Here is a 57,671-nt window from a genome sequence, read left to right on the forward strand (position 1 = left end):
AAAATAATATTCTGTCGATTGATCTCCAATTATACTTTCTCAAACTTACGATGACGAAACGTAGGATAACCGCAGTTAAAGGAAAGTACACCAATGCAATTATTCACAAAAATAGGTTTACAAAGCTCCGAGATCCTTCGGATGAACCTCAGAATGACTCAAAAAACATAACATAACTTCTTTGCCCATTGGGGCAGAAAAAAAAAGAGCTGATTTTTTCAAACCAGCTCTATTTAATATTCTTTAGACTCAATACTATTGAGTAACTTTTTTCAAGATATAATTGTCTTTCAAAGGACCGTCGATAGGTTTTCCATCTTGGTCTAAGGAGAACAATTGGTTTTCACCAACTTTTAGTTTCATGTTTACTTCTTTACCTACTAAATGAACGACACTGCCGTTGTCATGCCACATAAATTTGCCAGTATCTTCAATTTTGGTGTCTCTTTCTTGATATTCACCTTCATAGGTAAAGGTTTCATCGGAGTTTAAGGTCACCGTAGTCTTGATTCCTGGACAATCAGCGCAAGGAAATACACCAGAATAGGTACCCGCCCAATCAAGCGAATTTTGGGATGTATGGGTAGTATCAACGGGATTAGAATCTGTCAATACCGTTTCACTTGAATCTTTAGATTCCAATTGTTTATTAGCGTTTGAAGTACAGGAACCGAAAGTCAATAACGCTGCGGTTCCAGCAAGTAAGCATAGTTGTTTCATATAACATAAATTTTATATTCAAAAATGCCCAAAAACTGCGCCAAAAGCTATTTTTTTGTAGTTTTTTGTAATAATAAATTTCCTTATAAAAAATTTCAGCCGTAAACCCTTTTGGTCTACAGCTGGAAATTAATTATTAACAAAATACTAATATTGATCGATAAAATATTTTAAGAGGTCTGTTGTAGTTACTATCCCTACAAGGTCCTCACCGTCCACGACAGGAATGGAATGGAAGGAAACTTGGGAAAGGGTCTCTGTCACTTCCTTTATGGTCGCTTCAGGATCTACCGTCAATGGTGATTTAGCCATTAACTGCGGAATGCTGTACATATCATAAACGATAGTTTCGATATCATCCTCTTCGTTTACATCCGCATAGCTAATTTTCAATAAATCAGAATAACTGACTACACCTACTAATTTTTTGCCTTCTACAATAGGCAAGTGGCGGATATTATGTTTCTTGAATAGTTTCTCAGCCTCATATAAGCTATCTTTCGGAGTCAATGTGATCAACTCGGTTGTCATAATCTGCGATATTGGAACTCTTTGTTTCATGATATTTGATTTTAATGGTTTGCTTAATCCTTTACTCAAATATCATGTTTGCATTGCTCCTAAAACAGGAGATTTATTACCTTAATATATGATCTTTACCGCGCTAATATTGTATTTTTTTTTGTAACTTAATAGTTGGCTCAAAATTCAAGAATTGGTTACCATTTTATATTTCGATAAGCAGCATCCCAGAAATTAAATTCCAATCTACTTGCGGCAATAAAGGCTTCAAGCATGGCTTTTCTACCTTTATCCGTACTGTTTTCTGCCATGTAATTACTATACTGTAGGGCTTTTTTCACACCTTCGGCAAATTCTTCGCCACTATAGGTTTCAATCCAATTCTTGTAAGGGTTATTCTCTGTATTCTGGTTTTGATAGATATGGTCTCCCACTTCTTTGTAAATCCAAAAGCAAGGTAAGATGGCTGCAGTAGCTACCTCTATCGGATCATAGGCCACCGTACTTTTCAAGAAGTGAATATAATGGTGACAAACGGGCTCTATCGTAATCTCTTGATTGGGTTCTAGCTTGAATTGCTTGAAATAGGCTTCGTGTAAAGCTCTCTCCACGATCAAGGCATTCTTGCCAAATTCAAAGAAGTCCAAGGCCATTTCATTGTCCTCTGCCTTTGAACCGAGTGCCGCTAGGGCCCGTCCATAATGTTCGAGGTATTTGGCATCCTGTAGCATATAGAACTGAAACTTTTCCAATGGAAGGGTTCCGTTTTTCAATTCTTCGATAAAGGGCATTTTCAATATTTCTTGATAGATGGGTTGGATAGCTTCCCAAGCTTGATCAGTCCATTTCATATTTAATGAGTCTTTGAGGGTTAAAAAAGTGATTCAGTGGTCCATTTCCTTTTCCTATCAGCAGATCTTTGCTTCCTTTAATGGCACTGTTGATATATATGAGAGCATTTTCTGTGGATTGTTCCAAGTGATAGCCACGAGCAAGGAATGATGCAATGGCAGAGGAAAGCGAACAGCCTGAGCCATGCGTGTTCTTGGTATTGACACGTTTAGATTCGAAATATTGTGCTGCATGGTTTTTCTGGATCAATATACTGGTGAGTATATCACTTTGAAGGTGTCCACCTTTTAATAGTGCAGCATTACATCCTAAGTTCAAGATTTCATCAGCAACTTCCTCCATCGCATGTACCGTGTTGATTTCTCTACCCACCAATACGGAAACTTCATCAAGATTAGGGGTAATAATTTGAGCTATCGGAAACAATAGTTCTTTTATGGCCGCTATGGTTTCTTCTTGGATCAGTCGATGTCCACTAGTGGAGACCATAACAGGGTCAAAGACGATACTGCCCTTATAATCTTTCAGGGAATAAGCAATGGTTTCGACCAATTTGCTATTATGTACCATCCCAATTTTGATGCTGTCGGGATAGATATCTTCAAAGAGACAATCTAATTGCTCTCTTACAGCCTCAACGGGGATATCGAAAATATTCTTCACCCCTTGGGTATTTTGTACCGGCAAAGCCGTCAATACATTCATGGCATAGCAGCCTAGGGAGGAAATGGTTTTGGTGTCAGCTTGGATGCCGGCACCACCACTGCCATCAAAGCCCGCTATACTGAGAACGGTTGGTACTTTATATTTTTTGTTTTCTTTCATTTTAATAATCCTTTCAGCAGTTCGGCTGCTTTTCTTGGGTCTGTATTGCCGCAAATTGCAGAAACGACAGCAACGGAATTTGCGCCGGATTCAAATGCCTGTCCAGCATTGTCCTGGTTCATACCACCGATAGCGATCAGCGGTTTATCGGTTTTTAGTTTTATTTCTTGTATACCGTGAATACCCCAAGTGGTCACAGTATTGGTCTTTGTCGCTGTCCTAAAAATAGGGCTGAGCCCCAGATGATGGGTTGGGACCATTTGAGGACTTTCCAGTTGATCTTGGTATTCCAATGACCAGCCAATTTTCAGGCTATCTCCATATTTTTCAGCAATGTCCAGGGGCTGTGTATCCGAAAGGCCAACATGAACTCCCCAAGCATGGATTTCAACTGCAATTTCAGGAGCATCGTTGATGATCAGAGGAATCTGGTATTGGTCTGTAATTTTTTTCAGTGCCTTTGCCTTGTTCAAATATTCCGTATGGCTGAGTTCTTTTTCACGCAATTGAATGATATCCACCCCGCCTAATATGGCTTCTTCCGCAACTTGCAGCCAATTCATTTTAACACAATCTTTTTCTGAAATCACCAAATAAAGGGGATAGGGGAAATCAGGATGGATTGGCATATTTTTTTAGTTTTAAGTTGCCTAAAATCTGTTCTTTGGCAAGATTGTATAGGATGTCATAAAAATTGAGCTGAAGGCTACCTGGGCCTTTCGATATTTTGGCAGCCAATTCGCCTGCAAGACTGGTGATGGCAATACCAGCGACAGCTTCTTGGTAGGGGTCTTTTGCTAAGCCAATGAATGCTGCGGTAATTGCGGAAGCCGTACAGCCCATTCCAGTTACCTTGGTCATCACGGCGGTGCCGTTTTTGATTTCGGTGATTTCATCCTTTGAAATGACATAATCAGTGGCACCGGAAATACAAATTATGGATCCCGTTTCCCCTTGCAGTAACTTTCCAGCATCTAGGGCCGAGCTGCTTGATTGGGTGCTGTCCACACCTTTAGCACTTTTGTTGTTAAAGTTCTGAAGGGCGATGATTTCAGAAGCATTCCCACGAATGACCGTTGGTTTTAATTCCAATAGAGATTTTAGGGTCTCATTGCGTAGGGTAGAGATGCCTGCGCCAACCGGATCCAAGACCCAAGGTTTAGCTAATTTGTTGGCCAGCCTTGCTGCCAGGATCATATTTTCTGCCCATGGTTTGCTTAGGGTACCGATGTTGATGACAAGGGCATTGCAAAAACTGAGGACTTCCTCTAATTCCTCTTCGGCGTGGACCATAATTGGAGATGCACCAAGTGCCAGAAGGGCATTTGCGGTATTGTTCATGACCACAAAATTTGTAATGTTTTGAACGAGTGGAGATTTTTCTCGGACTTGAGTCAATAAATGATAAATGTCGTTTTCCATTATTTGAAAAATTAAAAACAATAATGGCTGAAGGGAGGGAATAGGCAATTAGGTTTGCCAAGCAATTTTGCTTTTCCCTACGACGGTTTTAACCGTATCAGGTTCAAAGGGTCTGTCTCAATTCCTATTAGAATACCCCTAAAGCCAATCAAATATAGCCCAAACAATCTGCAAAGACAAATTCTTGGGCTATAGCTTTATTTTTCGTTCAAAAGAATCTTAATTCTTAGGATAGTGTCTCGATCTTTCTGTTTTTCACTTTCGCTCAAGATTTCCCAAGGAATCAGGGAAGGGTGGAGTTTGAGTTCATCATTTCGTACTTCTCCATAGTCCCAACCATTGATATATCGGTGTGCCATCCAGCGGTTATGCTCGATAATGGCCAAGGTTTCCACTTCATCCTCACTGAAAGATATTGCATCCGGCTGGTTTACAGGCCATTCTTTATGGGTCAATAAAAACTTATAGGGGATATGGTCTGCCTGTGCACGGCTGGCATCTTTTGCATCTTCGCTCAGGGTTAACCAATCAGAGGTGTATCGGGCACTTTCTGAACTGGCACCCGAAAGTAATTTTCTATAATCATCATGGATGGCCTGAGCTAATCTATCCAATTTATTGCCCGTGATAAATTCAAGGTTACAGATATCTTCCATTTGACCAAAGAATTTTATCCTATCGCTTTCTTCCGAATAACGGATCAACTTCCGCAAACCTTTTCCTTCAGCATTGAGCACATAGATCGGGAATTTGCTGTTCTGGGCTTTGTCCAAGAGTTCCAAAGCGGAATTCAGATTGGTTTGGTCCTGGTCAAAAGCAGTAATGAACAAAGTCTCATCGCCTTTCTCCAATAATTCTTCCCTCGATATCAGCTCATTGTAAGTTCCTTGAAAATTATGGAATTCAATAGGGAATATCTTATTGGCTTTTGGATATTGCTCGTTGAAGTAATTCCTATCTTTTTCAGCTTGCTCGGAATAAACGGCAATTTTTAGATCATTTTCGACAGAAATATGGAAAATCCTCATGGCTTGGACCATCATGGCTTTTGCGAAATCCCCATAGCCTAAAAATACGATTTTATTGATATCGGAAAGTTTCTTCCCATCTCTTTGGAGATCCAAGGGTAACTGGGAAAAGAACTGCCTTGCCAACATCTTGTGGATATTGAAGAATCGAAGTTGGATTTGGTTGTTATCTAAATGAATTCCGGTATTCTTGACCAAGTCAATCAACCTCGGGTTGCTGATATGTAAAAAGCATAGCAAGTCGTTCTGACATTTTGATCTATCGTAGATATCCTGAACGGATTCAATGATTTCAATTACGGTTTGCTCATTCTCTAGGAATACGATCAGGGAAGAGGCGCGCTTGATCCCTGCTTCCAGTAAGGTACTCTCTTCTTCGGCATTTCCAATAATCACTAAGTGCCCCTGTTTTTTTACAGAATTGATGTCGGCATGGTCCGTTTCTTTTTCAATGGCTATTCCTTTCTGCTTATAGTCTTCCTTTAGGCTCTGGAAAAGTTGCCTACCTTTTTTTGAGATGCCCACAGAGATGACATGGTTCTGCTTGAAAGAAGCCTTTAAGAGATTGAACTGCTCGGAAAATACCTTTTGAATTATCTTGTAGGCACCGAACAGCAGAATACCAATGGCGCATATTTTTGCAAGGATCAATTCCCAGGGTACATTTTCAGCTTCTAAACCTGAGCCTGAAGGGTCGCCACCGAATACAATTTTGATGATGCGATATATCCGATCAGGTAGGTACCTCAAGGAGTTACTCTCTGGAAAAAACTTGGATAAACCGATCCAAGATAATATAATCAAAAAGCATACAAATGCTATTCCCAATAGCCCTTTTTGTCTTCTTGTCAAATTCATTCTTTATTTGCTTAAGTTCTGTTTAGCTTCTTTTAGGAGCGTTTCAACTTCAGATTTCAGTTCTTTGTTTTTGATCTTGATCAATTGTTTTTCTGTAATATCAACCATGCGCTGACCTATCAATTTCGTTTCAGGCTTACTGCTGAAATAATTGGCAACCATTGCCCGGGCCAACGGATGGTAGTCATAGGTCACTGCCAACAATTGAAGGTTCGCCTCATTTTGGATAGGGTAGTTTTTCTTCAAGATATCGGTAATCTTCACGTTGGAGCTAGGGGATACTGACCTGACGAATGGATCTTCAAAATACCAAGTGTCATAGGTGCCAGTCGTATCAATATAGTTCAGGATTGCTCCGGTTTCATTGTCATACTTCTTGCCATAGAATTTTTCCAAATCCCTAGCCAATTGGTCTTTGGACATGCTGACCTGTCCTGGAACCTCCCAAATATTGATGGCGATGCCATTCATGAGTGATTCAATGGTCATTAACCTTTTATCGCCTGGAATAACGTTGATCTGATCAAATCGCTGGTTGATAAAGGGCATGGTTAGGATGTTTCCGGTTTTTGCATCAACCACCTTTGCTGCATAACGCATTCCTTCACCATCATCCTGTACAAAGATTTGCTTGTCATCATCCGAGAAATGGAAGTATTGGGTGTTTTTACTGATGCGGATGGTTTGGCCAAATGATTTTTTGTCCTCCAAATCCCATAGGCGCATGTGGGTGGCGTCCTCAGAAAGGGCCAATGTGTTTCCTGCGTTGTTGAAGACTATAAACGGCGTTGCGATGGTTTTCATTTCCAGTATGGATTTATAGGTTTTAGTTTCTAAAACCTGTGCATCGCCCGTAGAACTGACCTTGATCAAGTATTGCGAATTAGGACTGAAAGCGCCACTGCTCAAAGCGTCCTTTCCTTCGATAAGGACTTTTTTAGAAGCAATATCAACCACCTTCCAGCCATCAGGATTTACTAAAATGACTGATCTGTAATCTGGGCTGACCGTAAAACCCGCGATATCCTGTTCCTGCGTATAATTGATGTTTTGTTTTCCGGTTTCAATATCCCAAGATGCAAAACTGTTCTTACCGGTCCTTGCGAGGACTTGGGTCTCATCCTTATTGAAGATGTAAAGTTTCGCCTGAGAATCAAATGGCTTTCCAACTGGTTTCCCCGAGATGGCATCAAAGAAGTAGGTTTTACCACTTTTGCCCTTAACCAATATTCGTTTTGTTTTGTGGAGGACCAGGTGAACAGTTACCTCTTCGGGTACCTGAATAAAGTCTTTGGTTTTTTCGCCGGTCTTAAGATCCATCTTTTCCACTGACTTCCCTGCTCTGTATCTTAAGAATGCGGAATCATCCGTAATTCCTGGTTCTATATGGGCAAGGTCCTTGGTTTCATAGAACTGTGCCACTCTTAAGGGGTCGCCTTTTTTGTTTTCTATAAAGGTCTGTGAATTTCCACTTACCAAAGATTGGGTCCAATCTGGCGAGTTGGTTTCTGCATTTGTAGCATCTTGTTCCATAATCTTCATCATGTTACTGAAAAAGAAGATGTTTTCTGGCAATTTACTGGTTTTCGCGACGGATCCGTTCGACGTATTGATCTGGTTGATCTGGGAATCATTTCCTTGGAATAGATCACCATTGTCCGTGAAGCCGGTAAACCTGACTAACATGGGCGAAGGGGCAGACCATTGAACGCCATTGGATTTGTTGAAATAATTTGTTCCATCAGCATTGTGAAAGGCAATTTGGTTGCCATCTTTACTGAAGCTGGGTGTCTTGATTCCTGATTTGAAGTGTTTATTAAAGACTGGTTTAGGGTCGATTCCAGCTAGATCATAGATGCTAACTTCAGAATCTTCTGGAAAGAGACGCTCCACAAATAGCGTTTTGGAGCTATTGTCAATATATGCGGAAGATGGAGCGATTTGCTCTGTAGCCGATATGACCTGTTCTTGTTTTGTTTCCGTATTAAAAAGAACGACTTCACGTGATCTTTTGTTGAATACGATATATTTAGCGTCTGGAGAAACAGCAATGATGGCAATAAAGGAGCTGTCAGGATTCAATCGAAGTTCCTCTTTTTGGTCCTTTTCAATGTCGTATCTGACGATATTGCTGTTCGTTGTGGTGACATATGCCCTGTTCTGTCCATCGAACAGTGGGTAGCGGGTTTGGATTGCGGTGATATCATCCCGTTGTTTAATAAGTTTCCGATCCACGGCATCCCAAACTTGGAGTACATTCAAATTGTTTCCGGCACTGGCGAACCCAACCAACCATTTGCCATCAGGGGAGAAGCGTGTTACTCCGTAATTGACATTGGGCATTCTGGTCAGATCATCTTGAACCGACAACATGGAGTGGGCGAAAAGTTCCGCACTTTCATCACCTCTTCGGGTTGCTTCCGCAATATACGCGGCGCCATCACCATATTCGCTTTCGGTCAATTTATTGATTCCTGAAGCATATAATGATTTTGCAAGATTGCGCAAAGCGGAGTTTCTTTGGTTCCAGGCAAAAATACCGGCTATGATGGCTAGGATACCCAAGGCAGCTATGGCCGTTGCAATGCGTTTGATATTTTTGTTCTTCTGTTTTATTTTCTCCAATTGGTAGGCTTGGTCCCTCTTGGTCAATTCACCCAGCGGGACGCCCAATATTCCTGATATGATTTTCAACAAGGCGAGGTCCAACCTTTTCTTGTATTCCTCGACCTGGTTCTTGATAAGGTGGTTTGCTACCCCTTGCTCGTGCAAATACCGACGATAGCCTTCGGCTGTGGTGAATCCTTCGTCCTGTGTATGTGGAATACGGACATCTGCAGCAAGTACTTCCTCCGGTTGATCTTTGATGACCTGTCCATTTTGATCGATGTTATATCGCAGTTCATCAGGAAAACATTGTGCATCGGTATGAGTATCGCCATATTCAGGTTCACCTTTTAAGATCAAAGCCATGATCTGCTTGGATTTGCCCGTCTGTTTGAAATACCGGATTTCGTCCCTTACATAAGTTGATCTGGCTGACTTAGGAGAGCTTAAATAGATCAGGAATTCAGAACGGTCGAGTGCTGAGGTCAGGGAACTGCTCAAGCTAGAACTGGCCGAAAGTTCCTTTTCATCCTGAAAAACGGGATAGATCTGTCTTGGGATTTCCTGACCAGCAGCATTTTTCTTACCGATGAGGTCTTCGGGGATTTCATAGGTTTCTAATGCATGGTGTAGCCAATCTGCCCATTTCCTACCTTCACCCTGATTATCACTATGACTATAACTTATAAAAGCCTTATATTTTTTACTTAGGTCTTGCTCTTGATTTTCCATGTAATAGCTATTTGGTAGTATCTTGATTTTCAAATGACAAAAACCAATCCCTTTTCAAGAGTTTTTAAAAAATTTGAATAAAAACTGGCTTTTAACTTAATTTAATTATTGAATTAACCCAATATTTTGCGCTGCTGCTAATTTTAAGTCATAATATGTAGATTTTAATGAACAGGGGGATGGGCCATTATTTCTGTAAAATATTTGTGGAATAAATATAGAGTACTGTTAATCTTTTATACCTTTAAAAACCTTTTTTAAAACATACGATTATAAACAGATAGAAGTATTTTATTTGATCGTATAGCATGTATAGAAACAAACAAAAGCTCTTTTGGGCTTTAGGCTTATCGCTATTATTTAGCGCGGCATTTCCTGGGACAAGTTTTGTTGCTGCAGGAACATTAAAACAACAAACTCAAGAAGATTCTGTCCGGGTTCAATCGGTGCAGAAGATTAATCCCACTACTGTTCAAATCAAATTCAGTAACGATCAATTACTTATGGTTGATTTTTATGCTGACAATATTTTCAGGTTATTTCAGGACAATAAATCTGCTGTGCTGAGGGATCCGCAGGCAGAGCCAGCTGCGCAGATCTTAGTTGATAATCCTCGGAGAAAGCTGCACGACTTTGAAGTCACGGAGAAAGATAGCTCATGGTTTATTTCCAGTAAGGAAGCTGCGATGGAAATCAGCAAGGGAAATGGCCTATTTAAGATCTACAATATTAAGAATAAGCAATTGGTAACCCAATCGATTGCACCGATAGCCTTCAACAAGAAGAAAGTTAGCCTTCAGTTAGCTGAAGATCCCGCGGAATATTTTTATGGTGGCGGTGTGCAGAACGGTCGTTTTTCGCATAAAGGAAAATCCATCGCCATCGAGAATACCAATAATTGGACAGATGGTGGTGTAGCCTCGCCAACTCCCTTTTATTGGTCAACTAAAGGCTACGGTATGATGTGGTACACCTTTAAGAAAGGGAAGTATGATTTTGGTAATACCGAAAAAGGAAAGGTAAAGCTTAGCCATGATACGGATTATCTGGACTTGTTTTTTATGGTCAGCGATAATCCGGTCGGAATATTGAACGATTTCTATCAGTTGACCGGAAACCCCATATTGTTGCCGAAGTTTGGTTTCTATGAGGGGCATCTGAATGCCTACAACCGCGACTTTTGGAAGGAGGATGAAAAAGGCGTTTTATTCGAAGATGGCAAGCGGTATAAGGAAAGCCAAAAGGATGAAGGGGGTACCAAGGAATCATTGAACGGCGAAAATAATAATTATCAATTTTCAGCAAGAGCGGTGATTGACCGGTATCAACAGCATGATATGCCATTGGGTTGGATATTGCCGAATGATGGGTATGGCGCAGGTTATGGGCAAGAGAAAACATTGGATGGAAATATCCAAAACCTTAAATCATTAGGTGAATATGCCCGTTCAAAAGGCGTGGAGATAGGACTTTGGACGCAATCAGATCTGCATCCAAAGGATAGTATAGATGCCTTGCTGCAAAGGGATATCGTGAAAGAGGTTCGTGATGCTGGGGTTCGGGTTTTAAAAACAGATGTGGCTTGGGTCGGTGCAGGATATTCCTTCGGGTTGAACGGTGTTGCCGATGTGGGCCATATCATGCCATATTATGGCAATGATGCCCGTCCTTTTATTATTTCATTGGATGGTTGGGCAGGTACGCAACGTTATGCTGGTATCTGGTCAGGAGATCAGACCGGTGGACAATGGGAGTATATACGATTCCATATCCCCACCTATATTGGTTCTGGATTGTCGGGGCAACCTAATATCACTTCCGATATGGATGGTATTTTCGGCGGGAAGAACACAAAAGTGAATACCAGGGATTTCCAATGGAAGACCTTTACGCCAATGGAATTGAACATGGATGGCTGGGGTTCGAATGAAAAATACCCACATGCTCTTGGTGAACCTTTTACCTCGATCAACAGAAACTATCTGAAGTTGAAATCCGAGCTTTTGCCCTATGCTTACAGTATAGCAAAGGAGGCCATTGATGGAAAACCAATGGTCCGCGCAATGATGCTAGATTACCCTAACCCTTATACCCTAGGTTCAGCCACGCAATATCAATTCCTGTATGGGCCTTCTATTTTGGTTGCTCCAATCTATCAGGAAACCAAAGTTGATTCCCTAGGGAATGATATCCGTAATGGTATTTACCTTCCGGAAGGAAATTGGATAGATTATTTCTCTGGCGATCTCTATGCTGGGAACACCATCGTGAATAATTTTGATGCTCCGATCTGGAAAACCCCGGTCTTTATTAAGGCTGGAGCAATTATTCCAAGGGTAAACCCTAATAACAATGTTCAGGAAATCAATAAAAAGCACAGGATATATGAAATTTATCCTGCTGGGAAATCGCATTTCTACGAATATGATGATGATGGATTTACTCAAGCTTATTTAAATAAAGAAGGGGTTTATACCTGTATTGAATCGGATGCTGAAAGGAAGGCAAAGCTGAAGATTCTGGTTCATAATGCCGAAGGTGATTTTAAAGGTTTTGAGAAGGAAAAGAGCACTGAATTTTGGGTCAATATGACCAAAAAGCCGAAGAAGATTGCGGTGAAAGTTGGTAAGAAAAACTTAAAACTGAAGGAGGTGAATTCTAGGGCGGAATTTGATCGTTCAAATAATGTGTACTATTATGAGGAAAGGCCGAACTTGAATGCTTTTTCCACCAAAGGGTCCATATTTGAGCAAACAGAGATCATTAAGAATCCGCAGTTATTGGTAAAAGTTGAGGAAACTGATGTTACCATCAATCCGATCAGTTTAACCATACAAAGCTTTGAATATGCGCCTGTAGATCGATTCAAAAAATCGACAGGGGCACTCAGCGCACCGAGTTCTGTTAGCATTTCTGAGGAAAAGACAAAGGCTTATACTTTAGAGCCAACATGGGATCGGGTGGAGCATGCGGACTATTATGAAATAGAATTTGATGGACAGCAGTATAGTTATATCCAAGACAATCATCTCCTTTTTGAGGGACTGAAACCTGAAACCACTTATAATTTCAAGATCAGGTCGGTAAATAAGGAAGGTGTTTCAGATTGGAAGGAATTTGAACAGACTACCAAATCGAATCCATTGCAATTTGCCATAACAGGATTAACTGCTGAAACATCTGTGCCTAATCAAGGGTCAGAGGGAGTTGATAATTTGGTGGATTTTGATGAGGGCAATATGTGGCATACAAAGTGGGGGCAGAAAGCAGTTCCATTTGATTTGATAGTGGACTTGAACAGTTTTAACCAGTTGGATAAGTTCCAATATTTACCAAGATCGGGAAGAGGAAATGGAATCCTGTTGGAAGGTAAGGTGGAATTCAGCAATGATAAGGAGGTGTGGACTGAAGCCGGTGATTTCAAATGGGAGAACAATGATAGCATGAAGGAATTCAGCTTTAAGGACCAGCCGAAAGCAAGGTTTGTGAAGTTGAAAGTTTCTAAAGCTGTTGGCGACTTTGGTTCTGGAAGGGAGTTGTACGTATTTAAGGTTCCTGGAACGGATAGTTACCTTCCTGGTGATATCAATAATGACCGGTTGATCGATATCAATGACCTCACTTCCTATACCAACTATACAGGCTTGAGAATGGGAGATGCCGACTTTGAAGGCTACGTGAGCAATGGAGACATCAATAAAAATGGGTTGATTGATGCGTATGATATTTCAGCTGTTGCTACGAAGTTGGAAGGGGGCGTTGAGATAGATCCTAAGGAAGAGCTTTCGGGATCATTGAAGGTTACTGCTTCTAGATCTAATTACAGCAAGGATGATATCGTGGAAGTTCAGGTGAAAGCCGATAACTTGAAGGATGTCAATGCCTTCTCATTTGCCCTGCCATATAATCCTCAAGATTTTGAATTCGCAGGAATTGACAATCATCTCGCTAAACAGATGAACAATATGACCAATGACAGATTGCATAGCAATGGTCAGAAGGCATTATATCCAACATTTGTGAACCTGGGTGATAAGGAGGTAATCAATTCCAAAGATGGTTTGATCCTAACGATTAAGTTGAAGGCTAAACGTGCCGGTCAGTTTAATTTGAAAGCCAAGGATGTCATGATCGTGAGTAAGGGTATGAAAACACATTTATAGACCTCAGAGATAAGACAATAGACACAGGACATAAGAGCCTTTTTAAAGGGAAAATAGTGGGATTTTAATCTGCTGTTTTAGGACGGCTGAAAATTCTACTGTCTTATGTCTAAATACAAGAAAGGCCAGAGTAATCTGGCCTTTCTTGTTTTTTATAATTCACTTATGCTAGAACGAATTGTAAGTCAGCTTGGAATTTTACGTCTTCACTCACCATTACACCACCAGTTTCAAGGGCAGCATTCCAAGTTAATCCGAAGTCATTACGGTTGATTTTACCAGTAACGGTATAACCAGCTTTTTGGTTGCCCCAAGGGTCTTTACCAATTCCACCGAATTCTACATCGAAAGTAACAGGTTTGGTCACATCTTTTATTGTTAAGTCACCAGTTAATTTGAATTCATCATCATCTACTTTTTCGATTCCAGTGGATACAAATTTGATATCTGGGAATTGAGATACAGCGAAGAAATCTTCACTTTTTAAGTGTTGATCACGTTGGCTGTTTTTAGTGTTGATGGAATCAGCTTTGATTTCTACTGATACATGTTTTGCAGCATCTAGTACATCTTCGCTATTTTCTACACTAACATTGAAGTTTTCAAAATGACCTTTTACAGTGGAGATCATCATGTGTTTTACTTTAAATTCGATTTCGCTGTGTGCGGTATCTAAGTTCCAATTTGCCATAATATTATTCTCTTTATTTATTCTCTATTTGTTTTTGTTCAACAAAGATGAGGGGAAATTTATTCTTGCACATTGATGTATGTTAAGAAATGGAATGTTAATTAAAATATTTAGAATAGTGGGCAAGAATATATCCTCGATTTCCTCTGTTATTCAAATTTCCTCTTTACAGGGATGTTGAACTTGGTCTTTACTCTAGGTTAAATTTACGACAAAAGGCATAATTATCACTAATGGAATGATTGATAATAAAAATTAAATAATTGATAATGAATTACTGACGGAATTATGACGGTTAAAATCTGTTAAAGACATTTGAATTATTATTCCACATAGTATATTTGCCTTCAAATGAAAACGATTGTCACATTCGTACTTTTTTTCTTCTTCCTGTTAATAAGGAGTGGGAATAGTCATGAGGTAATCAATCATTCTGATAGACCCGCTATCAGTTTTATGGAGAAATTTGCTGGCAGTATTACACCAGCTCAGCCTCACGAGTTTCAAAAGTTAAAATACACGCAAACAAATTCTAATGGATTAGGAGGGCATGCAGAGCATATCCTTTTAGAACAAGAATCTGAGGACTTCCAACTGTGGAAGGACTATCATCTTCAGATGGCATTCTTTTCTTGTCTGATTGCGTTTTCCTTCTTGTTGTTTTTTCCAAAAAAAGCACATCAGAAATCTACGGATTATATCCTCGATAATAATCCCAATCCTATTTTCATTTCTCAACGCTCCTTGAGAATTTAATACCCTTGATACTTCAATGGTCATTGGCATTTTATGCTGTTGATTTGATGGTATCTTAATTTTTATATTCTTTAAGCACTAACAATCTTCATTGACTATTGAATGTCCTAATCCCTCATTTGGGTTCAAGCCCATTTTACATTCAAATACTTTAAAAAAATCTTTAAAACAAAATGAAGAGAGTTGTCATGCTCATGAGTTCACTGGCTGTACTGTGCCTAGTGTCTTGCAATGAAAAAAAAGAAGAAAAGGAAGAGGCTTTCAAATACACTGTAACCTCTCCGGCAGAAATTGACACAAGCTTTAACAAAGAGTATGTGTCACAGATTAAATCCGTAAGAAATATTGAATTGCGTGCGCTGGAGAAAGGTTATCTCGAGCAAATCTATGTCGATGAAGGCCAAACGGTCAGAAAGGGGCAATTGTTGTTCCGTATCAAGCCTACTATGTACCAAGCCGAACTGAACAAACAAATGGCAGAAGTTGAAGTTGCGCAGATCGAAGTTCAGAATACCCAAAACCTGTCTGATAAGAATATCGTATCGCCGAATGAACTGGCGATGGCAAAAGCGAAACTGGAGCGAGCAAAGGCTGAGGCAGCGATAGCAAAAATACACTTAAACTTTACAGAGGTTAGAGCTCCATTTGATGGTACTATTGATAGGATTCCATTGAAATTGGGAAGTCTGGTTGATGAAGGGGAGCTATTGACAAGCTTGTCGGATAACTCGCAGATGTTTGCCTATTTCAATGTTTCAGAACCCGAGTATCTGGATTATCAACGCAATGTGGCCAACCGTGCTGATAATCATGTTTCCCTTTTGTTGGCGAATAATGAAGAATTAGAACATAAGGGTATGGTGGAAACCATTGAAGGAGAGTTCGATATCGAAACCGGTAATATCGCTTTCCGTGCTCGATTCCCTAACCCCAATAAATTACTGCGGAACGGGGAGACTGGCAAGGTCTTGATGAAAGTTCCAATGAAGCGTGCCTTATTGATTCCACAAAAGGCAACTTATGAAGTTCAAGATAAAAAGTATGTCTTCATGATCGGCAAGGATGGAAAAGTCGTTTCGCAACCGATCAAGATCAGTGCTTCGCTACCCGATCTATATGTCGTAGCGGGAGGAATTGCGCCGAACGATAAGATCCTTCTGGAAGGATTACAGAAAGTTAAGGATGGCGAAAAGATCAAATATGAGTATGTGGAGCCGAAAGATGCCATCTCTAATCTAAAGATCAGAACAGAATAAGTTGTAAGGAAAAAAATAGAATAACATGTTTAACAGATTTATAAATAGACCGGTACTTTCTATTGTCATATCCCTTATTATCGTATTCTTAGGGGTATTGGCCATGACCCAATTGCCAGTAACACAATTTCCGTCAATCTCTCCACCGAAGGTAAATGTGAAAGCAGAATACCCAGGTGCGAATGGGGAATTGATGATCAAAGCCGTCATCATCCCATTAGAAAGGGCAATCAATGGGGTGCCCGGCATGAAATACATGGCTTCCGATGCCGGAAATGATGGGGAGGCCAGTATTCAGATCGTTTTTGATTTAGGGACCGACCCTAACCAAGCCTCCGTCAATGTACAGAACAGGGTGGCTTCGGTAGTCAATAAGCTTCCATCGATTGTGGTCCGTGAAGGGGTGAAAATAACCCGTGAGGAATCCAATATGCTGATGTACATCAATATGTACAGTGATGAAAAGGATTTGGATGGTAACTTCATGTTCAACTTTGCTGATATCAATGTGGTTTCGGAGTTGAGGCGTGTTCCAGGTGTAGGTGTTGCCGATATCTTGGGAAATAGGGAATATGCCATGCGTATTTGGTTGAAACCCGATCGGATGACAGCCTATAAGGTTTCCTCAGAAGAAGTGATGAAAGCCCTCGAGGAACAGAGCTTAGAAGCTTCTCCAGGTCGTGCCGGTGAATCTTCGGGTATTAAATCCCAATCTTTTGAGTATATCCTGAAGTATTCCGGACGTTTTACCACAGAAGAGGAATACGGCAATATCATCCTGAAGGTAAATCCAAATGGCGAGATCTTGAGATTGAAAGATGTAGCCGATATACATTTCGGTTCTGCCATGTACGATATCTACTCCACCTTGAACGGGAGACCTTCGGCAGCGATTGTTCTGAAACAATCCTATGGAAGTAATGCCTCTCAGGTAATCAAGGATGTCAAGGCCAAAATGGAAGAGCTGCAGCAATCTTTCCCTAAAGGGCTGCATTATGAGATTAGTTACGACGTATCCAAATTCTTGGATGCCTCCATGGAAAAGGTAGTACATACCTTGGTTGAAGCCTTTATTTTGGTGGCTTTGGTGGTATTCCTGTTCTTAGGAGATTTACGGTCGACCTTGATCCCAACGATTGCCGTTCCTGTGTCTTTGATCGGAGCATTCTTGTTTATGCAATTTATTGGAATCAGCATCAACTTGATCACCCTTTTTGCCTTGGTGCTGGCGATTGGGGTGGTCGTTGATGATGCGATCGTCGTCATCGAGGCGGTGCACAAGAAGATGGAGGAACATCATGTATCGGCTTATAAAGCGACCAAAAAGGCTATGCATGAAATAGCAGGTGCAATTATCGCGATTACCTTTTTGATGGCTGCGGTATTTATCCCTGTAGCCTTTATGTCGGGACCTGTCGGGATCTTTTACCGTCAGTTCTCAATTACCATGGCTACCTCCATTATCCTTTCGGGTATTGTGGCATTGACCTTGACTCCGGCATTATGTGCCATCCTATTAAAGAACAACCATGGAAAACCACGTAAGAATTCCATCGTAGATAAATTCCTGGACTCCTTCAACAGAGGATTTGACAAGATGCAGAATCGCTATGTCAAGCTGCTGAGTAAGATGGTGAACAAACGTGCCCTTACCTTCCTGATATTGATCGGTTTTTGTATTGGGGCTTATTTCCTAAATAATAGTGTGCCTTCAGGCTTTATCCCCAATGAAGACCAAGGGATGATTTATGCCATTATACAGACTCCTCCAGGATCAACCTTGGAACGGACAAATAAGGCTGCATTGGATTTACAGAAAGAAGCAGAGGATATCGATGGCGTAGCTTCCGTTTCTTCACTTGCAGGTTATGAAATCCTGAACGAAGGTACAGCAGCAAATACCGGTACCCTTTTGATCAATTTGAAAGGTTGGGAAGAAAGGAAGGAGTCTGCAGTTGAGATCATAGAGCAATTGGAGAAAAGTGCTGAAAACATTCCTGGAGCATCCATTGAGTTCTTTCAACCACCAGCAGTACCAGGTTATGGAGCAGCCGGAGGATTTGAATTGAGGCTGTTGGATAAAACCGGTAACAATGATTTCCAGAAGATGGAACAGGTGAGCAAGGATTTTGTGAAGGAGTTGAACAATAGACCTGAACTGGCATCCGTATTTACATTCTTCAGTGCGAGTTTCCCGCAATACCTTTTAAAAATCGATAATGAAGTGGCTCAACAAAAGGGTATTTCCATAGATAATGCCATGACAACCCTGTCCACCTTGGTAGGATCAAATTATGAAACCAACTTCATCAAGTTCGATAGACAATACAAGGTTATGGTTCAGGCTTTGCCCCAATATAGAGCCTTGCCTGAAGATATCTTAAAGCTATATGCCAAAAATGATAAAGGTGAAATGGTGCCATTTTCTGAGTTTATGCATATGGAAAAGGTATATGGACTTTCAGAGATTACCCGACATAATATGTATTTGGCATCAGAGATTTCCGGATCAGCGAAACAGGGCTTTAGTTCCGGCGAAGCGATCAATGTAGTAAATGAAGTTGCTTTGAAGACCTTACCACGTGGCTATGCCATTGATTGGGCCGGTATTTCTAAGGATGAGGTAGCCCGTGGTAACCAGGCGATTTATATATTCATGATCTGTTTAGGCTTCGTCTATTTGATTTTGGCGGCGCAATATGAGAGTTTTATCCTCCCATTTGCTGTAATTCTTTCCCTACCTGTCGGCATCTTCGGCGCCTTTTTCCTATTGAAACTGCTTCATCTTGAGAATAACATCTATGCGCAGGTTGCACTGGTCATGCTGATCGGTCTGCTGGGTAAGAATGCCGTGCTGATCGTGGAGTTCGCGGTTCAGAAACATCAAGAAGGCATGAGCATTTTTGAAGCAGCGATGGAAGGCGCAAAAGTCCGTTTCAGACCAATCTTGATGACCTCATTTGCATTTATTGCAGGATTAATTCCATTAGTCCTGGCTACGGGTCCAGGTGCTATTGGGAACCGAACGATTGGTACCGCGGCGGCAGGAGGGATGCTGTTCGGTACCATCTTCGGGGTCCTTGTGATCCCGGGATTGTACTTTATTTTCGGGACAATCGCCTCCAAACGTAAATTGATTAAACAAGAAGACGAAAACCCTTTATCTGAAGAAATCGATGGAAAATAAAAAATATAACTACTTCAATTGGTTTGCCGTCGGAATATTGGCACTTTCCGTATCGAGCTGTAAAGTGCCTCAGGCAACGCAGAAGAAAGAAAATAAAATAATGCCAACCAGCTTTGTGGATTCATTGGCCAGCCAAGATACCACAAACTCGGGCAACGTGAAATGGAGGGAGTTCTTTACAGATCCTAACCTGATTTCATTGATCGATACTGCTTTAAAAAATAATCAGGAACTGAACATTACCCTTCAGGAATTGGAGATTGCCAAGAATGATATCATGCTCAGAAAAGGAGCCTTGAAACCCATCGTGGGAATTGGCGCTGGGGGCGGAATCGAAAAAGTAGGTCGATATACCTCGCAAGGTGCAGGTGATGCTTCGACAGAAATTACTCCTGGACATGAAATGCCCGATCCTTTAGGCGATCTAAATGTTTCTGTTTTTGCCCATTGGGAGGTCGATATCTGGCGGAAGTTAAAGGATTCTGAGCAGGCTGCGGTAAACCGTTATTTGGCAACCGTGGAAGGTAAGAACTTTGTGTTGAGCAGCCTGATTGCTGAAGTGGCCAATTCCTATTATGAGTTATTGGCCTTGGATAATCAACTGTCCATCATTCGTCAGAACATTCAGCTGCAGGAAAAAGCCCTGGAGGTCGTGAAGATCCAGAAGGAGGCCACCCGGGTAACGGAATTGGCAGTTAAGAAGTTTGAAGCAGAGGTTGCAAAAACCAAGGGCATGGAATTTTCTACCTTGCAACAGATCAAGGAAACGGAAAACAGGATCAATTTTCTCTTAGGCAGGTATCCGCATGAAATTGCAAGAAACCAAGCTAATTTCATTGATCTAGTTCCTGCGACGGTGAGAACGGGGATTCCAAGTCAGTTGCTGAATAATCGCCCTGATATCCTGCAGGCAGAGCATGAGCTTGCTGCGTCAAAATTGGATGTACAGGTGGCCAGAAAGGAATTCTATCCTTCACTGGATATCTCAGCTGCTTTTGGTCTTCAGGCTTTTAAACCATCCTATCTTTTTAGGTTGCCGGAATCCTTGTTGTATAATTTAGCTGGGGACCTTACTGCACCACTATTGAATAAGAATGCCATCAAGGCAGAATTCAATTCGGCAAATGCAAGGCAGATCCAAGCCATCTATAATTATGAACGGACGCTGTTGAATGCTTTCACCGAAGTCTCTACACAGCTGTCCAATATTGACAATTTGGAGAAAGGATATGTCTATAAGAACCAAGAAGTGGATGCATTGAATAAATCCATTGGTGTATCCAATGAACTCTTTAAGTCTGCAAGGGCGGATTATCTAGAGGTCTTGATGACACAAAGGGATGTATTGGATGCGAAGCTCGAATTAATCGAAACAAAAAAACAACAACTCAATGCAGTTGTTAATGTATATAAAGCTTTAGGAGGGGGCTGGAAATAACCTTCCTTCTAATATTATTAGGGTTAGTTTTCAAGGGAGCGGTTATACTGCTCCCTTTTTATTTTAACTTAATTATGGGTATTGATGATGTAGTTATTTTTATATATTTGGCGATTATTTATTAACTCACTAACAAATCATTATGCTTAAAATTACGAAGTGTCTTTTCTTGTTTGCTCTATTTACTCTTTTCCATTTGCATTCCAATGCCCAGTCTAATCCATTTTCTATCGGAGCACATTTAGAATGGAACATGGAGTCGCCCTCTTATGCCAAGCTATATTCGGTCAATGCTAAATATGATTTCACAGAAAGGCAAGCTATCCAAGCTCAAGTAGGATTAGGTGATTATGATGTTTACTATATAGGTGCCGATTATTTATATACCGTATTGCTCTTGAAAAAGATGCCGAGCGTATTTGTTGGGGCAGGATTAGGATTTGAAGGGATTCGCGGAACTGATGCTAATGATATTATCATAAATGCCCAGGCTGGATTGCAGTTCGACATCAAGAAGTTTTCTCCTTTTGTGGGATACAAACCTAAGTTTTATTTCGAGGCAGAAGGAATCGATCCTTCCACGATTTTTATAGGTTTACGATATAGACTATAAGATAAAATTCCAAACACCTGTACTTTGCTGCAGGTGATTTTGCTTTTAAAGTACTGAAGATTTCCTAGGGATCAATTTAGTCTTTAGTTCAATGGTTTCATATTCCTCAATAGGGTATTTGGCATTGATCAGCTCGACTAACTTCTGGAAGGCCAGCATTCCAATCTCTTCTGTAGGCTGTACCACTGTGGAAAGGGAAGGGTTAAGCGAGTTTGGAATCCTGATATTGGAGAAACCAATGACCGAAACCTCCTCCGGAACCTTGATGTTCATTTCAGCTAATATGCCCAAGGTCAGGGTGGTGATGTCATCCGTTGCACCAAAGATGGCATTGACCATATTTCCTGTAGATTTCAAATAATTCAGTTTTTTGATAATGGAATCTTCGATTTCATCATGTTTGCTGTAGTCACATTCTAAGTAAAAGTTATTATCGAACTCAATCTTATGGTCCTTCAGGCATTTCCGGAAACCTAGTAACCTTGCTTCGGAAACCCCTATGTTTTTACCCGTGATATGTAAAATATTTTTCCTTCCAGAGTTCAGGAGGTGTTCGGTGGCATCATAGGCGCTCAGTTGATTGTCTATTCCAACCTTATGGGTTTGCAGGTCATGGTTTACCCGGTCAAACAGAACCACTGGAACCCCCGATTCCTGTAAACTCTTTAGCTGCTCATAATTTGAATTGAATGAAACGGGGGATATCAACAGACCGTCAATTCCACGCATCTTTAGCACCTCAATGGCATGCTTTTCCAAATTGACATCATCGCGGCTCTGCATAATGATGATATCATATTTGTCAATTTGGGAACCCTTATGGATTCCATCAAGAACTTGGGAGATAAACGTATTGCTGATATTAAAAACGATGACACCAATCGTGTTGGTCTTGCCTGTTTTCAATGTCCGAGCGACCTTGTTAGGGACATAATTATGTTTTTCAGCATAGTCTTTCACCATTTTTTTAGTAGACTCACTGATTTCATAACTGTCTGATAGGGACTTGGAAACGGTAGAAATTGATAGTTTTAAGTCTCTGGCAATATCCTTTAAAGTCTTACGTTCTGACATAATTAGTTCATCCTGAAAATGATTCTGATAGGGAGATTTATAAAAATTTAAATAAACACATTTTTAATGATTTTGGCAATTTATTCTGCCTTTTTAATTAAAAGACATCCAATTTAAGTTAAATTGGATGTCTTTTTTTTGCTCTTACTTGAATATTTTATTTACTTACCTCAAAAGGTAAGACAGCATTTTCAACGATCAGTTTCTCCTTGTCATAGATATCTAAAACCAGGTGTCCCTCGTAATAAGTTCCAAAACTCTCTGGAGGATTTGAATGCTTTTTTAGGGATTGGATTTTTCCCTTGACCTTAAATTTTTTCCACTCTTCTGGATTTATACTATAGTTGTAATTTGCAGTAAAAGGTCCAATGTATTCCATGTATTCGACCCAGTTTTTTTGGTTCTCTTCATCAAGATCAATTTCTTGACCCAAATAGCTGGATATGCCATTTTCTAATTTTAATACCAGATGTTGGCCTGAATTGGAAAAGGTATTATACCTGTAATCATAATATTCATTCGTAACGTTAGAAAGCGATTTACCAGAGGAGCTTATTGTCGAAAAGAATTGAAATTTTGGATTAGTGGTTCTAATATCAAAAATGAGTGCTTCACATCCCACAGATCCAATCTCTTTGGCCTGGATGGATCCCTCGATTTCCCTTTCAGATTTGGCATTAGGAAATTCAAAAACCTTTCCCTTAAATTTAAAAGAGACCGTTTGATTCTGTGGGTCATATTTAAAATCTTCAATAGAAAAGGATTTTTTAGGCTCTATTGTTTGGGAATAGAAAACGCCATGTCCAGTTGGAGTGTTTGTGTTGTACTTTACGGATACCAATTCACCATTAGAGAGTAGGGTAAAGGTAATTTCAGCATATTTTCCTTCCGCAGCTTCTATTTGGGCCGAAACATAAACTTTTCCGCAATTTTCATTTCCACCATTAAAAGATACTTTTCCTTTAATCTCCTTATTGTTCTCAATAAGTTGAAAGGATAGATCTTCGGAATCAATGTTTTCTTCGGTCTTTTCACAGCTAGAAAAAAATAAGCTTAAGCATAGGAATAAGGATAGGAAAGTGAAATTTTTCATAATCTGTTATCAGTTAGTGTGTTGGCATTAAATGCGCATTATTTTAATTTCTTCTAGCGCTAATTGTTTAAAGATAGACAATGGAAATGAGTAAAAGTTTATTCTAGGTTAAGAATATTCTTTAATTTTTTCAAAACTACCAAGTATGACACATGGAAAGACCTAATCCGCAGGGTTTAAAGTCTACAACTGTATTAAAAAAAGGATAGTGGATCAAGGGGTATGCAAAGCTTCTATTAATTTGACGAAATCAATAACCTAATTCAAAAGAGAGAGCAAATCACTTCCTATTTCTTGCGGTCTGTTTGGGGATTTGGAAATCAAGACATTGGAAAATTTTATTAGAACCAGCTAGGAAAGAAGGGTCACGATTGTACAGAGGGAAGTAAGAGCCATGCTAGTAAAATTAATTTTATATTAATACCATACTCTAACCTATAAAAAGGGTTCTAGGTAGGTCATTTGGGTAAATAATATTTCCACAATATATGTTTGAGTTAATTGTTGCGAAACAATAGCAAGAAAACAATTTAAGAATTAATGTGGATTTAAAACTTATGTGGTTTTACATCCAATTTTTGGAATAATTTATGTAGAATTTTTTATTCAGGATTTTGGAATCTAGAAAAAGTATGCAAAAATTAAAAGTGATTATTACTGGGGCAACTGGAATGGTTGGGGAAGGAGTGCTTCAGGAATGTTTAGTCAATCCTGAAGTAGAAAGGGTATTGATTGTCAACAGAAAGGAATATCCACTGCAACACCCCAAATTATCACAAGCAATTCTATCCGATATTCAGGATATTGAAAGCGTAGGGGAGGATCTTTCTTCGTACAATGCCTGTTATTTCTGTGCTGGGGTTTCTTCCGTAGGCATGGATGAGCAAAAATACAGCAGGTTGACTTATGACCTTACATTAGGCTTTGCCAAAAAACTGTTGGCCATTAACCCAGACATGACTTTCTGCTATGTTTCGGGTTCTGGAACCGATAGCTCCGAACAAGGAAGGACCATGTGGGCTAGAGTAAAGGGTAAGACTGAAAATGACCTGATGAAACTTCCTTTTAAAGCTGTGTACAATTTCCGTCCTGCATTTATGCGTCCAACCCCTGGTGCAAAAAATGTCAAGGGTATCTTTAAACTGATTACTGCCCTGTATCCAATCCTGAGGCCATTCAACAAAACCTATTTCCTAACCTTAGAAGAAGTCGCCAAAGCGATGATCGTCGTATCTTTACATGGTTACAATAAGCATGTGCTTGAGGTTGAGGATATTTCATTCCTAGCATCGAAATCCTGAGTCTTAAATGATTTCATATCTCCCCAAAACTTCCATTTATTGTCTTTGAATAAATAATTCCTCTATTTTTTCTGGATTGCATTTTCTAATAATTACTAATTATATAGAAATATATCTACAATTCCGTGTATGTTTTCCATTATTTTCCTGTAAATTTATTAGATAAAATTAACTATTGTGAATCATTAGCTTTGTTATTAGGAGATATTTTAATAGCTAGTTATATCTATTTACATTCCTTAACCATTATTACAAAACACGAAAGAGTTTATAAAATTTTTAAAAAGTATAGCTGAAATCAAATTTATTGCGTTAATTCGTGATGAACTTTAACTATTGAAGAGAACACCTAACACAGTTATTTAATTAGGAAACCTGTATTTGAGATTTTTAGAGCCAAAATTATAAATCGTTTTAGCATTATTTATTATTAACTATATTTTTATGTGGAATTCTGACAATTTTACTCGTAGAGGCAAGAGGCTATGGATTATTCCCTTAGTGCTCCTCGCAACTAGTTACAGTCCGGCTAATGCCAATGTTAGCTTCGGACCGAACGCAGTCCTAACCACTAATTTGCAGCAACAGACCGTTTCAGGCGTTGTCCGTGATGCAGGTACTAACCAGCCTATGGGAGGGGTGACCATCTCTGTCAAAGGCACCAATACCGCCACGCAGACCGACGACAATGGTAACTTCTCCATCGCAGCAAATACCGGTCAGGTAATCGTTGCCAATTTCTTAGGGTTCAAATCCCAAGAGAAAACGGTAAGTTCTACTACCATGAACTTCTCCCTTGAAAGTTCCGATCAACAGATCGAGGAATTGGTAGTCGTAGGTTATGGTACCATGAGAAAGTCTGATGTGACGGGTTCAATCTCCAACGTTAAAGGAGAGGACATGATCAAGGCACAGAGCTTCAGTCCCCTAGAAAACTTAAGGGGTAAAGCACCAGGTGTCAACATCTATTCCAACTCGAGCCAGCCAGGTGCCTATGCCAATAGGGTGATCATCCGTGGTACAAATACCATCAACTCTTCTTCAAACCCACTTTACGTGGTGGATGGAGTGGTGATGCAAGATTTCCATTTGTTGAACCCGAACGATATCCAGAGTATCGAAGTATTGAAGGACGCTTCATCAGCAGCGATCTATGGTGCGCGTGGTGCCAACGGTGTTATCTTGGTTACGACCAAAAGGGGTAACAAGGATGGCAGAAGGACGATCAGCTACCAAGGTTCCGTGAGCAGCAACTCTGTACAGCGCTATATGGATGTTCTGAGCGGTCAGGAATGGGTGGATGCCTTTATGATCGGTCTTGAGAACGAAAACAAATGGCAGGGAAAGAACTGGAACCTGAACAAGACTTCCTGGTTCAATGACCCGAACTACTTCGATGCAAGCGGTAACCCATTGTACAATACGGACTGGCAGAAAGAGGCGACAAGGAACTCCTTGTCCCATAACCACCAGATCGATATCCAACAAGGTGACGAGAATTCTTCGGTAGGTGCGTTCTTGAACTACTCCGAAAACCAAGGGGTGGTAAACAATACCTACAGCAAACGTATCAACGGTAAGTTAGCCTATGATTCTAAAGTTAAGGAATGGTTATCGACCAGTGTAAACTTATTGGCAAACCATACTTGGGGCCAACATACACCAGAGGATGGTGGTGGTCAGGATGCACGTCGTACCATGATCGAGATGCTTCCTTGGTTACCTATCTACCAACCTGATGGTAAATACACTAACTCTTCATCTTCAACGGTTTCAAACGTATTGGCATTTGAAGGTATGGCAAACCCAGTTTCTATCTTGGATTTGCAGAAGAGAATGCGCTACAATACCCAAATCTTCGGTAATGCGGCATTGACTTTCCACATCGCTGATGGTTTAGACCTGAAAACTCAATTCGGTATTGACAACCACAGAAAAGAATACAGGGGATATTCTTCTATTTTATTGAACAACATCTCAAGACCTAACGGTTGGGCTGAAGTGAGCAGCTGGAATGACCTGTATTGGCAAGAAGAAACGTACCTAACCTACAACAAGACTTTCGACAAACATAGGGTAAATGCTATGGCGGGTCTATCTTGGCAGGAACGTACTTATTTCGGTTTCAATACCCGTACGGAAGGATTTACTACCGATGCTTATGAATACAACAACTTAGGTGTTGGTTCTATCCCTGGTTCTCCAGGTTCAGGAACAAACAAATGGGCGATGAACTCGTATTTCGTTCGTGGTAACTATAGCTACGATGACCGTTATTCAGTTACATTGACTGCTCGTGCCGATGGTTCCTCTAAATTTGGACAGGATAAGAAATATGGTTTCTTCCCATCTGCAGGTTTAGCATGGAATGTTTCCAACGAACAGTTCATGAGAGACCAAAATACAGTTAGCAACTTAAAACTTCACACTTCTTACGGTATTACCGGTAACTCGGAGATCGATCCATATTCATCATTGTTCATGATCGGTGCGGGTACTACTTTGATCAATGGTAACCGTGAGCCATCTTATGTAGTCGGAAACCTAGGTAACCCTGGATTACAATGGGAAAAGACCAAAACCTATGATGCGGGTTTTGAATTAGGTTTGTTCGAAAACAAATTGAACTTTGATATCTCTTACTATAATAGAACTACAACAGACCTATTGTTGAGAGCACCGGTTCCTTACTCTACAGGATTCAATGATGTATGGAAAAACATCGGTTCAGTTAGAAACAGTGGGGTAGAGGTATTGGTTACGGCTAATCCGATCCGCAGAGATGACCTAACCTGGAACATCAGCTTGAACGGTAGCTACAACAAGAACAAGGTGTTGAAATTAGGTGAAAACAACGAAGACATCCTATTGAACGGATGGGTTGGTGGACCTAACAGTATCATCCGTGTAGGTGAGAACTTGAACAGTTTCTATGGTTACGAAAGAGAGAAGATCTATACCGTTCAGGATTTCGAAAACGGAGAGATCGATCAGAACAAGATCGGTAGACCAAAACGTTCTACGACCCAAAGGATCTTAGGACAAGGTGTGCCTGATTGGATGGGTAGCTTTATCAACACCGTGAACTACAAGAACTTCGACTTAACCGTTGACCTTCAGTTTGTTTACGGAGTAGAGACCATGCAACAGTTCTTCCACTCGACCTATGACCGTTTCGGTATTACCAATGGTTTGAAAACTATCTTGACCGATGCATACAATGGAACTAATCCAGGTACTATGCAGCAGGCGATATATTTGACAAACAATGGTCACGCTGGACAGGATACCAATGTGGATTCACAATGGGTAGTTGATGGTTCATACCTACGTGTTAACGTATTACAACTGGGTTATTCATTCAAGTCAGACCTAGCTAGCAGAATGGGCTTCTCGGCATTGCGTATCTATGCAAGTGCGAATAACCCATGGTTGTTTACCAACAAGGACTTCCAAGGATACGATCCAGAAAGTACTTCATTGGGTGAAGGAAATAAATTCGGTCAGAACATGACTTTCTTCTCCTATCCAAGAGCTAAGACTTTCACTTTCGGAGTTAACCTGACCTTATAATCTATAGAATTATTATTATGAAAACTAGAAATTTTGCAATCGCTATACTATTGACAGGTGTGCTTGGTCTGAGTTCCTGTGAGAAGTTTTTAGAGGAACAACCTAAGTCCAATGAGACTTTAAATTTCTTCTATAAAACAGAGGCCCAAGCAATAGGAAATGTTAATGCATTATACCGTAGGGGAGCTACTGTAAGATACGGAAATGCAGGAAGTGCATACCTCGGTCCAACGGCTTCCATTCCTACCTTTTTAACGGGGTACTTTACCAACTCTTATGAAAACCAAGAGTTAATCTGTCAATATTCAAGATTATTGAACAGACAGGAAAACACCCGTATCGTATCCAACACCATGAACACGATTTGGAATGATAGTTACAATTCCATCAATATCGCTAATGGTGCCGTGAAACATATCCCTGAGATTCCATTTACGGATGCCAACCAACAGAAGACCTTGATCGCTACTGCTAAGTTCTTCAGAGCCTTCAACTACTTCTATTTGGTGAAAACATTCGGAGATGTGCCTTTGCACTTGGAACCTACTGAAAATCTTGACAACCTTTATCTTGAGCGTTCTCCTGTAGCTACGGTTTATCAAGCGATCGAGAAAGATCTTAAAGATGCGGTCGATGGATTACCAGCAGTGACTTTCACAGAGAACAAAAACCGTATTACAAAGTATGTTGCGGCAATGACACTTGCGAATGTTTATTTGCAACAAGGTAAATTTGCTGAAGCTGCAACCTATTCTAAGATGGTGGTAAATTCTCCGCACAGCTTGACAGCAAATGAGGACTTAAAATTGAAGAGTGCCTACAACAAGTTGCGTACTACAGATAACTTAGCAGAGTCAATCTATGCGTATGAATTTGACGGAACGATCTCTTCAAGTGGATGGTGGCCAACTTATGGATTCAACTCTTCAGCTACTGCTGTATTCGACAAATATGCCATCTTCGAACGCGTTTATGGACCGACCAAAAAGTTCTTGAACGTTTACAAAGCAGATGACTTAAGGATCCAGCCTAACCAATTTTTCCACTGGGAATATAAAAACCCGAACACTGGAAAGATATGGAAATCAGATGATGCTGGTGTTTGGTACTATGTAGATGAGGCTGCTATATTGACTTCTGGTCGTGGTACCAAAGATTTCAATATCTACCGTTATGCTGAGGCGCTATTGATCGCTGCTGAAAGTACAGCTAAAGCTGCCAATGCGGTTACCGCAGAAGCTGCTGGCTACCTGGCAAGGATCAAAGCTCGTGCAAGCACAACCAATAAGACTGTGGCACAATACACAACGGAACTTCAGGCTCTTTCTCCAACTGCCTTTGTTGAAGAGGTATGGACAGAACGTCTTCGTGAATTGCCACTTGAGTTTAAGATGTGGGACGACTGTTTACGTACCGGTAAATTCCCTGTTATTTCAGATACTGAAAAAGGAAAAGTTACTTACATAAACTTAGTTGGAGGTAAAAATGCTTCTGGAGCTACATTCAAAGATTCTGACATTTTATGGCCAATCTCTTTAGATGAACTTCAACGTAATCCAAAATTGACTCAAAATAAAGATTACCAATCTAAAAATTAAGGCAATAATTTAAAATGGAGAGGCTACCTAATATTTTAGGTAGCCTTTTTTATAAATTCCTTTCGATAAATTGAACCCGCTCCGTTATGGACAATTTGGGGACTTCAATGGTCTCATAACCATATTTCTCATAAACATTTTTCATGGATTCAAAGGTCTTCAATGCCTCGGCCCAAGATTGTTTCCTTTCAGAGTCCGTTACGTAAATTTCCTCCCATGGTGGAAGGATAAATACCTTTTTGTACAAAGCTGAACTCAGGTCAGCCTGAATTTCCTGACTGATCTGGATGTCCTCCATTTCCATATAGCAAATGCTGTCCAACAAGCCGCGGTCAAAGAATACCACCTCATTTTCAAAACGCTGTAGGGTCAATTTATAAGAACACAAAGATTCAGACCACATCCGGTTGGCATAGGCTTCTTTGTCGGCCCAGGGTAGAGCAGAACCTCTGTTCAATACTTGTTCTTTGATGATTTCTCGCGCTACTTCTGGAATACATGGAAACCCCTTTTCTGCAAGCTGTGTTAATAAGCTGGTCTTGCCAGTTCCCGGTCCACCAGTGAGCACATAGTAGTTTCTGGTACTTTTCTTCATTAATAATTTAAAATATTAGCTCCAATATTTCCCCTGGGAGACCATTAAAGTCACGGAATTCCCTAGATTGAAAGCCATTCTTAGTTAAGATCTTTTTGGATGCATAATTTTTAGGGTCAATTATGGCAAAAAGTCCCTTGAGGTTTTTTATAGATTTTGAATATTGGACTAAATGTTCGGCTATTTGACTGGCAATGCCCTTTCCCCAGAATTCAGGAATGATAATGTAGCCTAATTCCGCAATGTCAGCATTGGACTCCGTAATTTCAAGTTTTGCTAAACCAATAAATGAACCTTTATTCTTTTCTATTATTTTAAAGGTACCAAAGTTTGGGGAGATGGAGTTTAATTTCAATAGTTTTTTGAAATCCTCTCTAGCTTCTGCATATTCAAAGGGTCTTTCCGTAATCATTTCCATCACCTTACTGTCGTTTACCAACTTGAAATAGTTGTCAAAGTCCATGCTGGTGTTTACAAACTTCAGCAGTTTATACTGATCTAAATCCATCATAAATCAATAAATTTTAATAAAAGTAAAAATTATTAATGTAAATAGGCTTTACTTTTGACGGATTTATAAAAACTTAAGACAATGGTAACCGCAAATTTATAGTTCGGGATTTTTAATATGTCTTCTCAGCTTCAGGATCTTGTCGCTGAACAAAACGATCAGCAACACATAAAGCATCTGGGAGAATAATCCCAAATAATTTCGGAGCTGAAGATCTGTGATTTTTGGAAATATCAGTTCAGTGACCAGATAGTTTAAGCAGATTCCAAAAAGCGTACCTGCTGCAAAAAATATCAATGCATATTTCCTCGACTTGCTGATTGATTCTTTCTCTGCTTCAATTTTCTCAATCTTTGCCATTACCTTGGCGTCAAAATCATCAAAAGGCATCTCCAATTTTGCCATCTTCATGATCTCTTTGAAGTCATCCCTGTTATCTTCCATAAGGCATGCTGTTTATTTCTTTGTTTAGTTCCAATGCCATTCTTTTGCGAGCTCGAAAAAGAATGATTTTACAGTTGGCAGTGGTCCAGCCTGTGATTTCACATAGCTCCGCCGCTGGCAATTCCTCAAGATAAAACAACCTCAAGGCGAGGGCTTCATTGCTGGGTAGCCTTCTCAGCACTTCGTTTATCATTTGTTTCTGTTCCTCTATCATCAAGTTTTTCAAGGCATGGTCATCAAATTGATGATCATGCAGACCTAGGTCTAATTCCACAAATTGAATGGATTTTTTTTGGATCATTTTGTAAGAGCAATGAACCACGATCTTGTAAAACCAAGTACTGAACTTGGAATTGCCCTTAAAATTTCTGAGTGAAAGATAGGTTTGAACAAACGACTCTTGTGCAACTTCTTCGGCGAGAAGTTCATTTTTTACAATAGAGATAGCAATGGAAAAGGCCATGTCTTTATAGGTACTGATAAAGTAGCTAAAGGCATGGCGATCTCCAGAAAGAACTTTGTCTATGTAAAGACTATCCATCAATGCTGTTCTCTTCTTTTTTGTCCTGTTTATCCGCAATAATTAATGATACTCCTACAGTCAAGGAAATGAGCCCAATAATGATAAAACCATCCCAATCGGAATCATTCAGAATGTGAAAGGCAAATAATAGACCTGACAATAGAGATCCAAGGGCAAACCCAATGACCACAACCCCAATTTTCTTCCAAGAATTTGGTTTACCCGGTCTTCTCGGAATCGGTCCGCCTAATTTGGTTATAGTTTCTGACCTATATTTGCTGATAAAAAATGTACACAGTACAATACAAGCAAAAAATGAAATTGGAATTAATACTTCTAATGCTTCCATAATATTTGATTTTATACATTAGTGGAAGGCTAAGGCGAAAAGGTTACAAAAAATTGGAATTATTTTTTTTGAAATAAAATTATAGCAGTTCTCCTTGCTCCTTTAACTGCTTAAAGATGATCTTATCTACTGCAGAGACACTTTCTAGATCAGAATAGCTCAACCATTTAAGCCATTCTATTTCTGCACTTGCTTTCAACTCCCCAGTATATCCAGCTTTATAGCAAGTCATTTTGACAAGTGTCCCAACTGGATGGCTGTCAGCCTGTGCTTCAAAGGTACCCATATATCGGATGCTGTCTGGAATTAATTGAACTTGTAGTTCTTCTGAAATCTCTCTTGTCAAGGCTTGAACATCCGATTCAGCACCCTCTCTTTTACCACCCGGAATATAATATTTTTCCTTGCCGTATGATTTTGTTGAAAGGATTTTGCCATTCTTTATTTCAATCCAAGCGAGCTTATCGATAATCTTCATGAATTTTCAGGTTATAGTCCTAAATTAATGAAATAACAGAGAACTAGTTCTGGATGACCGGTAAAATTTTCTTTCTGAAATTTTCTTCAACTTCCTTTTCCAATAATATAGCACCACGACGGTTGATATGCCTATCATCATAATAAATCAGGGTGTCCCTGTAATAAGGAGCATCATTATATATGGATGCTTTTGAAATATCCCAGATGAGTACATTTTTGTTTACTCGCGCGATGGAGTCTATGGTATGCAAGCTATGGCTGTTCGCCGTCACTTTAAATTTATAGTCGCTATTTTTCACAAAGCCATGGTTTATCCTTACTGGATTTCGGTCTACAATAGGGTAGGAGTTGATTAAAACTAACTTTTGATTGGGTTTCAAGGCCTTTGCCAGGGAGTCTACAGCTTTGGTCACACTGTGGTATTCATCAAATGAATCTGCAGAAATAATGATGACTTCGCTGGAGGCTATGAGCTCTTTGGTATGCGGAACAAGGGCCCTGGAAAGATTATAAAACAACATTTCTCGCTCTGGAATTTCCCTTTTATCGATTCCTTCCAAAGCAGGAAAGCTATCGGAGGTCAAGGTGTTGATGGAAAAATGAAACTTCTCGCCAAGGATATTGAATAAAGGTTTGATGGAATTAGCATGACTGTTACCCAGCAAAAGCACATGGGGCCTCTTGTCTTTTCGATCGCCTAAGGTATCTACATGGTCCACATTATGCGAGCCGGTTGCAAAGGATGCCTGGGTAAATTCATAAGGTGTTTCGAACTTTTTGGAAAGCCAATGTAAACTATAGGTAGCAATTCCCAATGGAACCACGATACAGGCAAATTTAATCAGGAATTTCTTTGTGTTTCCTTGGCGTATTGAATTTTCGATAAAGGTATAGGATAACCAACTCAATACAAAAGTTAATATGCTGATGATCAAAATTTCTTTCCAGTCAAATTGGTGACCTTCGAAAACACCTTCTCTATATCGTTGGAATGCCATCAAAGGCCAATGCCAAAGATATAAGGAGTAAGATAGTGTACCAATATAGACTAGGGGTTTCGATGCTAGGAGTCGAGTGATGAAATTGTCATTTGAAATAAGGATCAAGCCAATCCCTAAGCATGGCAGGAATGAATTTATACCGGGGAAAGCTGAATTCTCATCTAAACTCATTAGTCCATAGACCAATAATGAAACTCCAGAAAGGGCTAGGGGGAGGCTGTATCTTTTGTTCTTTACCTGACCGTTGCTTAGGACGACGCTCATAAAAGCGCCAATCAAAAACTCTGGAATCCTAGCCAAAAGGCTGTAATAGGTGCCACTTTCTTGACCAAAGACCATGAACCGATACTGGTAATATGCTAAGATGATGCTAATTATTCCGGCAAGGATATAGGGTAGGTATTTCTTTTTAAAGAAAATTAAGATAAACGGCAGGAGAAAATAAAACTGCATTTCTATTCCTAGGGACCAGGTGTGCAACAGTGGGTTTTCCGCCTGTTTTGCTCCAAAGTAGGAGTCTCCGGTAGCAAAAAAGAAATTGGAAACAAAGAGGCCTGCCGTGATCAATGATCGCCGGAGAAGTCCAAGGTCCATGGGTAAATAGATAAAGAAACCCACAATGGATATGACCATGAGCAGGAAATAATAGGCTGGGGCGATTCTTTTTAATCGACCTTCATAAAATTCCAAGATGCTGAACTTGTTTTTCTCTTTCTTGTGAAGGATAATGGAAGTGATCAAATAACCGCTGATCACAAAGAAAATATCTACACCTAGGAATCCTGCGGGAAGCCAACTTGAGTTTAAATGAAATATAAAGACCAAAAGAAATGCAATGGCCCTTAAACCCTGAATATCATTCCTATAACCCATAAAATAAAATTTTATGAAGGTAGAATTTTGATGATTAACTCCATGTAATTGAAATTCTACAAATTGGATATTTTAGTATCGATATCAGTTAATTCTGTCATGGCTTAATTCTTGCAGCCTGTTAAATATGGAAAATCAAGATAAAAATGCTAATGGCAACGTGAATACTAATGTAGAGCCACCTACTCAAGAATATCTTCAACAATTGCAAGAGCAAGCTCTCGCAGCGACGAAGGATGAAGATGCTACATTTGGCGAACAGATTATCCGCGAAGGTTTGCAGACATGGCCACAGCTAATCGATGCGGAGTTGGGAAAATTCAAGGATAAGATTTCGAAAGGTTAATACTATCCCTTCGATTTTATATTTTATTCCGACCAATAAAACTGCCCTTTCCCAATAAAAAGGCAATAGCTTTGTCTGTATTTCGAATAATGCTGTTTTCAGTTTTGAGGGTAGCGATATATCGCACAATTTCTTTCCTTAAACTAGGGCTTAAGGCATCAAAGACGGCTTTGGCTTCTTTATTTTCTTCTAGTGCCAACTGAAGCTTAGGATGCATAGCAATCTTTCGGTCTGAAAAATCCAACTTGATCTTAATTGTCAATTCTTCAGCAATCCTTTTTGGAGAATCTTTCAGCATGCTGGTATTGATGTACAGTCTCCAGTCTCCTTTGTATTTTAATAGTGTTTGCGGATGGTATTTTGATCGGTTTACGGATACTTTCAATGCGATATTCCCTTTTTCTCTGTTCAGGGTCCTAAATAGTTCATGTAGAATGGGCTCAGGAACAAATACAAAAGGATTGATACCAATGATATCAAGAGGTGCCTTAAAGGAATATGAACCTACCTTACTCATTTTAGCTGTTTGCCTGATTGCATGAATCAATTTATAATATAAAAATGGCATTTTTTTTCCTTATTATTTTGTTTATTTCATTCTTAACCAAATCCTTATATCAGAAAGTCATATTTGTTTTCTTTTAATCCTAACATTATTAAAGCCTCTGACCTTTATCTTGGTCAAATCAAATATGCTGATATAAAAAGTATGAGTTGGTTACTCTAGTTACAGACAATGGCGGGTTAGTAATTTTCTTAATGTTTGGTGGTAAATGAAAATAATTCAAGAAATAGAAGTAAGTTTATTGTTCTAGCCTTTGGGACCTACGTTTTAAGTGAGGATAATTTTGAAACAAAAAAGAATAGACCCAATTAATATTAGGTCTATTTTTAGTCTTGTGTTCTAATCTTGTTCGGATAGTATTTGGAAAATTTAGCAACCTACCATTACTATCATTTTGGTCACATTCGAGGCCGAGAATAGGTGCGTCAGGTTAAGCTGGCAAAGAGGTCGGAAAATTCCTCGATATTTTCCAAGTCAATCTCGAATGATTCCCGAATATGTCTCGAATATGTCTCGAATAAACCCCTTCTTTTTCATTCATAAATTACAGGGGGTTTATGAGAGGATATTAGCTCTAAAATTTACCTGTGTTTATCCAGCATCCCGTTCTCCTTTGACCCTCTTGATATTGATAAAGGGACTCTTCATAAGGTAGAGAAAGCTTTGTTTTTCCTCGCTGTCAAATTCAATCAGGCCATATTTCATCTTGTTGAGGGGAAGAGTCTTGAATGTGCCGAAGATGCGGTCCCAAAGAATAAATATATCGGCAAAATTGCTGTCGGTATAAAATTGGTTTTGGTCATGATGTACGCGATGATGGTCGGGCATGACGAATATCAATCCGAAAGATCTGTTGAGCCAATTTGGAAAACGTAGGTTGGAATGTTCCAGAAACAGGAAGATATAGAGAATAAAGTAATAAAGGCCCAAAGCGATGACATCGGTGCCGAATACGGCAGCGGAAAGGATGTTTCCTGTTTCATAGACCAGGATCATTTCGAGCGGGTGAAAGCGGAAACTACTGGATGAATCCATGCTGGTGTCACTATGGTGTACCCGGTGCAATCGCCAGAGCAGAGGAACTTTATGTGCAGCTCGGTGGATCCAATAAGTTGAAAAATCATAAAGCATGACGCTCAGGATAAGCTTTGTCCAAAAAGGAAGTTCTGCAAGGTAGAGAAGTCCTATTTTGTTTTCGTTTAACCATTTTATGCAATAGACCTGGATGACTACGAAAAAGATATTCATCAAGGTCAATAGGAGTTGGAATAGAATGTTCTGGACAAGGTGTTCGCCTCTTTTTTTGAAAGCAAAGGGATTAGAACTGATCTGTTCCAATGTAAAAAAAAGGACAAGTAATCCGATTATTAAATAATTCGGATCAAGACTTAGAATTTTTTCTAATAATTCCATGACTATATTATTTAGGTAAATAGAATAAGGGATTGTTCTTCTCTAAAACTTAAATGGTAACAGGAGAATTTAGGGGAATGAGCATTTACAGTTCCTGAGTGATCCTAAGAATCGGCAGGAGGTTTCGTCAAATTGGGTGAACCGCAAAGTTAGTGTTGAAATGCAAGTAAGGATTGATAATTTTTCTTATCAATTTTAAGTAATATCTATTAAGAATAGATTAAGTTACAAAGAAAAATAATTGAAATTGAGTAATTTCTGAAAAAATAATGGATTGACTACAAATATTTATTTATTCCATGCAAAAGATTGATTTTTAATCCATGGCAAAAAAATATTAGATAAGTCTTCTTACTTTAGTCCTAACTAATTAGTAACACAGTCAATTATTAATTTATTTCTCGATGAATACTCCAGATACACACGGTACTTATGGCGCCTCATTGTTTGATATCAGGTGGAAGCAGAAGCGGAAAGCAATTCTGGAAAGGGACAATAATAAGTGTGTCATCTGTCAGGATGTTCATCAACTGCAGGTCCATCACCGGCAATATCATTTCATCAATCGGCTCAACCAGTTCAAAGAGCCTTGGGACTATCCCAGTAATCTATTGATCACACTTTGTGCGCTGTGCCATAAACGAGGGCACCGTAAATATAAAATACCAACCAAATACATTTAATCTAATGGGTCTATTTAATTTTTTTAAGAAAAAACAATCAGAAAGTTCACCTGAAGATGCTTTGCTCAATGGTCATCTGCCACCAATTCCGGAGGATATCTTTGTGGAAAAGGACATCAATCAAGATTGGACTTCGCCAGTAAGTTCATTCACAGGTATCAATACCATTTATGCCTATCTACAGTCCGATTTTGAGTCCAAAGGTTTCAATGATGCATTGACCAGTCCAGATGAAAAATATAAAGAAGATAATCTAAGGCTAATTAAATTTGATCTTGAAATCATCATTTCAAAGGTCAAGACTTATCATGATTCATTCCTGAAAGAACTGGAATTCCATATAAACTCTCGAAAAAGATCCGGTTTAGTGGATTTAGTTGAGGAGCTCAATTCCAAAAAGGAGGATTTGGAAAACCATATGCGAAAGGTGGGCGATATTGAAGAGTCGCTTAAGACCGACTCTGGCTTATTTGAAAGAGCGATCTTGGCCTATAAAAGAGGTTTTACCAAAGGATTGGCTTCCATAACCCAAAGGACCTTACTAGCTAAAGAGTTTTAACATGAAAAAGAATCCCTGGCTTAAGTTTGGATGTTTCCTGACGGGTTATAACTATTACCTTGTCCAACATTCCAGTGAGCAGAGCTCAAAGGCGGTAAAGAAATTCACCTCTGCAGTATTGTTGATCGTCCTGGTATGGATGTTTATTGCTTATTCCTTTGCTGTTCGATACCTGCATGTGGGTGTCGTGGGCGGAATTCTTGCATCTCTCATTGCTGCATTTGTGGTGATACAGATTGAAAGGATCATCATACTTTCTACGAAAGTCAATAAATGGTCCGTGACCTTCCGTGTTGGTTTGGCATTGGTCATGGCCATATTGGGTTCATTTATTTTGGACCAAATTATCTTTAAGGATGATATTGAGCTGAGGAAAACCCAGGTCATGGAAGACCGCGTGAAAATCGCCATTAATAATTCGGAGAAAGACATCGATGAGCAGGTAAAAAATATAGATGCGAGCATTGAACAATTGGAAGCTAGGCAAAAGGTAGTTTCTGATGATTTACAGAAAAATCCAGTGATCGTTACTTCCTATACCAATACCTCCGTCACCCGGGACAATCAAGGAAACCGGATCAACAGTACAAATTCAACCAATAAAATGGTCAATGAAAATCCTAAGAAAAAGGAGTTGGAGCAGATCAATGAACAGATCAACCTGTTGAATGGTCAGAAATTCAAGACTCTTGGATCCTTGGATTCCATCAAGGCCAATAAGGAAAAAGACCTAAGGAAATCATCAGGATTTATTGATGAACTGAATATTCTGCACGAGGTTATTACCAGTTCTAAAATTGGATTGATAGTCTATCTATTATTCTTTTTCTTTTTCCTTTCAATCGAGCTTTTTGTAGTAACCATAAAGCTTACAGATAAGGCCTCAGATTATGATAAATTAATCCACCATCAGACGGAAGTACGCTTAAAGATGCTGGAGCGGCTAAATGGGTAGATGGATAATCTATTATCTTCTATATCGATAATGTGCTGAAACAAGTTTTTTAAACTGTGCTTTTCATCCTTTAACTGGTCAATTTATATAATTTCGCCACCCAGGTTTTATTAACTGTGATAAATCCTGGGCATATTTGTGTTCATTTGAATAATGTAAGGAAGAATTCCTATCTCAAAATAGGAAGCTTCCAATATTTGAAGCTCACACTATGAAAAGACACAGTTTTACAATTTATTCCCTATTTATTCTGATCGGTACGGTCCTGTTCACATTAAGTTCCTGTAAAAAGGACAAAAAAGAGGATGGGGGTGATTCTCCTGAAAGCTATGATCCAGCTTATGATGGCATGAAGATTTATATGTTTGGCCATAGCACAAATGAAGGGGATGCATTAGGTTCAAGACCGGCATATTGGTATAACGGGAAAATTAATTATCTAGAAGGAGCTGAAAATGGTGGGGCTGTGTTGAGTGCCTATCTTAAAGGAACAGATCTCTATGCTGTTGGGTATGAAGGAAGGGTTGGAGATGATGTTAGCTCTCGGATACCTATGTATTGGTTGAATGGGAAGAAGAATGTCATTGAGCAAAATACCTTTTCTGCAGGCAACCAAATATTTGTATCGGATGCCAAGGATGTTTATGTCAAAAGGACTTGGTACCAAAATGGGAAGGTACATGCTATCGATATCCTGAAAAACGGAAAGCTGTATGATCTGGAAAAGAAAGATGGTAAAAAACCAATTATTGAAAAGGTTACCGGTGTAAATAATGATGTATATGTCATCCAAAGGAGTAGTATCTCCCTCGTTTGGAAAAATGGTAAGATATACACAGAACGGAAATCTCCTGAAATGATTTCAGATATGGCTTTTAATCAGCAGGATATATATTTATTTACCACCATAATCTCTAACAGAGGTACAGATTTACCTTCCTTTTTAGTTTATAAAAACAATAAGATCTTTCAGTCCATCAAATTAAAATCAGATAGGGAGATAGGAAGCATCAGCGGTGTCAAGTTCTTTGTTGAAGGAGCAAATACCTATATCGCTGCAAGTTTTAGCTTAGATGATCAAGGTGAGATCGTGGTTTGGAAAAATGGGAAAGTCCATCAAGAAATCAAACAGCATAAAATTATCGATGATCTATATGTGAAGAATGACCGTGTTTTTATAGGAGCCTATTCCCCAGAATCAGGGAATCATTTTGATACGTACTGGATGGATGGGAAGGAATTGCCCATCGATGGAGGTTGGAATAATGAAATTAGTGTAACGAAGATTGTGGTAGAAGCAACTAATTAAATCAATCTCAATAGATGTTTTATGCGCTGTATTCATTTCTGGTTAAAATGAAGTTTTGCTAGAATTTTGTGAATATCAATATTTTCTTATTAAAAAATAAAAAGTTTAAAAAGTTCGCTTAGGCGAACTTTTTTGTTTTCAAAAGTAGCGGTACAAATGAAAGGCTTATCCAATAATAAAAGGCAAAATTGAAAACATCAAAGTAAATTATCCTTTCAGTCTTCAGTGTATGAAGCTTGTGATTAGTCATAATCATATCCCAATATTCCTTGTTCAAAACTATAAACGGGTGTTTTATTAAAAAAAAATAAATGTATGCTGCGTAAAACATTATTAAGAATGGTTTTGCCTTGATTTTATTAAAAATTTCAATAAATTACTTGTAAGTTTATTTATAATTAATATATTAGTTTCATAATAAAATATAATTCCAACATTATTGTGTATTGATAATGTTGATACTATACCATACCAAACCAATGACCAATAAAACTAAAATGATCCGAGGATCACTCTGTATGCTTATGTTTTGCCTTTTGCTGAATCCGGTCAAGGGTCAGGAAGTCAAAATGCTCGAAGGTTCGAAGCCTGGAAGTTTCAATGTCCGCAGTAATATGCTGGGCTGGCTTTTACTTGTTCCCAATCTGGGGGTGGAATATCGTGCTGCTGATCGAATTGGCATTTTGGCCGATGGGGGACTTTCCCACTGGAACTTCAAGCGTAATGGCAATGACCATTTCTGGCGTAACTGGTATGCCGCTCCTCAACTGCGTTATTACACAAATGATTTGCGGGATGCCTACATAGGCCTGAAAGGTACAATCGGCGACTATAACATCTCCAATGAACAAGGCCACTTTTTGGGAGGGGGATTTACTTTCGGAAAGCAGTATGCTGCTGGGAAAAAGCTGATGATCGATATCGGGCTAACGCTTGGTTTCCTTCAATTTAGCAAAGTGGAAAAGATGCGCCATGTAAATGGAGAGCACTACCGTACAGCAACCATTCCTGACAAAACCTATTGGGGACCAACAGGAATCAGCATTAGCTTTTCAAGACGGACCAATTAAACCTTAAATGAAATGGAGAAAAATTTTCAAAAAACACGAAAAGGACCTTGTCTAGCGAGGTGCCTATATATCGTTATCCTGGTCAGCTTGATGTTTCCTTCCTGTAGTAGGCTAGAACTGACCGAACAGGGGCAGTACCTGTTGCAGACGGATTGGGAAAAAAGAACAGAGGGAATTTCAATCCCTAGCAGTTACCAAGTCATTCTTGATGGCAAAGTACATTCCTTTGGCCAAGGCCAGGCTGATTTGCCGGAACTGTTTCCCGGTACCTATCCCTATCTAGCTCATAACCTTGCTTCCGGATTTAACATTGAAGCTGGGATTGCTAAACAGCATATTGAAAACGGACAATTGATCCCCATGCCTGAATGGCTTTTTTCTGCGACGGGGGAACTTCAATATGCAAATGAATCTAATTTAGAAGCAACCGCTGTCATGCAACAACAGGTTCGGCAATTGACCATTATCCTAGAACCAGAGGGAGGGAGTGCGTCCAACATCAGTTTGATCCAAGCTCAACTATCGGGCATAGCTTCAGCTTGGAACCTACAGGGCAATGTACCCTCAGGGAGTCCGGGTATCGTACCGTTAGCCTTCAAGAAGCAGGCAGACGGCACGTGGAAGGCTGTGGTGCGCATTCTTGGCGTGCAAGGAGGGGAACAGATGATTTCTGGAACCTTGAGTTTTGACCAAGGGGTACCTGAAGATGTATCCATGGAGTCAGACATGACTGAGCTGCTCGCAGATGCAAACACGGACAAACATATCCCACTGGAACTCAAGGCAAAAGTAGAAACCCAAACAGCTGCAGGATTTAAAGTTAGTATCAAGGACTGGGTCAAGCAAAGTGCTTCGGGCCAGGCTTGGTAGCCGTATAAAATCAAATCCTGTTAAAGCCGCGATTTTAATAGGTATTCCTAATAAAACAAATGAAAGTAATGAAAAGAAGAACGATATACTTCCAACCTATGAAAATCATCATGTTTTCCATGGTTCTGCTAATTTTTGGTTGTAGCAAGGTAAAGGATGGACCAACACCACGGGGAGAGAAGATCAATTTTAAGGTTAACATCAATGACGGAAAGGAAAAGAAAGCCACGGTACACCCAACATCCAGTGCTGATTTCACAACTACCTTTAAAGTAGGGGATGAGATTGGGGTGTTTGGTGCTGCTCAAGGAACAAATTTGGTTGCTTCAGGCAATCCGATCCACAACGCTAAACTCACCTACAATGGTACGGGCTGGGATGGAGACATAGCGTGGCCAAGTGGAGCCGCTAATTATGATTTTTATGCATATTACCCATATCAACCTGATGCCTCCGTAGAAAATCCTCTAGATCCATTGCAAATACATTTTTATCCAAGCTCCATAAATGAAGGGTTGAATGGGTTTGCAAAATCAGACTTGATGTCAGGCGCAGTAGGGAGTGTGGTAAAAGGAGGGGATGTTGAATTAGTTCTTACCCATAGGTTGTCTATGCTGCAGATAGAAGTATCTAAGGGAGCGGGGGCAGGAACGGGACCAGATCAAAGTTTGGAGGTTTCAGTGACCTCTAATATAGGAATGGCAATGTTGAATTTATATAATCATAGTTTATTGAATATCAATGGAAATATTTCCTATTACCTGTATAGGGTAGAGCAACCTTCGTCCCCAGATTATTCAACCAAATTTACGTATCGTGCTTATTTGCCAGTTCATAACCTGCCGAATTCAAAAGAAATAATAACATTAACGAGTACCGCCGGTACAAAAAAATATTTACTTCCAAAGGTTGTTCAGCTCAGGGCTGGGGAAGCAAAGATAATAAAACTCGAATTTTTGATTGAGTAATGAATAATACAAACACAATAGAAAAAAGATAATTATTAACAGAACTGAAATTCAAAACAATAAAAGATGAAAACCCAATTATTAACCAGCATTGCTCTTGTGGCATTAATGATCAGCTCGTGTAGTAAGGTCGATAACCTTAAGGAAGAAACCTCTGACCAAGTACGATTTACTGCAGGAATGAAGAAAGCGACTATAAACAATGGAATAACCAGTTCCTGGCAGACCGGAGATCAGATAGGGATATTTATGCTGAATACAGGCACCGCAGATGTTTATGGTGGTATGGCAAATAAGTTATTTGTGACTAGTGACGGAATTGCTTTTGCTCCTCAGCCAGGCCATGAGATCTACTACCCGGTATCTGATAGCAAGGTGGATTTTATTGCATATTATCCGTACAGAGCAAGTATTACTGCATTAGGAGATAATTATGATATTGATCTTTCCACACAGGCCGATCTTGCTGCAAATGATTTGCTTTGGGTAAAAGTGAACAATGGTAACAATGGTTATAATAAAAGTACGGCCGGGCAGGTTCCACTGGAATTTGAACATAAACTGTCCAAGATAGCTATTGTTCCAAATGCTTCAACCGGTATGGACAATACCAGTTTGGATTGGGCTAATATGACAGTACAGGTTACTGGTATGAATACTGCGGCCAATTTTGACCTGTCGACAGGTACCCTAAGTAATCCAAGTGCAGCACTTGCGGTGGAGCCTTTTGCAAAGACAGCAGGAGCACTGTATGAGGCCATCGTGCTTCCAGCAACCTTTGCTGCTGCAGGTGATTTACAGATCAGTTTCACAGTCGGTACAGATGTATTTGTATGGAAAGCGGCAGCTGGAGAGCAATTTGAGGCTGGAAAACAGTATACCATTAGCCTAGATATTGAAAAAACTGGTGTGAACCTGAGTGGTATAACCATCACAGATTGGGAAACAGAAACTAGATCGGGTACAGCAAATTAATGAATAGGTACAGGGGATATTAACCTGTCCTGAACAATATGGTGTTCTTTCTTGCATAAATTGATCTGAACATCAGTTTTTCGCAAGCCCCAGCATTGGGGCTTGTGATAGCTTTGCCGGGATGTAAGCCTGTGGCAATAACATATGGAATAAACAGAATAGTCAATTAAGGAAAAATATAATTCTATAGCAGATGAAAATCCAATTAATAACCTCTATCGCACTTGCAGGGATCCTGATCAGTTCTTGTAGCAAGGTAGACAACCTGAAGGAAGAGACCTCGCAGGTGGTCAACTTCAACGCCGGAATGAAAAAGGCAACAGCCAACAATGGGATCACAACGACTTGGAACACAAATGATCAAATAGGGATATTTATGGTAAACAATGGCACCACGGATATCTATAATGCCATGAGCAACCGATTATACCAAACTGCAGACGGATACAACTTCAACGCTGCAACAGGACAGGAGATTTATTTTCCAGTATCTGGCAGTAAAGTTGACTTTATTGCCTATTATCCTTATCAAGCAGGGATAACCAATCTTGGTAATTTCGCCATCGACCTTTCTTCCCAGACTGATCTTGCGTCTAATGATCTATTATGGACAAAAGTTGATAATGTAGGTGTAGGTTATGATAAAGCTTCTGCAACGATGGTTCCACTGGAATTTGAGCATAAACTGGCAAAGGTAGTCATCCTGACATCGGCAGGTAGCGGAATGGATGATAGCAGCCAGGAATGGGAAGATATGGGAGTATCGATGTCTGGCATGAATACTTTGGCTGACTTTAGTTTGGCCACTGGAGTGATCAGCAATCAAAATACCCCTGCCACTATTGAGCCTTTTGGAAAAACCTTGGGTAGCCGTTATGAGGCGATCGTTCTTCCAGAAACATTTGCAGCTGCTGGAGACTTTTCGGTAAGTTTCAGTATTGGGACTGATGTGTTTGTTTGGAAAGCCAATGCTGGTTTAGCATTTGAAGCTGGTAAGGAGTATACCATAGATCTTGATATTGCAAAAATTGGAATGGTACTCGGGAATGTAACGATTAGAGATTGGCAGCCTGAATCCTTGACAGGAACAGCCAACTAAAATAAAGATATGGACACCTCTGCAGCTTGCAGGGGTGTTTTTTTATGCTCCAAATTTCTAGGCTTACTTCATGTTGAATGCAATTAATTGAGGGAATGTAGATTCTTGTTTTATCTTTGTGTAAACTAATTGTAACCTTGAGGTATCTTATCTGTATATTTTTTGTGCTGTCAACTTTCTGCCTCTCTGCGCAGACAGTTTATAAAACGCCATCCGGCAGTAAATACCATACTGCAACGTGTCGTTATGTCAAGAATGTTTCAAATGCATTGAGCATTGCTGATGCCCAAAAAATGGGTCTTAGTGCCTGTACGCAATGTAATCCTGGGCAAACTAAGCCAAGAGGTTTTGTGGGGACGGCTCATAGTGGGTTAGGGATAAAACCTGGAGAGGCGCAGGGTGAAGTTTCTAGGTCTGTACAGTGCAAAGGGACCACCAAAAAAGGTACTCGTTGTAAGCATATGACAAGAAATGCCAATGGATATTGCCATCAACATGAGCCTAGGTAGGTTTTGTGTGCAATCTTAGTTGCGGATTGGGATGTAATAATGGATAACAGTGCCGGGCTTGAAGATTTCTGTTTTGCGAAGGTTCATGTCAATTCGTTTTTCAATTTTATCAAATAACATCATTCCTGGGCCTGCGATAATGGGGTGAATGCATAGCTGTAGCTCGTCGATCAGGTTTTGATTCAGCAATTGTATGATTAAGCTCCTGCTGCAGATTAATATGTCTTTCCCTTCTCCGTTTTTTAATTCTTTGATCTTTTCGTGTAATGGTTTATCTGACAATTGTGCGGATTCCCAGCCGGTGGACTGCATGCTGTTGGAGAATACGATTTTTGGGACCTTGTCTATGGCTTTTGCAAAATCGTTGTGAGATTGTTGTTCGGAAGGGTTGCTAAGGAGGGTTTGCCAAAATTTCATCAGTTCGAACGTTATCCTTCCATAAAGGAGGGCGTGGGCATTGTTTAGGAGCTGGCTGTAATGGTCATGGATTTCAGCATCGGGATTTGGAACGGTATGATCGCAATTTCCGTCGAGGGTCATGTTAAAGGCGGCGGTTATTTTTCTCATGGTTGTGGGAGTTTGATAAATCAAAGATAAGGATGGGAGGAGGGAATTGGCTTGTCATAGGGCAAGAAATGGAAGGGGGAAAGAGGGGGATGGGGTTGATGTAAATGATGTTTTTTTGAAAAACAGACATTCTTTAAGGGAATAACGAGCTTTCCTTTAGCATTCATAGGATTTCTATCTAGGATCATCGGGTTCTTCTTTAGCTTTCATAGGGGCTATTTTAGCAAACACAGACATTCTTTAAGGGAACAATGAGCTTTCCTTTAGCATTCATAGGAATTCAATCTGGGACCATTGAGCTATCCTTTAGCTTTCATAGGGATTCTTTTAGCAAACATCAAACGGTTATTGGAGGGAGTGCGGGATTGCCTTCGGCGATCCCTGGAGGGGGAGGCTAAAAGATAGTATCAAAACCTTCGCTCGTTACACTCGCTGGTTTTATTTTTTACATCAAATTGCTTCAAGCAAGCTTGGCAATTTGATGTAAAAAATAAAACCCTTCAATTAACATTGAAGGGTTTTGAGGTATCTTTGCGGAGAGGGCGGGATTCGAACCCGCGGTACCGTTTCCAGTACGACAGTTTAGCAAACTGTTCCTTTCGGCCACTCAGGCACCTCTCCGGGTTTCGACAGTGCAAACATAACGCAAAATTTTCACTCTTCAAAGTCGATTTAGCGAAAAATACGCATTTTATGAGCTGCCTACAGCAACCTTTTGAATATCAATTTGTTTTTTTAATTATCTTTCTTCTTACTTAGATCGTAATCAATGCGAACATGGTAAATGCTCTTCAGCATGGCCTTGAAGATCTTGGCCGATTCTGTGATCTCACGCATCGTAATATCCGCATTCTGGAACTGTCTCTGCAATAATTTATGGTCTATGATCTTATCCACTAAATTATTGATCGACTCTTCGGTAGGCTCCTTTAATGCTCTTGAAGCAGCCTCAACAGAGTCTGCCATCATTAAGACAGCGGTCTCCTTTGAAAATGGTACTGGACCAGGGTATTTAAAGATCGACTCATCAATGACCTTGTCAGGATTCGCCTTTACTGCCATGTTGTAGAAGTAATCAACCTTGGTCGTTCCATGGTGCGTTCTGATAAAGTCGATTACCACCTCAGGCATCTGGTTCTTCCTAGCCATTTCAATTCCCTTCAACACGTGCGAGATAATGATCTGTGCACTTTGTTCAGGAGTCAACTCCTCGTGGGGGTTGTCATTGGTTTTCTGGTTTTCGATAAAGTACAGTGGATTGATCATCTTACCAATATCATGGTATAAAGCTCCTGCGCGGACCAATAGGGGATTACCACCAATTTTATAGATTGCGGCTTCAGCAAGGTTAGCAACCTGTAGCGAATGCTGGAATGTACCTGGGGCCTTTAAGGAAAGCTCACGCAGTAACCTGGAGTTACTGTTGGTCAATTCCATTAAGGTTAAGTCAGAAACGATTCCAAATAACTTCTCGAAAGCATAGATCAAAGGATAGGCGAGAAGGGTCAATCCTACACTCACTGTAAATGGAAGGATGTCCTGCCAGTAAATGGAAGAAAAAGATCCGTTACGGGTCAGAACCAATCCCATATAAGCTAAGATGTATGTACCCAAGATCAGCACACTGGATACCAGGAATTGCTCTCTCTTTACCAGTGTACGGATGCTGTAAATGGCAACCATACCGGCCGTGAACTGCAGGAAAACAAAATCAAAACTGTTAGGTACGAACAGTCCTGCTATCAATACCATCAGGATATGGATGTTGAGAGCTATCCGCGTATCGAACAATAATCTGAAGATGATCGGTACACTACAATATGGAATGTAATAAAGACTTGGGATCTTAATCTTGATAGCCCAACTCAATACCCCTAACATCACCAAAATGACGATGAAGATAATGAACAGCAGACGGTTATTGTTGAAGATATCCCTTCTGAAGAAATATAGGAATACCATCAATAGGGCCATGGCTAGCGAAATCAGGATAAAGTGTCCAAAAGTGACAAGGTTCTGTTCGCCACTGATCCTCGATTCGTCCTCGAATACCTTTCGGAGGGACTCTAATTTCTGATAAGTGTCGTTATTGATTATTTTTCCCTGCTCAGCAATCAGTTCGTCCTTTTGCACCATCCCTCGGGTGGTTGAGATATTGGCCAGGGCCGTTTGCTCGACCTTGTTGGTCTGGGACTCATTGAAGACAAAGTTGATGGTGATGTAGTTTTTTAGGACTTCAGACAACCATTTCTTATGCTCGATCAGTTTGTTCTTTTCAAGGGCTCCAACGATATATTGATTTGCAGATTCGATGGTGTAACAATCTACCGTATTCTTCTGCTGGGCGATATTGTCGTGGATCAGGACAAAGTTGTACTCCAACGAAGTAGGGTCATTTCTGGAGGAGTCATTGCCTTTGTTTTGATATCGATTGTTAAGAGAAAGGACACCTCTTTCGTAGATGTAATTCAAGAGGGCAGTCCCTACTTCTCGATAGTCATTTAGGTTCCCAGTTTCGGCAGAATCCAATTGGCTGGATTGCCATTTTTCGTTGAGGTCGGTATTAAACTGATCGATCTGTTCCTTACTGGCCACATCGTTCAGGTTATAGATAGGTTGGACCGTATTCAGGATATACTGTTTATCGCGCTCCATTTCTTCGGCAGTTTTGAGGACTGCGAAGTTGTAGGGGGAGGTCAGGTTTTCATGGTTCCAAGGTTTTCCTTTCTGGTATTCGTACCTAAATCTGGGTTGTTTGGGTAGGAAAATACAGATCAGGACAATGGTTAAGACCACCATTCCATATTTCCACAAACTGGAGTTTTGCTGTAATTTATCCTTAGGGTAATTTATCTTTAATTTCGCCACAATCTAATTTTAGTAATCCTAACTAACAAATGTAATTATTTTACGGCAAACAGTTTGTTTTTAGGCTAAGACAATCTGAAAACATTGTCTTTGTTGTCGGGGAGATTCTCGGCTTTTTGCTTTGGATTGTAAGTTGAATGTAGCAATTCTATGGAAAACCCGTCTATTTTTCAATTAGAGGATAATACTTGTTATCTTTGCAAAAAATTTAAGACATGTCCACACAACAACACTTAATAGCACCTTCGGTATTGGCTGCAGATTTTGCAAACTTACAGCGTGACGTAGAGATGGTCAATGCGAGCGAAGCTGATTGGTTTCATATTGACATCATGGATGGGGTATTTGTCCCAAACATCTCTTTTGGATTCCCGGTAATGAGTGCCATTGCAAAGCATGCGAAAAAGCCTTTGGATGTACATTTGATGATCGTGGATCCAGACCGTTACTTGAAGGTTTGCAAGGATAATGGGGCAGAGGTTATTACTGTTCATTATGAAGCTTGCACACATTTACATCGCACATTAGCAGCGATTAAGGAGTTGGGATGTAAAGCGGGGGTTGCATTGAATCCGCATACACCGGTTTCCTTGTTGAAGGATGTGATCCAGGATATTGACCTCGTTTGTTTAATGTCTGTAAATCCAGGTTTCGGAGGACAGAAATTCATTGAGCGAACATACAGTAAGATTAAAGAATTACGCGCTTTAGCTGCAGAGCAGAACACGGATGTATTGATCGAGATTGACGGAGGTGTTGGGACTTCAAATGCGGGCAAGTTATTGGCAGCTGGAGCTGACGTTTTGGTAGCCGGTAGCTTTGTGTTCTCTTCCGAGAATCCAGTTCAAACGATACAGGAATTGAAGGCTGTAGACCCTTCAGTTCAATTGGTTTAACCCTTTTGTTTAGAATACTTCCAAATTAGCGAGAAGTGGCAGAAATGCGAATAAAACGCAGTTTTTTTTGTATTTTTGCGTAAACAGCTCATAGTATGAGCTTAATAGTATAAAATTTAATAAATCATATTAAACTACAAATAATGGCTTTTGATATAGACATGATCAAAAAGGTTTATTCTCAATATGATGAGCGTGTTAAAGCTGCTCGTCAAGTTGTAAATAAACCATTGACTCTAGCTGAGAAAATTTTATATACGCATCTTTGGGATGGTAATGCCTCTGAGGCATACGAGCGTGGCAAATCATATGTTGATTTCGCACCGGACCGTGTAGCGATGCAGGATGCAACAGCTCAGATGGCTTTATTGCAATTTATGCAAGCAGGCCGTCCGCAAGCAGCAGTTCCTTCAACTGTTCACTGTGACCACTTGATTCAAGCGCGTGATGGAGCAGCAGAGGATTTAAATCGTGCTAAAAATGAAAGCTCAGAAGTATTCAACTTCTTGAGTTCTGTATCGAACAAATACGGTATTGGTTTCTGGAAACCAGGTGCTGGTATTATCCACCAAGTAGTATTGGAAAACTATGCTTTCCCAGGTGGTATGATGATCGGTACTGACTCTCACACAGTAAATGCGGGAGGTTTAGGTATGGTTGCTATCGGTGTTGGTGGTGCAGATGCATGTGATGTGATGGCAGGATTACCATGGGAGCTGAAATTCCCTAAATTGATCGGTGTAAAATTAACAGGTAAACTTTCTGGTTGGGCGGCTCCAAAAGATGTAATCTTGAAAGTTGCTGGTATCTTAACTGTAAAAGGTGGTACAGGTGCTATCGTAGAATACTTTGGCGAAGGTGCTGAATCTTTATCTTGTACAGGTAAAGGTACAATCTGTAACATGGGTGCTGAAATTGGTGCGACGACTTCTACTTTCGGTTATGATGCTTCTATGGAGCGTTACTTGCGTGCTACAGACCGTGCAGAAGTTGCTGATGCGGCGAATGCAATCAAAGAACATTTGACTGCTGACCCTGAAGTTTATGCAAACCCTGAACAATACTTCGATCAATTGATCGAAATCAACCTATCTGAGTTAGAGCCTTCATTGAACGGACCTTTTACTCCAGATTTGTATACTCCAATTTCGCGTATGCGTGAAGAAGCTGGTAAAAACGGCTGGCCTACAAAAGTAGAGTGGGGATTGATCGGTTCATGTACTAACTCTTCATACGAAGATTTATCACGTGCCGCTTCTATCGCTCGCCAAGCTGTTGAAAAAGGACTTGTAACCAAAGCTGAATTTGGTATCAACCCAGGATCAGAGCAAGTTCGTTTCACTGCTGACCGAGATGGACTATTGAAAACTTTCGAAGACCTTAATGCTACTATCTTTACCAATGCATGTGGACCATGTATCGGTATGTGGGATCGTGCTGGATCTGAGAAACAAGAGAAAAACACTATCGTTCACTCCTTCAACCGTAACTTTGCGAAACGTGCTGATGGTAACCCGAACACTTTTGCATTCGTAACATCTCCAGAAATGGTTGCTGCGATCGCTATCTCCGGTGATTTAGGTTTTAACCCGCTTACAGATACGTTGACTAACAAAAACGGTGAGCAAGTAAAATTAGATCCTCCTACTGGTGATGAATTACCAGAAAAAGGATTTGCAGTGGATGATCCAGGATACCAAGCTCCTGCAGCTGATGGATCAAGCGTAACTGTTGATGTGAGTCCTGATTCAGATCGTCTGCAATTATTAGAACCATTTGCAGCATGGGAAGGTACTGACCTTAAAGGCTTGAAATTATTGATCAAAGCTAAAGGAAAATGTACTACTGACCACATCTCTATGGCTGGTCCATGGTTGAAATACCGTGGTCACCTGGACAACATTTCAAACAACATGTTGATCGGTGCGGTTAACTACTTCAACGATAAGACAGATAACGTGAAGAACCAATTGACTGGTGAATACGGTCCGGTTCCTGCAACACAACGTGATTACAAAGCTCACGGTATTGGTTCAATCGTTGTAGGTGATGAAAACTATGGTGAAGGTTCATCTCGTGAACACGCAGCTATGGAGCCTCGTCACTTAGGTGTTCGTGCCGTATTGGTAAAATCATTTGCCCGTATCCACGAAACTAACTTGAAAAAACAAGGTATGCTTGGTCTTACCTTCGCGAATAAAGATGATTACGATAAAATCAACGAAGACGATACTATCGATATCATCGGATTAACTGAATTTGCTCCAAACAAACCGCTTACATTGGTATTGCACCATGCTGACGGTACGTCTGAAGAGATCCTTGCTAACCACACGTACAACGAACAACAAATCGGTTGGTTCAAAGCTGGTGGTGCATTGAATATCATCCGTGCAAATCAGAAATAGTATTTAGTAGTTAGTATCTAGTATTTAGACTCATTTACTGACTTCAGAAGGTGCTGTTCCATTGGGACGGCACCTTTTTTATATAAAGGGATGTCGCATTCTGAACCTAGCAAACAAAAATAATCTCTATCTTTATTCACCTAATAAGCCAAACTAAGCATGAATACAAGTTTATTAAAAAGCATGGCCTTGGCCGCTGTGTTGTTAACTACTGGAATGATGGAAATAAAAGCTCAGAAAATACCCTATGAACTGGATGCCAAAAAGAACACGACGGTAACCTATCAAGAATTGCAGGATTATTATTCTGACTTGCTCAAAGGCAGGAAGGATGTGAAAATGATTGATTATGGATTAACGGATGTTGGAAAGCCCTTGCAATTGATCGTCCTTTCCAAGGATGGTGATTTTGATCCCAAGAGCATTAAGGCAAAGGGAAAGGCAGTGATGTTGATCAACAATGGAATACACCCAGGGGAGCCAGAAGGGATTGATGCTTCCATGATGTTTATCAGGGACATGCTTCAGGCAAATAAATTACCTGATAACTTGGTGCTCTGTGTGATCCCAGTCTATAATATTGCGGGGATGCTAAACCGTGGAGAATCCAGGGTGAACCAAAATGGGCCTAATGAATACGGATTTAGAGGCTCTAGACAGCATTATGATCTCAACAGGGATTTTATAAAAGGCGATACCCGAAATTCTAGGCTCTTCCAAAAGATCTATAGCACTTGGGATCCCGATGTTTTCTTTGATACCCATACCAGTAATGGGGCAGATTACCAATATGTAATGACCCTAATAGAAACCCATAAGGATAAACTACATAAGGACTTGGCGCCCTATATGAAATCCAAATTCACGGATGAGCTATACAGGAGAATGGAAAAAGAAGGTTTTCCGATGGTACCTTATGTGAATTCAAAAGGCGAAACGCCAGAATCGGGACTTGTTTCCTTTCTTGAAAGCCCTAGGTATTCAACTGGATATGCCGCCTTGCACAATAGTATTGGCTACATGCCTGAAACGCATATGTGGAAGCCCTATCAGCAACGTGTAGAATCCACCTATGCCTTGATGAAGAATTTATTTGAAGTTTCTGTAAAGGAGTCCAAGGACCTGGTCGCTTTACGCAAAAACATAAAACAGCAAGTCGCTGCCCAAACCGATTTTCCAGTCAGCTGGACATTGGATACTGAAAAAGTTGATCAAATTGAATTCAAGGGATTTGAGTCCGGGAAAAAGACCAGTGAAGTATCGGGGCAGGATAGGTTATATTATGACAGAAGCAAACCCTTCAGCAAGCAGGTTCCCTATTTCTCGAATTACAAGCCATCCATCAGCATCAAAAAACCTAAAGCTTATATCGTGCCCCAAGCTTATGATAGGTTGATAGAACTGATGCAAACCAATGGAGTCAAAATGCACCAGTTGGCAGCAGACGAAGTCAAGGAAGTGGAAATGTACTATATCACTTCTTATAAAACACAGGGAGCTCCCTATGAAGGGCATTATCCCCATCATTCGGTGGAGCTGAGTCCAAAAATGATGCAGGTTCCATTTTATAAAGGCGATTGGATAATCGAAACCAATCAGGGCATCAATCGTTATATAGTAGAAACATTGGAACCCCAGGCGATGGATTCCTTTTTCAACTGGAATTTCTTTGATGCCATCCTTTCGCAAAAAGAATACTTCTCGGCCTATATCTTTGAGGATACAGCAGCCGAACTATTGAAGAATGATGTTGAATTAAAGAAAAGTTTTGAGGAAGCTAAAAAGCAAGATCCGAAGCTGGCAGAAAGTGGAAGGGCACAATTGGAATGGATCTATAAACGTACGCACCATTATGAGCATAACTACATGCTGTATCCGGTAGGAAGGATACTGTAGGATGGTACGAAACCATATCAAGCTTCCAAGATATTCCTTGGAAGCTTTTTTTATGCTTGGGATTTTAATTTTCTGTTGACAAAAGGCTGTCATTCATCGCACTTAAATTTGAGTATTCAATCATTTAAAAAGAAAATATTATGAGCACTACAGGAATTATTACGAAAGAGAACTTTTTGAACCATTGGCAAGGACATAGAGGCTTAACGAGAAAAACAATTGAGAAATTTCCAGAAAAGGAATTATTCGAATATAGTATAGGAGGGATGCGTCCTTTCAGTGATTTGGTCAAAGAATTATTGACTATTGGGTTACCGGGTCTAGAAGGGATTGACAGCAATACCACAGAGGGTTTCAACCATGATGTTCCATTTAATACCAAAGAAGCCTTATTGGCAGAGTGGGATAGACAGACCCCATTGATTACTGAGTATTACAATAAGATTCCAGTAGAAAGATTTGCAGAAGATTACAATCTATTTGGTCAATTTAATCAGCCTATCATTGAGAACCTTATGTATTTTGTGGATAACGAAATCCACCATAGAGGTCAAGGCTATGTTTACCTCAGGAGTTTAGGAATTGAACCTCCCATGTTCTGGGACAGATAGAAATAGGAAAGGCTGCTCATTTTACCGAGCAGCCTTTTGTATATATGTCGCATCCAATTATTTCTCTTCAAAAACTGAATTTACTTCAGTGATTTTCCAGCCTTCACTGTCCTGCACCATGGTTAGGTAATCAATGCGTTTGAAGTTGGAGAAGTTAAGCGTTACTTTAGCAAGGCTGTATTTGCCAGTTTTCTCCACGATTTGATAGTCGCTATCACAGTTGTAGGTGTTTCCCTTTTGGCTTTTGATCTGTTTGATGTAGTTAGCTCTTGATAGGGGTGCCTGATTGTATTCAGTATTATACTTCAAACTGAAGTCCTTACCCAATAGGTTGTCTAGATGGTCTACATCACCTCTTACTGAAGTGTTGATATAGGCGTCAACAACATTTTCTACCACTGCGCTGTTTAATTTGTCTTTGTCTTTATCGATTGCAAATGCTGTGAAAGATGAAGCGAATAATAGACCTGCGATTGCGAATGTTTTTACTAAATTTTTCATGACTTATTTTTTTAATGATTAATACCTGTTTTATTTTTTCTTGTTATTTCTTATTTGATACTTCAAAGGTATAGCAGAAATACAGGCCATAACAGGCAAAATAGGTCAATTCTGAAGCTTTCTCGGTGAGTGCTGGAGTTTTTTCGGTGAAAATCCCTCAGGGTTTTGCTGAAGAATTCACCGATGGAATTAGGGGTATTTATTGCTCGGTCGATTCAATCTCCTCGACGAAAACCTCTTCAGCACAGAAGCGAATCGTTCTGCCACTCATAAACATAAAGATGTCTCGTTACTTTTGGAGCCCAAAAGTAACCAAACCGACGAAGGAGCTCACGGATACCAATCCTATTGTTACTTTTGGAGCCCAAAAGTAACCAAAAGGCTTCGGCCCATTTAAGGTGGCTTTTCGCACGGGCTCCCACACATGGATAGAATGCCTTGTTGTCGGGAATATCTTTCAGAAGATCATCCCTTTTGATGGGATGATCTTCTGAAAGCATTCCAAGGCCAATCCCATCGCACAAGTCAACGGCATTCTATCCATCTCTCCGCCACTGGAAATGAGCCTAGGGCTAAAGTGCTTCCTTCGGAAGGATTGATGTTTGTTGAGCTAACCCCTTCAAGATTTTGACCTCCATATAAAATGAATTGATTTGGGAGAATCCATAAAAAAACAACCTAAGGTATCCTTAGGTTGTTTCTGTTATAATTTAATTGAGATTAAAAGCTTATTATATGACTGGCATATTCAGCATCCCTATTCTTTAAGGATACTTCTAGATTTTCGCCAGATTTTGTGTTTTCAGGCTTTTTGATTTCAAATACATCACCCACATTGACTTCACCTTGAGCTTTGTCATTGACAAATATGGTCAATGGAGTATTGACTTGGTCGCCAATTACTTTGTATTGATACGTATTGGAATCATCCGCTTGTAGTTCAATTTTGCCCTTAGCTGCAGGCTCTACAAATTCCGTTTGATTCATATTTAATTCTGAAGGAATTTCTTTGGTTTCAGGGTTTCCGAAAAGTAAACTTCCTATAAACAGTGCTGAAAAAAATAGTTCATTCATATGTTCGATCTTTAGTTATATGTTTAATAATCTATTGTAATAACGATGTTACAAATAGGATTATTGCATTTACCATGCCAAAGGGGAGGATTTAAGGTTTTTTAACAGGTTAAGAATTGGCTTAAATGAAAAAATCCTGAGCTGGGGAAGCTCAGGATTTTACCAAACCAATTATTAACCTAAATTATGAAATTACTCTTTATTACTCTTTTGCTTTTCTTTGTTATTATAACGAGACGAATTAAACTTTCGTGTCTTTTTAGTTTTAGATTAACATCTTTTAACAAAGAATTAGCGTAATTCAATAATTATGGGAAGGTCTGCCTATATTTTAATCTTTTGATATGATATTCTTTGCAAAGTAAGCCATTGGGAAGTATGCAAATACCAGGTCCACGAAAGTAAACCAAAGTGGAGAAGGCAACATAAATATAGAAGCCAGTC

50 protein-coding genes, 1 tRNA gene and 1 riboswitch (1 of these 52 running past the window's edge) are annotated in these 57,671 nt (G+C 39.9%); of the genes, 24 read left to right on the forward strand and 27 right to left on the reverse strand.

Features of this window, described 5'->3' with window-relative positions; genetic code table 11:
* Positions 1-255: 255 nt before the first annotated feature.
* The 8 genes from RT138_RS00005 to RT138_RS00040 all read right to left on the reverse strand — a co-directional run bounded on the left by RT138_RS00005 (position 256) and on the right by RT138_RS00040 (position 9,566).
* Entirely contained in the window at positions 256-720 is a 465-nt protein-coding gene (locus RT138_RS00005; protein WP_313188946.1) for a copper resistance protein NlpE, read from the reverse strand.
* Positions 721-867: 147 nt separating this feature from the next.
* Positions 868-1,281 (reverse strand): CBS domain-containing protein, encoded by a 414-nt coding sequence (locus RT138_RS00010; protein ID WP_313188947.1) that lies wholly within the window; start codon positions 1,279-1,281, stop codon positions 868-870.
* A 158-nt stretch (positions 1,282-1,439) separates the two neighbouring features.
* Positions 1,440-2,093, reverse strand: a complete 654-nt coding sequence (gene tenA, locus RT138_RS00015; protein ID WP_313188948.1) for a thiaminase II — start codon at positions 2,091-2,093, stop codon at positions 1,440-1,442.
* A complete protein-coding gene (gene thiD / locus RT138_RS00020) occupies positions 2,080-2,919 on the reverse strand; it encodes a bifunctional hydroxymethylpyrimidine kinase/phosphomethylpyrimidine kinase (RefSeq protein ID WP_313188949.1) in 840 nt (279 codons plus the stop codon). The genes tenA and thiD overlap by 14 nt, the downstream gene beginning before the upstream one ends.
* Positions 2,916-3,548, reverse strand: a complete 633-nt coding sequence (gene thiE, locus RT138_RS00025; protein WP_313188950.1) for a thiamine phosphate synthase — start codon at positions 3,546-3,548, stop codon at positions 2,916-2,918. The genes thiD and thiE overlap by 4 nt, the downstream gene beginning before the upstream one ends.
* Entirely contained in the window at positions 3,532-4,341 is an 810-nt protein-coding gene (gene thiM / locus RT138_RS00030) for a hydroxyethylthiazole kinase (protein ID WP_313188951.1), read from the reverse strand. Before thiM ends, thiE begins: the two co-directional genes overlap by 17 nt.
* Before the next feature lie 57 nt (positions 4,342-4,398).
* Positions 4,399-4,491: riboswitch (TPP riboswitch) on the reverse strand.
* 47 nt (positions 4,492-4,538) lie between these two features.
* A complete protein-coding gene (locus RT138_RS00035; protein WP_313188952.1) occupies positions 4,539-6,227 on the reverse strand; it encodes an NAD-binding protein in 1,689 nt (562 codons plus the stop codon).
* A gap of 3 nt (positions 6,228-6,230) precedes the next feature.
* Entirely contained in the window at positions 6,231-9,566 is a 3,336-nt protein-coding gene (locus tag RT138_RS00040; RefSeq protein ID WP_313188953.1) for a toll/interleukin-1 receptor domain-containing protein, read from the reverse strand.
* A gap of 308 nt (positions 9,567-9,874) precedes the next feature.
* Between RT138_RS00040 and RT138_RS00045 the strand changes: the two genes are divergently transcribed.
* The gene (locus RT138_RS00045) at positions 9,875-13,729 is read left to right on the forward strand and encodes a TIM-barrel domain-containing protein (protein ID WP_313188954.1); all 3,855 of its coding nucleotides are present in this window, start codon (positions 9,875-9,877) and stop codon (positions 13,727-13,729) included.
* A 163-nt stretch (positions 13,730-13,892) separates the two neighbouring features.
* On the opposite strand, the gene RT138_RS00050 is transcribed toward RT138_RS00045, so the two are convergent.
* The gene (locus RT138_RS00050) at positions 13,893-14,420 is read right to left on the reverse strand and encodes a YceI family protein (RefSeq protein WP_185218327.1); all 528 of its coding nucleotides are present in this window, start codon (positions 14,418-14,420) and stop codon (positions 13,893-13,895) included.
* Positions 14,421-14,771: 351 nt separating this feature from the next.
* Here RT138_RS00050 and RT138_RS00055 point away from each other — a divergent pair, with 351 nt between their 5' ends.
* From RT138_RS00055 to RT138_RS00075, 5 genes are all read left to right on the forward strand, one after another.
* The gene (locus tag RT138_RS00055) at positions 14,772-15,176 is read left to right on the forward strand and encodes a hypothetical protein (protein WP_313188955.1); all 405 of its coding nucleotides are present in this window, start codon (positions 14,772-14,774) and stop codon (positions 15,174-15,176) included.
* Positions 15,177-15,349: 173 nt separating this feature from the next.
* The gene (locus tag RT138_RS00060) at positions 15,350-16,432 is read left to right on the forward strand and encodes an efflux RND transporter periplasmic adaptor subunit (RefSeq protein ID WP_313188956.1); all 1,083 of its coding nucleotides are present in this window, start codon (positions 15,350-15,352) and stop codon (positions 16,430-16,432) included.
* A 25-nt stretch (positions 16,433-16,457) separates the two neighbouring features.
* Positions 16,458-19,619 (forward strand): efflux RND transporter permease subunit, encoded by a 3,162-nt coding sequence (locus RT138_RS00065; protein ID WP_313188957.1) that lies wholly within the window; start codon positions 16,458-16,460, stop codon positions 19,617-19,619.
* Positions 19,609-21,057: a TolC family protein gene (locus RT138_RS00070; protein WP_313188958.1), complete on the forward strand. Its 1,449-nt coding sequence runs from the start codon at positions 19,609-19,611 to the stop codon at positions 21,055-21,057. The genes RT138_RS00065 and RT138_RS00070 overlap by 11 nt, the downstream gene beginning before the upstream one ends.
* A 142-nt stretch (positions 21,058-21,199) precedes the next feature.
* Positions 21,200-21,670, forward strand: a complete 471-nt coding sequence (locus RT138_RS00075) for a hypothetical protein (protein ID WP_313188959.1) — start codon at positions 21,200-21,202, stop codon at positions 21,668-21,670.
* 45 nt (positions 21,671-21,715) lie between these two features.
* On the opposite strand, the gene RT138_RS00080 is transcribed toward RT138_RS00075, so the two are convergent.
* On the reverse strand, positions 21,716-22,744 hold the full coding sequence (locus RT138_RS00080) for a LacI family DNA-binding transcriptional regulator (protein ID WP_313188960.1): 1,029 nt from the start codon (positions 22,742-22,744) through the stop codon (positions 21,716-21,718).
* A gap of 157 nt (positions 22,745-22,901) precedes the next feature.
* Complete coding sequence (locus tag RT138_RS00085; RefSeq protein WP_313188961.1) at positions 22,902-23,837, reverse strand: hypothetical protein; 936 nt, start codon at positions 23,835-23,837, stop codon at positions 22,902-22,904.
* Between the two features lie 632 nt (positions 23,838-24,469).
* Here RT138_RS00085 and RT138_RS00090 point away from each other — a divergent pair.
* The 3 genes from RT138_RS00090 (at position 24,470) to RT138_RS00100 (ending at position 30,309) form a co-directional block, all read left to right on the forward strand.
* Entirely contained in the window at positions 24,470-25,138 is a 669-nt protein-coding gene (locus tag RT138_RS00090) for an NAD-dependent epimerase/dehydratase family protein (protein ID WP_313188962.1), read from the forward strand.
* 444 nt (positions 25,139-25,582) lie between these two features.
* Positions 25,583-28,711 (forward strand): TonB-dependent receptor, encoded by a 3,129-nt coding sequence (locus tag RT138_RS00095; RefSeq protein WP_313188963.1) that lies wholly within the window; start codon positions 25,583-25,585, stop codon positions 28,709-28,711.
* Positions 28,712-28,728: 17 nt separating this feature from the next.
* Positions 28,729-30,309, forward strand: coding sequence for a RagB/SusD family nutrient uptake outer membrane protein (locus RT138_RS00100; protein WP_313188964.1), 1,581 nt, complete (start codon positions 28,729-28,731; stop codon positions 30,307-30,309).
* 49 nt (positions 30,310-30,358) lie between these two features.
* On the opposite strand, the gene RT138_RS00105 is transcribed toward RT138_RS00100, so the two are convergent.
* From RT138_RS00105 to RT138_RS00135, 7 genes are all read right to left on the reverse strand, one after another.
* Positions 30,359-30,904, reverse strand: coding sequence for an ATP-binding protein (locus RT138_RS00105; RefSeq protein WP_313188965.1), 546 nt, complete (start codon positions 30,902-30,904; stop codon positions 30,359-30,361).
* A gap of 7 nt (positions 30,905-30,911) precedes the next feature.
* Positions 30,912-31,415, reverse strand: coding sequence for a GNAT family N-acetyltransferase (locus RT138_RS00110; RefSeq protein ID WP_313188966.1), 504 nt, complete (start codon positions 31,413-31,415; stop codon positions 30,912-30,914).
* A gap of 96 nt (positions 31,416-31,511) precedes the next feature.
* Entirely contained in the window at positions 31,512-31,859 is a 348-nt protein-coding gene (locus RT138_RS00115; RefSeq protein WP_313188967.1) for a hypothetical protein, read from the reverse strand.
* Entirely contained in the window at positions 31,849-32,400 is a 552-nt protein-coding gene (locus RT138_RS00120) for a sigma-70 family RNA polymerase sigma factor (RefSeq protein ID WP_313188968.1), read from the reverse strand. The genes RT138_RS00115 and RT138_RS00120 overlap by 11 nt, the downstream gene beginning before the upstream one ends.
* On the reverse strand, positions 32,393-32,731 hold the full coding sequence (locus tag RT138_RS00125) for a hypothetical protein (protein ID WP_313188969.1): 339 nt from the start codon (positions 32,729-32,731) through the stop codon (positions 32,393-32,395). Before RT138_RS00125 ends, RT138_RS00120 begins: the two co-directional genes overlap by 8 nt.
* 79 nt (positions 32,732-32,810) lie before the next feature.
* Complete coding sequence (locus tag RT138_RS00130) at positions 32,811-33,209, reverse strand: NUDIX domain-containing protein (protein WP_313188970.1); 399 nt, start codon at positions 33,207-33,209, stop codon at positions 32,811-32,813.
* Positions 33,210-33,252: 43 nt separating this feature from the next.
* Complete coding sequence (locus RT138_RS00135; RefSeq protein ID WP_313188971.1) at positions 33,253-35,085, reverse strand: acyltransferase family protein; 1,833 nt, start codon at positions 35,083-35,085, stop codon at positions 33,253-33,255.
* 127 nt (positions 35,086-35,212) lie between these two features.
* Here RT138_RS00135 and RT138_RS00140 point away from each other — a divergent pair, with 127 nt between their 5' ends.
* Complete coding sequence (locus tag RT138_RS00140; protein WP_313188972.1) at positions 35,213-35,431, forward strand: hypothetical protein; 219 nt, start codon at positions 35,213-35,215, stop codon at positions 35,429-35,431.
* Between the two features lie 16 nt (positions 35,432-35,447).
* Here RT138_RS00140 and RT138_RS00145 read toward each other — a convergent pair whose 3' ends face one another.
* Both RT138_RS00145 and RT138_RS00150 read right to left on the reverse strand, forming a co-directional pair.
* Positions 35,448-35,948, reverse strand: a complete 501-nt coding sequence (locus RT138_RS00145; RefSeq protein ID WP_313188973.1) for a YdeI/OmpD-associated family protein — start codon at positions 35,946-35,948, stop codon at positions 35,448-35,450.
* A gap of 639 nt (positions 35,949-36,587) precedes the next feature.
* Entirely contained in the window at positions 36,588-37,409 is an 822-nt protein-coding gene (locus RT138_RS00150; protein ID WP_313188974.1) for a sterol desaturase family protein, read from the reverse strand.
* A 404-nt stretch (positions 37,410-37,813) separates the two neighbouring features.
* Here RT138_RS00150 and RT138_RS00155 point away from each other — a divergent pair, with 404 nt between their 5' ends.
* From RT138_RS00155 to RT138_RS00200, 10 genes are all read left to right on the forward strand, one after another.
* Positions 37,814-38,092, forward strand: a complete 279-nt coding sequence (locus RT138_RS00155) for an HNH endonuclease (RefSeq protein ID WP_185213839.1) — start codon at positions 37,814-37,816, stop codon at positions 38,090-38,092.
* 4 nt (positions 38,093-38,096) lie between these two features.
* Positions 38,097-38,651 carry a hypothetical protein gene (locus RT138_RS00160; RefSeq protein ID WP_185213840.1) on the forward strand — a complete coding sequence of 185 codons (555 nt, stop codon included), beginning with the start codon at positions 38,097-38,099 and terminating at the stop codon, positions 38,649-38,651.
* Position 38,652: 1 nt separating this feature from the next.
* Positions 38,653-39,606, forward strand: coding sequence for a DUF4407 domain-containing protein (locus RT138_RS00165; protein ID WP_313188975.1), 954 nt, complete (start codon positions 38,653-38,655; stop codon positions 39,604-39,606).
* A gap of 211 nt (positions 39,607-39,817) precedes the next feature.
* Positions 39,818-40,915: a hypothetical protein gene (locus RT138_RS00170; RefSeq protein WP_313188976.1), complete on the forward strand. Its 1,098-nt coding sequence runs from the start codon at positions 39,818-39,820 to the stop codon at positions 40,913-40,915.
* A 479-nt stretch (positions 40,916-41,394) separates the two neighbouring features.
* A complete protein-coding gene (locus RT138_RS00175) occupies positions 41,395-41,985 on the forward strand; it encodes a DUF3575 domain-containing protein (RefSeq protein WP_313188977.1) in 591 nt (196 codons plus the stop codon).
* Positions 41,986-41,997: 12 nt separating this feature from the next.
* Positions 41,998-42,855: a FimB/Mfa2 family fimbrial subunit gene (locus RT138_RS00180; protein ID WP_313188978.1), complete on the forward strand. Its 858-nt coding sequence runs from the start codon at positions 41,998-42,000 to the stop codon at positions 42,853-42,855.
* A gap of 68 nt (positions 42,856-42,923) precedes the next feature.
* The gene (locus tag RT138_RS00185) at positions 42,924-43,823 is read left to right on the forward strand and encodes a fimbrillin family protein (protein WP_313188979.1); all 900 of its coding nucleotides are present in this window, start codon (positions 42,924-42,926) and stop codon (positions 43,821-43,823) included.
* A gap of 66 nt (positions 43,824-43,889) precedes the next feature.
* The gene (locus RT138_RS00190) at positions 43,890-44,798 is read left to right on the forward strand and encodes a fimbrillin family protein (RefSeq protein WP_313188980.1); all 909 of its coding nucleotides are present in this window, start codon (positions 43,890-43,892) and stop codon (positions 44,796-44,798) included.
* 193 nt (positions 44,799-44,991) lie between these two features.
* Positions 44,992-45,897, forward strand: coding sequence for a fimbrillin family protein (locus RT138_RS00195; protein WP_313188981.1), 906 nt, complete (start codon positions 44,992-44,994; stop codon positions 45,895-45,897).
* Positions 45,898-46,061: 164 nt separating this feature from the next.
* Positions 46,062-46,406, forward strand: coding sequence for a DUF5763 domain-containing protein (locus RT138_RS00200; RefSeq protein WP_313188982.1), 345 nt, complete (start codon positions 46,062-46,064; stop codon positions 46,404-46,406).
* Between the two features lie 15 nt (positions 46,407-46,421).
* On the opposite strand, the gene RT138_RS00205 is transcribed toward RT138_RS00200, so the two are convergent.
* From RT138_RS00205 to RT138_RS00215, 3 genes are all read right to left on the reverse strand, one after another.
* Complete coding sequence (locus RT138_RS00205) at positions 46,422-46,973, reverse strand: dihydrofolate reductase family protein (protein WP_313188983.1); 552 nt, start codon at positions 46,971-46,973, stop codon at positions 46,422-46,424.
* A 534-nt stretch (positions 46,974-47,507) separates the two neighbouring features.
* Positions 47,508-47,594: transfer RNA gene (locus RT138_RS00210), tRNA-Ser, on the reverse strand.
* A gap of 114 nt (positions 47,595-47,708) precedes the next feature.
* Positions 47,709-49,841, reverse strand: coding sequence for an HDIG domain-containing metalloprotein (locus RT138_RS00215; protein ID WP_313188984.1), 2,133 nt, complete (start codon positions 49,839-49,841; stop codon positions 47,709-47,711).
* A 215-nt stretch (positions 49,842-50,056) separates the two neighbouring features.
* Here RT138_RS00215 and rpe point away from each other — a divergent pair, with 215 nt between their 5' ends.
* The 4 genes from rpe (at position 50,057) to RT138_RS00235 (ending at position 55,652) form a co-directional block, all read left to right on the forward strand.
* A complete protein-coding gene (gene rpe, locus RT138_RS00220) occupies positions 50,057-50,737 on the forward strand; it encodes a ribulose-phosphate 3-epimerase (RefSeq protein WP_185213852.1) in 681 nt (226 codons plus the stop codon).
* A gap of 143 nt (positions 50,738-50,880) precedes the next feature.
* Positions 50,881-53,145 carry an aconitate hydratase gene (locus RT138_RS00225; RefSeq protein ID WP_313188985.1) on the forward strand — a complete coding sequence of 755 codons (2,265 nt, stop codon included), beginning with the start codon at positions 50,881-50,883 and terminating at the stop codon, positions 53,143-53,145.
* 159 nt (positions 53,146-53,304) lie between these two features.
* Entirely contained in the window at positions 53,305-55,041 is a 1,737-nt protein-coding gene (locus tag RT138_RS00230) for a M14 family zinc carboxypeptidase (protein ID WP_313188986.1), read from the forward strand.
* Positions 55,042-55,181: 140 nt separating this feature from the next.
* Positions 55,182-55,652, forward strand: a complete 471-nt coding sequence (locus RT138_RS00235) for a DinB family protein (protein ID WP_313188987.1) — start codon at positions 55,182-55,184, stop codon at positions 55,650-55,652.
* A gap of 57 nt (positions 55,653-55,709) precedes the next feature.
* Here the strand turns inward: RT138_RS00235 and RT138_RS00240 are convergent, their stop codons facing one another.
* From RT138_RS00240 to RT138_RS00255, 4 genes are all read right to left on the reverse strand, one after another.
* Positions 55,710-56,153 carry a nuclear transport factor 2 family protein gene (locus RT138_RS00240; protein WP_185213855.1) on the reverse strand — a complete coding sequence of 148 codons (444 nt, stop codon included), beginning with the start codon at positions 56,151-56,153 and terminating at the stop codon, positions 55,710-55,712.
* 239 nt (positions 56,154-56,392) lie between these two features.
* Positions 56,393-56,653: a hypothetical protein gene (locus RT138_RS00245; protein WP_313188988.1), complete on the reverse strand. Its 261-nt coding sequence runs from the start codon at positions 56,651-56,653 to the stop codon at positions 56,393-56,395.
* A 220-nt stretch (positions 56,654-56,873) separates the two neighbouring features.
* Complete coding sequence (locus RT138_RS00250; protein ID WP_313188989.1) at positions 56,874-57,227, reverse strand: hypothetical protein; 354 nt, start codon at positions 57,225-57,227, stop codon at positions 56,874-56,876.
* Between the two features lie 331 nt (positions 57,228-57,558).
* Positions 57,559-57,671 carry the 3' portion of a hypothetical protein gene (locus RT138_RS00255; RefSeq protein WP_185218303.1) on the reverse strand. The gene runs 298 nt beyond the window's last position, so only the last 113 of its 411 coding nucleotides appear in the window; the start codon falls outside the window, past its right edge; it ends in the stop codon at positions 57,559-57,561.

This window comes from Sphingobacterium sp., assembly GCF_032065005.1.
Taxonomy (GTDB): domain Bacteria; phylum Bacteroidota; class Bacteroidia; order Sphingobacteriales; family Sphingobacteriaceae; genus Sphingobacterium.

What these genes read in the sequence shown, in the direction of transcription:
- RT138_RS00005 (WP_313188946.1), bottom strand. Translation starts at nt 720, where the DNA reads ATGAAACAACTATGCTTACTTGCTGGAACCGCAGCGTTATTGACTTTC.
- RT138_RS00010 (WP_313188947.1), bottom strand. Translation starts at nt 1,281, where the DNA reads ATGAAACAAAGAGTTCCAATATCGCAGATTATGACAACCGAGTTGATC.
- tenA (WP_313188948.1), bottom strand. Translation starts at nt 2,093, where the DNA reads ATGAAATGGACTGATCAAGCTTGGGAAGCTATCCAACCCATCTATCAA.
- thiD (WP_313188949.1), bottom strand. Translation starts at nt 2,919, where the DNA reads ATGAAAGAAAACAAAAAATATAAAGTACCAACCGTTCTCAGTATAGCG.
- thiE (WP_313188950.1), bottom strand. Translation starts at nt 3,548, where the DNA reads ATGCCAATCCATCCTGATTTCCCCTATCCCCTTTATTTGGTGATTTCA.
- thiM (WP_313188951.1), bottom strand. Translation starts at nt 4,341, where the DNA reads ATGGAAAACGACATTTATCATTTATTGACTCAAGTCCGAGAAAAATCT.
- RT138_RS00035 (WP_313188952.1), bottom strand. Translation starts at nt 6,227, where the DNA reads ATGAATTTGACAAGAAGACAAAAAGGGCTATTGGGAATAGCATTTGTA.
- RT138_RS00040 (WP_313188953.1), bottom strand. Translation starts at nt 9,566, where the DNA reads ATGGAAAATCAAGAGCAAGACCTAAGTAAAAAATATAAGGCTTTTATA.
- RT138_RS00045 (WP_313188954.1), top strand. Translation starts at nt 9,875, where the DNA reads ATGTATAGAAACAAACAAAAGCTCTTTTGGGCTTTAGGCTTATCGCTA.
- RT138_RS00050 (WP_185218327.1), bottom strand. Translation starts at nt 14,420, where the DNA reads ATGGCAAATTGGAACTTAGATACCGCACACAGCGAAATCGAATTTAAA.
- RT138_RS00055 (WP_313188955.1), top strand. Translation starts at nt 14,772, where the DNA reads ATGAAAACGATTGTCACATTCGTACTTTTTTTCTTCTTCCTGTTAATA.
- RT138_RS00060 (WP_313188956.1), top strand. Translation starts at nt 15,350, where the DNA reads ATGAAGAGAGTTGTCATGCTCATGAGTTCACTGGCTGTACTGTGCCTA.
- RT138_RS00065 (WP_313188957.1), top strand. Translation starts at nt 16,458, where the DNA reads ATGTTTAACAGATTTATAAATAGACCGGTACTTTCTATTGTCATATCC.
- RT138_RS00070 (WP_313188958.1), top strand. Translation starts at nt 19,609, where the DNA reads ATGGAAAATAAAAAATATAACTACTTCAATTGGTTTGCCGTCGGAATA.
- RT138_RS00075 (WP_313188959.1), top strand. Translation starts at nt 21,200, where the DNA reads ATGCTTAAAATTACGAAGTGTCTTTTCTTGTTTGCTCTATTTACTCTT.
- RT138_RS00080 (WP_313188960.1), bottom strand. Translation starts at nt 22,744, where the DNA reads ATGTCAGAACGTAAGACTTTAAAGGATATTGCCAGAGACTTAAAACTA.
- RT138_RS00085 (WP_313188961.1), bottom strand. Translation starts at nt 23,837, where the DNA reads ATGAAAAATTTCACTTTCCTATCCTTATTCCTATGCTTAAGCTTATTT.
- RT138_RS00090 (WP_313188962.1), top strand. Translation starts at nt 24,470, where the DNA reads ATGCAAAAATTAAAAGTGATTATTACTGGGGCAACTGGAATGGTTGGG.
- RT138_RS00095 (WP_313188963.1), top strand. Translation starts at nt 25,583, where the DNA reads ATGTGGAATTCTGACAATTTTACTCGTAGAGGCAAGAGGCTATGGATT.
- RT138_RS00100 (WP_313188964.1), top strand. Translation starts at nt 28,729, where the DNA reads ATGAAAACTAGAAATTTTGCAATCGCTATACTATTGACAGGTGTGCTT.
- RT138_RS00105 (WP_313188965.1), bottom strand. Translation starts at nt 30,904, where the DNA reads ATGAAGAAAAGTACCAGAAACTACTATGTGCTCACTGGTGGACCGGGA.
- RT138_RS00110 (WP_313188966.1), bottom strand. Translation starts at nt 31,415, where the DNA reads ATGATGGATTTAGATCAGTATAAACTGCTGAAGTTTGTAAACACCAGC.
- RT138_RS00115 (WP_313188967.1), bottom strand. Translation starts at nt 31,859, where the DNA reads ATGGAAGATAACAGGGATGACTTCAAAGAGATCATGAAGATGGCAAAA.
- RT138_RS00120 (WP_313188968.1), bottom strand. Translation starts at nt 32,400, where the DNA reads ATGGATAGTCTTTACATAGACAAAGTTCTTTCTGGAGATCGCCATGCC.
- RT138_RS00125 (WP_313188969.1), bottom strand. Translation starts at nt 32,731, where the DNA reads ATGGAAGCATTAGAAGTATTAATTCCAATTTCATTTTTTGCTTGTATT.
- RT138_RS00130 (WP_313188970.1), bottom strand. Translation starts at nt 33,209, where the DNA reads ATGAAGATTATCGATAAGCTCGCTTGGATTGAAATAAAGAATGGCAAA.
- RT138_RS00135 (WP_313188971.1), bottom strand. Translation starts at nt 35,085, where the DNA reads ATGGGTTATAGGAATGATATTCAGGGTTTAAGGGCCATTGCATTTCTT.
- RT138_RS00140 (WP_313188972.1), top strand. Translation starts at nt 35,213, where the DNA reads ATGGAAAATCAAGATAAAAATGCTAATGGCAACGTGAATACTAATGTA.
- RT138_RS00145 (WP_313188973.1), bottom strand. Translation starts at nt 35,948, where the DNA reads ATGAGTAAGGTAGGTTCATATTCCTTTAAGGCACCTCTTGATATCATT.
- RT138_RS00150 (WP_313188974.1), bottom strand. Translation starts at nt 37,409, where the DNA reads ATGGAATTATTAGAAAAAATTCTAAGTCTTGATCCGAATTATTTAATA.
- RT138_RS00155 (WP_185213839.1), top strand. Translation starts at nt 37,814, where the DNA reads ATGAATACTCCAGATACACACGGTACTTATGGCGCCTCATTGTTTGAT.
- RT138_RS00160 (WP_185213840.1), top strand. Translation starts at nt 38,097, where the DNA reads ATGGGTCTATTTAATTTTTTTAAGAAAAAACAATCAGAAAGTTCACCT.
- RT138_RS00165 (WP_313188975.1), top strand. Translation starts at nt 38,653, where the DNA reads ATGAAAAAGAATCCCTGGCTTAAGTTTGGATGTTTCCTGACGGGTTAT.
- RT138_RS00170 (WP_313188976.1), top strand. Translation starts at nt 39,818, where the DNA reads ATGAAAAGACACAGTTTTACAATTTATTCCCTATTTATTCTGATCGGT.
- RT138_RS00175 (WP_313188977.1), top strand. Translation starts at nt 41,395, where the DNA reads ATGACCAATAAAACTAAAATGATCCGAGGATCACTCTGTATGCTTATG.
- RT138_RS00180 (WP_313188978.1), top strand. Translation starts at nt 41,998, where the DNA reads ATGGAGAAAAATTTTCAAAAAACACGAAAAGGACCTTGTCTAGCGAGG.
- RT138_RS00185 (WP_313188979.1), top strand. Translation starts at nt 42,924, where the DNA reads ATGAAAAGAAGAACGATATACTTCCAACCTATGAAAATCATCATGTTT.
- RT138_RS00190 (WP_313188980.1), top strand. Translation starts at nt 43,890, where the DNA reads ATGAAAACCCAATTATTAACCAGCATTGCTCTTGTGGCATTAATGATC.
- RT138_RS00195 (WP_313188981.1), top strand. Translation starts at nt 44,992, where the DNA reads ATGAAAATCCAATTAATAACCTCTATCGCACTTGCAGGGATCCTGATC.
- RT138_RS00205 (WP_313188983.1), bottom strand. Translation starts at nt 46,973, where the DNA reads ATGAGAAAAATAACCGCCGCCTTTAACATGACCCTCGACGGAAATTGC.
- rpe (WP_185213852.1), top strand. Translation starts at nt 50,057, where the DNA reads ATGTCCACACAACAACACTTAATAGCACCTTCGGTATTGGCTGCAGAT.
- RT138_RS00225 (WP_313188985.1), top strand. Translation starts at nt 50,881, where the DNA reads ATGGCTTTTGATATAGACATGATCAAAAAGGTTTATTCTCAATATGAT.
- RT138_RS00230 (WP_313188986.1), top strand. Translation starts at nt 53,305, where the DNA reads ATGAATACAAGTTTATTAAAAAGCATGGCCTTGGCCGCTGTGTTGTTA.
- RT138_RS00235 (WP_313188987.1), top strand. Translation starts at nt 55,182, where the DNA reads ATGAGCACTACAGGAATTATTACGAAAGAGAACTTTTTGAACCATTGG.
- RT138_RS00240 (WP_185213855.1), bottom strand. Translation starts at nt 56,153, where the DNA reads ATGAAAAATTTAGTAAAAACATTCGCAATCGCAGGTCTATTATTCGCT.
- RT138_RS00245 (WP_313188988.1), bottom strand. Translation starts at nt 56,653, where the DNA reads ATGCTTTCAGAAGATCATCCCATCAAAAGGGATGATCTTCTGAAAGAT.
- RT138_RS00250 (WP_313188989.1), bottom strand. Translation starts at nt 57,227, where the DNA reads ATGAATGAACTATTTTTTTCAGCACTGTTTATAGGAAGTTTACTTTTC.